The sequence below is a fragment of the Chitinophaga filiformis genome, from assembly GCF_023100805.1.
GTDB classification, from domain to species: domain Bacteria; phylum Bacteroidota; class Bacteroidia; order Chitinophagales; family Chitinophagaceae; genus Chitinophaga; species Chitinophaga filiformis_B.
Genome location: NZ_CP095855.1, coordinates 6,501,732 through 6,559,402 on the forward strand (window position 1 = coordinate 6,501,732; position 57,671 = coordinate 6,559,402).

51 protein-coding genes and 2 tRNA genes (2 of these 53 cut by a window edge) are annotated in these 57,671 nt (G+C 44.5%); 23 read left to right on the top strand and 30 right to left on the bottom strand.

The features are described from left to right. Together MYF79_RS25225 and MYF79_RS25230 are read left to right on the top strand one after the other, a co-directional pair. Positions 1–193 carry the final stretch of a TetR family transcriptional regulator C-terminal domain-containing protein gene (locus tag MYF79_RS25225; protein WP_247810642.1) on the top strand. 434 nt of this gene lie to the left of the window's left edge, so 193 of the gene's 627 nt are visible here — the last part of the coding sequence; its start codon lies off the left edge, out of view; the stop codon is at positions 191–193. A 6-nt stretch (positions 194–199) separates the two neighbouring features. Further along, positions 200–1,522, top strand: a complete 1,323-nt coding sequence (locus tag MYF79_RS25230; protein WP_247810644.1) for an ABC1 kinase family protein — start codon at positions 200–202, stop codon at positions 1,520–1,522. A gap of 66 nt (positions 1,523–1,588) precedes the next feature. On the opposite strand, the gene MYF79_RS25235 is transcribed toward MYF79_RS25230, so the two are convergent. The 5 genes from MYF79_RS25235 to sppA form a co-directional block, all read right to left on the bottom strand. Continuing rightward, on the bottom strand, positions 1,589–2,086 hold the full coding sequence (locus tag MYF79_RS25235) for a DUF2911 domain-containing protein (RefSeq protein ID WP_247810645.1): 498 nt from the start codon (positions 2,084–2,086) through the stop codon (positions 1,589–1,591). A gap of 119 nt (positions 2,087–2,205) precedes the next feature. Further along, positions 2,206–2,751, bottom strand: a complete 546-nt coding sequence (locus MYF79_RS25240; protein WP_247810646.1) for an SRPBCC family protein — start codon at positions 2,749–2,751, stop codon at positions 2,206–2,208. Between the two features lie 2 nt (positions 2,752–2,753). Beyond that, positions 2,754–3,281 carry an SRPBCC family protein gene (locus MYF79_RS25245; protein WP_199655815.1) on the bottom strand — a complete coding sequence of 176 codons (528 nt, stop codon included), beginning with the start codon at positions 3,279–3,281 and terminating at the stop codon, positions 2,754–2,756. Between the two features lie 33 nt (positions 3,282–3,314). Beyond that, positions 3,315–4,418 (bottom strand): ABC transporter permease, encoded by a 1,104-nt coding sequence (locus MYF79_RS25250; RefSeq protein ID WP_247810648.1) that lies wholly within the window; start codon positions 4,416–4,418, stop codon positions 3,315–3,317. 122 nt (positions 4,419–4,540) lie between these two features. Next, positions 4,541–6,304: a signal peptide peptidase SppA gene (sppA, locus tag MYF79_RS25255; RefSeq protein WP_247810649.1), complete on the bottom strand. Its 1,764-nt coding sequence runs from the start codon at positions 6,302–6,304 to the stop codon at positions 4,541–4,543. 88 nt (positions 6,305–6,392) lie between these two features. On the opposite strand from sppA, the gene folK reads away from it, so the two are divergent. Together folK and MYF79_RS25265 are read left to right on the top strand one after the other, a co-directional pair. Continuing rightward, complete coding sequence (gene folK / locus MYF79_RS25260; protein WP_247810651.1) at positions 6,393–6,884, top strand: 2-amino-4-hydroxy-6-hydroxymethyldihydropteridine diphosphokinase; 492 nt, start codon at positions 6,393–6,395, stop codon at positions 6,882–6,884. Between the two features lie 15 nt (positions 6,885–6,899). Continuing rightward, complete coding sequence (locus MYF79_RS25265; RefSeq protein WP_247810653.1) at positions 6,900–7,523, top strand: deoxynucleoside kinase; 624 nt, start codon at positions 6,900–6,902, stop codon at positions 7,521–7,523. 216 nt (positions 7,524–7,739) lie between these two features. On the opposite strand, the gene MYF79_RS25270 is transcribed toward MYF79_RS25265, so the two are convergent. Next, positions 7,740–8,966, bottom strand: coding sequence for an NAD(P)/FAD-dependent oxidoreductase (locus tag MYF79_RS25270; protein ID WP_247810654.1), 1,227 nt, complete (start codon positions 8,964–8,966; stop codon positions 7,740–7,742). Between the two features lie 298 nt (positions 8,967–9,264). Between MYF79_RS25270 and MYF79_RS25275 the strand changes: the two genes are divergently transcribed. After that, a complete protein-coding gene (locus MYF79_RS25275) occupies positions 9,265–11,589 on the top strand; it encodes a hypothetical protein (RefSeq protein ID WP_247810655.1) in 2,325 nt (774 codons plus the stop codon). An 884-nt stretch (positions 11,590–12,473) separates the two neighbouring features. Here MYF79_RS25275 and MYF79_RS25280 read toward each other — a convergent pair. Together MYF79_RS25280 and MYF79_RS25285 are read right to left on the bottom strand one after the other, a co-directional pair. Then, the gene (locus MYF79_RS25280) at positions 12,474–13,679 is read right to left on the bottom strand and encodes a hypothetical protein (RefSeq protein WP_247810656.1); all 1,206 of its coding nucleotides are present in this window, start codon (positions 13,677–13,679) and stop codon (positions 12,474–12,476) included. A 284-nt stretch (positions 13,680–13,963) separates the two neighbouring features. Beyond that, positions 13,964–14,632: a glycoside hydrolase family 19 protein gene (locus MYF79_RS25285; RefSeq protein ID WP_247810658.1), complete on the bottom strand. Its 669-nt coding sequence runs from the start codon at positions 14,630–14,632 to the stop codon at positions 13,964–13,966. Between the two features lie 317 nt (positions 14,633–14,949). On the opposite strand from MYF79_RS25285, the gene MYF79_RS25290 reads away from it, so the two are divergent. Then, a complete protein-coding gene (locus MYF79_RS25290; protein ID WP_247810659.1) occupies positions 14,950–15,480 on the top strand; it encodes a ferritin-like domain-containing protein in 531 nt (176 codons plus the stop codon). 84 nt (positions 15,481–15,564) lie between these two features. On the opposite strand, the gene MYF79_RS25295 is transcribed toward MYF79_RS25290, so the two are convergent. Next, positions 15,565–16,026, bottom strand: a complete 462-nt coding sequence (locus tag MYF79_RS25295; RefSeq protein ID WP_247810661.1) for a YbhB/YbcL family Raf kinase inhibitor-like protein — start codon at positions 16,024–16,026, stop codon at positions 15,565–15,567. A 117-nt stretch (positions 16,027–16,143) separates the two neighbouring features. Continuing rightward, complete coding sequence (locus MYF79_RS25300) at positions 16,144–16,605, bottom strand: NUDIX domain-containing protein (protein WP_247810662.1); 462 nt, start codon at positions 16,603–16,605, stop codon at positions 16,144–16,146. 342 nt (positions 16,606–16,947) lie between these two features. On the opposite strand from MYF79_RS25300, the gene MYF79_RS25305 reads away from it, so the two are divergent. From MYF79_RS25305 to MYF79_RS25335, 7 genes are all read left to right on the top strand, one after another. Beyond that, positions 16,948–18,240: a right-handed parallel beta-helix repeat-containing protein gene (locus tag MYF79_RS25305; RefSeq protein ID WP_247810664.1), complete on the top strand. Its 1,293-nt coding sequence runs from the start codon at positions 16,948–16,950 to the stop codon at positions 18,238–18,240. Between the two features lie 233 nt (positions 18,241–18,473). Next, positions 18,474–19,664, top strand: coding sequence for a Gfo/Idh/MocA family protein (locus MYF79_RS25310; RefSeq protein ID WP_247810666.1), 1,191 nt, complete (start codon positions 18,474–18,476; stop codon positions 19,662–19,664). Between the two features lie 27 nt (positions 19,665–19,691). Then, a complete protein-coding gene (locus tag MYF79_RS25315) occupies positions 19,692–20,288 on the top strand; it encodes a phage tail protein (protein ID WP_247810667.1) in 597 nt (198 codons plus the stop codon). Between the two features lie 9 nt (positions 20,289–20,297). Continuing rightward, positions 20,298–21,461: an ABC transporter substrate-binding protein gene (locus MYF79_RS25320; protein ID WP_247810669.1), complete on the top strand. Its 1,164-nt coding sequence runs from the start codon at positions 20,298–20,300 to the stop codon at positions 21,459–21,461. Positions 21,462–21,470: 9 nt separating this feature from the next. Next, on the top strand, positions 21,471–29,195 hold the full coding sequence (locus MYF79_RS25325; RefSeq protein WP_247810671.1) for an Ig-like domain-containing protein: 7,725 nt from the start codon (positions 21,471–21,473) through the stop codon (positions 29,193–29,195). A gap of 20 nt (positions 29,196–29,215) precedes the next feature. Beyond that, positions 29,216–30,139, top strand: coding sequence for a PorP/SprF family type IX secretion system membrane protein (locus tag MYF79_RS25330; protein ID WP_199655832.1), 924 nt, complete (start codon positions 29,216–29,218; stop codon positions 30,137–30,139). 248 nt (positions 30,140–30,387) lie between these two features. After that, a complete protein-coding gene (locus tag MYF79_RS25335; protein ID WP_247810672.1) occupies positions 30,388–31,368 on the top strand; it encodes a fatty acid desaturase in 981 nt (326 codons plus the stop codon). Positions 31,369–32,138: 770 nt separating this feature from the next. On the opposite strand, the gene MYF79_RS25340 is transcribed toward MYF79_RS25335, so the two are convergent. Further along, positions 32,139–34,091: a heparinase II/III family protein gene (locus MYF79_RS25340; protein WP_247810674.1), complete on the bottom strand. Its 1,953-nt coding sequence runs from the start codon at positions 34,089–34,091 to the stop codon at positions 32,139–32,141. A gap of 135 nt (positions 34,092–34,226) precedes the next feature. Here MYF79_RS25340 and MYF79_RS25345 point away from each other — a divergent pair, with 135 nt between their 5' ends. After that, positions 34,227–34,763: a hypothetical protein gene (locus tag MYF79_RS25345; protein WP_247810676.1), complete on the top strand. Its 537-nt coding sequence runs from the start codon at positions 34,227–34,229 to the stop codon at positions 34,761–34,763. Positions 34,764–34,805: 42 nt separating this feature from the next. Here the strand turns inward: MYF79_RS25345 and MYF79_RS25350 are convergent, their stop codons facing one another. Both MYF79_RS25350 and MYF79_RS25355 read right to left on the bottom strand, forming a co-directional pair. Next, a complete protein-coding gene (locus MYF79_RS25350; RefSeq protein WP_247810678.1) occupies positions 34,806–35,936 on the bottom strand; it encodes a glycosyltransferase in 1,131 nt (376 codons plus the stop codon). A 420-nt stretch (positions 35,937–36,356) separates the two neighbouring features. Further along, the gene (locus MYF79_RS25355; protein ID WP_247810680.1) at positions 36,357–36,884 is read right to left on the bottom strand and encodes a class I SAM-dependent methyltransferase; all 528 of its coding nucleotides are present in this window, start codon (positions 36,882–36,884) and stop codon (positions 36,357–36,359) included. 228 nt (positions 36,885–37,112) lie between these two features. Between MYF79_RS25355 and MYF79_RS25360 the strand changes: the two genes are divergently transcribed. Then, a complete protein-coding gene (locus tag MYF79_RS25360) occupies positions 37,113–39,494 on the top strand; it encodes an ABC transporter permease (protein ID WP_247810681.1) in 2,382 nt (793 codons plus the stop codon). A gap of 41 nt (positions 39,495–39,535) precedes the next feature. Here the strand turns inward: MYF79_RS25360 and MYF79_RS25365 are convergent, their stop codons facing one another. Then, entirely contained in the window at positions 39,536–39,838 is a 303-nt protein-coding gene (locus MYF79_RS25365; protein ID WP_247810683.1) for a DUF1330 domain-containing protein, read from the bottom strand. A gap of 80 nt (positions 39,839–39,918) precedes the next feature. On the opposite strand from MYF79_RS25365, the gene MYF79_RS25370 reads away from it, so the two are divergent. After that, positions 39,919–40,773 carry an NAD(P)-dependent oxidoreductase gene (locus MYF79_RS25370; protein ID WP_247810685.1) on the top strand — a complete coding sequence of 285 codons (855 nt, stop codon included), beginning with the start codon at positions 39,919–39,921 and terminating at the stop codon, positions 40,771–40,773. 46 nt (positions 40,774–40,819) lie between these two features. Here MYF79_RS25370 and MYF79_RS25375 read toward each other — a convergent pair whose 3' ends face one another. Continuing rightward, complete coding sequence (locus tag MYF79_RS25375) at positions 40,820–41,380, bottom strand: hypothetical protein (protein WP_247810687.1); 561 nt, start codon at positions 41,378–41,380, stop codon at positions 40,820–40,822. A 273-nt stretch (positions 41,381–41,653) separates the two neighbouring features. On the opposite strand from MYF79_RS25375, the gene MYF79_RS25380 reads away from it, so the two are divergent. Further along, positions 41,654–42,340, top strand: coding sequence for a hypothetical protein (locus MYF79_RS25380; RefSeq protein WP_247810689.1), 687 nt, complete (start codon positions 41,654–41,656; stop codon positions 42,338–42,340). 194 nt (positions 42,341–42,534) lie between these two features. Here MYF79_RS25380 and MYF79_RS25385 read toward each other — a convergent pair whose 3' ends face one another. The 8 genes from MYF79_RS25385 to MYF79_RS25420 all read right to left on the bottom strand — a co-directional run bounded on the left by MYF79_RS25385 (position 42,535) and on the right by MYF79_RS25420 (position 46,574). Beyond that, the gene (locus MYF79_RS25385; RefSeq protein WP_247810690.1) at positions 42,535–42,750 is read right to left on the bottom strand and encodes a hypothetical protein; all 216 of its coding nucleotides are present in this window, start codon (positions 42,748–42,750) and stop codon (positions 42,535–42,537) included. A 98-nt stretch (positions 42,751–42,848) separates the two neighbouring features. Beyond that, positions 42,849–42,923: transfer RNA gene (locus MYF79_RS25390), tRNA-His, on the bottom strand. Positions 42,924–43,034: 111 nt separating this feature from the next. Beyond that, positions 43,035–43,826: a hypothetical protein gene (locus tag MYF79_RS25395; RefSeq protein ID WP_247810691.1), complete on the bottom strand. Its 792-nt coding sequence runs from the start codon at positions 43,824–43,826 to the stop codon at positions 43,035–43,037. Continuing rightward, complete coding sequence (locus MYF79_RS25400; protein WP_247810692.1) at positions 43,798–44,115, bottom strand: hypothetical protein; 318 nt, start codon at positions 44,113–44,115, stop codon at positions 43,798–43,800. Before MYF79_RS25400 ends, MYF79_RS25395 begins: the two co-directional genes overlap by 29 nt. A gap of 239 nt (positions 44,116–44,354) precedes the next feature. Next, positions 44,355–44,513 carry a hypothetical protein gene (locus MYF79_RS25405; RefSeq protein WP_247810693.1) on the bottom strand — a complete coding sequence of 53 codons (159 nt, stop codon included), beginning with the start codon at positions 44,511–44,513 and terminating at the stop codon, positions 44,355–44,357. A 9-nt stretch (positions 44,514–44,522) separates the two neighbouring features. Beyond that, complete coding sequence (locus MYF79_RS25410) at positions 44,523–44,966, bottom strand: DUF6934 family protein (protein WP_247810694.1); 444 nt, start codon at positions 44,964–44,966, stop codon at positions 44,523–44,525. 234 nt (positions 44,967–45,200) lie between these two features. Continuing rightward, positions 45,201–46,184: a DUF3871 family protein gene (locus tag MYF79_RS25415; protein ID WP_247810695.1), complete on the bottom strand. Its 984-nt coding sequence runs from the start codon at positions 46,182–46,184 to the stop codon at positions 45,201–45,203. 99 nt (positions 46,185–46,283) lie between these two features. Beyond that, positions 46,284–46,574, bottom strand: coding sequence for a hypothetical protein (locus tag MYF79_RS25420; protein WP_247810696.1), 291 nt, complete (start codon positions 46,572–46,574; stop codon positions 46,284–46,286). Positions 46,575–46,805: 231 nt separating this feature from the next. On the opposite strand from MYF79_RS25420, the gene MYF79_RS25425 reads away from it, so the two are divergent. From MYF79_RS25425 to MYF79_RS25440, 4 genes are read left to right on the top strand one after another with little or no spacing between them, the layout of a single operon-like run. Then, the gene (locus tag MYF79_RS25425; RefSeq protein ID WP_247810697.1) at positions 46,806–47,360 is read left to right on the top strand and encodes a hypothetical protein; all 555 of its coding nucleotides are present in this window, start codon (positions 46,806–46,808) and stop codon (positions 47,358–47,360) included. A 27-nt stretch (positions 47,361–47,387) separates the two neighbouring features. Further along, a complete protein-coding gene (locus MYF79_RS25430) occupies positions 47,388–47,810 on the top strand; it encodes a hypothetical protein (RefSeq protein WP_247810698.1) in 423 nt (140 codons plus the stop codon). Continuing rightward, positions 47,810–48,730 carry a hypothetical protein gene (locus MYF79_RS25435; protein WP_247810699.1) on the top strand — a complete coding sequence of 307 codons (921 nt, stop codon included), beginning with the start codon at positions 47,810–47,812 and terminating at the stop codon, positions 48,728–48,730. The genes MYF79_RS25430 and MYF79_RS25435 overlap by 1 nt, the downstream gene beginning before the upstream one ends. Further along, complete coding sequence (locus MYF79_RS25440) at positions 48,727–49,482, top strand: hypothetical protein (protein WP_247810700.1); 756 nt, start codon at positions 48,727–48,729, stop codon at positions 49,480–49,482. Before MYF79_RS25435 ends, MYF79_RS25440 begins: the two co-directional genes overlap by 4 nt. A gap of 71 nt (positions 49,483–49,553) precedes the next feature. Here the strand turns inward: MYF79_RS25440 and MYF79_RS25445 are convergent, their stop codons facing one another. The 7 genes from MYF79_RS25445 to MYF79_RS25475 all read right to left on the bottom strand — a co-directional run bounded on the left by MYF79_RS25445 (position 49,554) and on the right by MYF79_RS25475 (position 55,573). Continuing rightward, entirely contained in the window at positions 49,554–50,165 is a 612-nt protein-coding gene (locus MYF79_RS25445) for a hypothetical protein (protein ID WP_247810701.1), read from the bottom strand. Then, positions 50,149–50,769, bottom strand: coding sequence for a hypothetical protein (locus tag MYF79_RS25450; RefSeq protein WP_247810702.1), 621 nt, complete (start codon positions 50,767–50,769; stop codon positions 50,149–50,151). The genes MYF79_RS25445 and MYF79_RS25450 overlap by 17 nt, the downstream gene beginning before the upstream one ends. 24 nt (positions 50,770–50,793) lie before the next feature. Continuing rightward, the gene (locus tag MYF79_RS25455) at positions 50,794–51,384 is read right to left on the bottom strand and encodes a hypothetical protein (protein ID WP_247810703.1); all 591 of its coding nucleotides are present in this window, start codon (positions 51,382–51,384) and stop codon (positions 50,794–50,796) included. A gap of 270 nt (positions 51,385–51,654) precedes the next feature. Then, entirely contained in the window at positions 51,655–52,962 is a 1,308-nt protein-coding gene (locus MYF79_RS25460; protein ID WP_247810704.1) for a VapE domain-containing protein, read from the bottom strand. A 126-nt stretch (positions 52,963–53,088) separates the two neighbouring features. Continuing rightward, complete coding sequence (locus MYF79_RS25465; RefSeq protein WP_247810705.1) at positions 53,089–53,844, bottom strand: hypothetical protein; 756 nt, start codon at positions 53,842–53,844, stop codon at positions 53,089–53,091. Between the two features lie 283 nt (positions 53,845–54,127). Next, complete coding sequence (locus MYF79_RS25470) at positions 54,128–55,333, bottom strand: site-specific integrase (RefSeq protein ID WP_247810706.1); 1,206 nt, start codon at positions 55,331–55,333, stop codon at positions 54,128–54,130. Between the two features lie 166 nt (positions 55,334–55,499). Continuing rightward, positions 55,500–55,573, bottom strand: a tRNA-His gene (locus MYF79_RS25475). Positions 55,574–55,668: 95 nt separating this feature from the next. On the opposite strand from MYF79_RS25475, the gene MYF79_RS25480 reads away from it, so the two are divergent. Continuing rightward, a complete protein-coding gene (locus MYF79_RS25480; protein ID WP_247810707.1) occupies positions 55,669–56,229 on the top strand; it encodes a DUF445 domain-containing protein in 561 nt (186 codons plus the stop codon). A gap of 89 nt (positions 56,230–56,318) precedes the next feature. After that, positions 56,319–57,671, top strand: partial view of a TonB-dependent receptor family protein gene (locus MYF79_RS25485; RefSeq protein ID WP_247810708.1) — the 5' portion only. The gene runs 1,128 nt beyond the window's last position; 1,353 of the gene's 2,481 nt are visible here — the first part of the coding sequence; the start codon lies at positions 56,319–56,321; the stop codon falls past the right edge of the window.

Here is a 57,671-nt window from a genome sequence, read left to right on the forward strand (position 1 = left end):
TGACCAGTACGTACACGGCTTCTGGCTGCAGGCGCTGTTTGTACTGCGCTACTGGACCAAAGACGACAGTGAACGCTTCGAAATGACAGACGCTGCCATAGAAAAAGCGGTAAACCTCAGCTTCCAGCTGATCAGTTCCAATACGCTTGACAGCATCCTGGACTTCGGAAAATTCATGTTTGCAAGGAAATAAGACAGTATGAAAGAACAGACGAACATCCCTACCGGTAAAGTTGAACGTGCCAGCAAATTTGTAACAACAGGATTAAAGGTAGGTACCAACTACCTCAAACATTATACAAAAAAACTCATAGATCCTTCCATCAGCAGGGAAGAACTCCATGCCGACAATGCAGAAGACATTTATGATACCCTCAGCAACCTGAAAGGAAGCGCGCTTAAGGTGGCGCAGATGCTCAGTATGGATAAAGGCATGCTGCCCAAGGCCTATACCGAACGTTTTGCCATGTCGCAGTACAGCGCCCCTCCCCTTTCCGGCCCGCTTGTCATCAATACCTTTGTCAAAACACTGGGCCAGTCGCCCAGCCAGCTCTATGACCGCTTCGAGATGCAGGCATCCAATGCCGCCTCCATCGGGCAGGTACATAAGGCCAGCAAATGGGGCAAGGAACTGGCCATAAAGATCCAGTATCCCGGCGTGGCCAACAGCGTAAAATCTGACCTCCGCATCGTTAAACCTTTTGCCATCCGCATAGTAGGTATGAATGAAGTGGATATGGATAAATACTTCGATGAGATAGAAGGTAAGCTGCTGGAAGAAACAGACTATAAACTGGAATTGCAACGCTCCATGGAGGTATCAGCACAATGCGCCCATATTCCTAACCTGGTCTTCCCGGTTTACTACCCGGAACTGTCCAGCGACAGGATCATTACCATGGACTGGCTGAAAGGATTTCACCTGAAAGAATTCCTGGAACGAAATCCTTCACAGGAGGCCCGTAACAGGATCGGGCAGGCGCTATGGGACTTTTACCAGTTCCAGGTGCATCAGCTGAAAAAGGTGCATGCAGACCCGCATCCCGGCAACTTCCTGATGCGCGACGACGGCACCGTTGGTGTATTCGATTTTGGCTGTATCAAGGAAATACCGGAAGACTTCTACGTCAATTATTTCCTGCTGGTGAACAAGGAAGTGCTGAAAGATGAAGCAAGGCGCCGGGAGATCTATACCAACCTGGAAATGATCCATCCCAGCGACACAGAAAAGGAAGTGGTTTTCTTTTCCGGCCTGTTCCAGAAAATGATCGATATGCTGACGCTTCCATTTACGCAGGAAGAATTTGACTTCGGTAATGAGGCCTATTTTGCCGAGATCTATGCCTATATGGATCATCTCTACAACCTGAAAGAAGTAAGGGACTCTAAGGTAGCCAGGGGTTCCAGGCACTCATTGTATATCAATCGTACCTATTTCGGTTTGTACTCTATCCTGAGTGACCTGAAAGCTAAGATCATTACCAGCGAGGCCCGTATACAAACCATCATGCATTCAGCATAAAAATATCTTCAATAAAAAAGCCCCCGCTGACAAAACGGGGGCTTTTCTATTGAATAATTTCAGGACTTATTTTACAGGCACTTCTACATGCGTCTGATCCCATTCCACTACCAGTTTGTTAGCAGGTAAGGTAATGGTCAGCTTCTCAACAGGAGCGCTGGTTTTAGTAGCTTTCGCTTTTACTTCCAGCACGTTTTTATCCTTGATCTTGTCATAATCGTAAGCGCCCCATTGTTTCAGCTCACTGTTCAGAATGAATGTCCATTCGCTGGCTTCGGGAATGGTGAATAAGGTGTAAGTACCAGCTTTTACAGGTTTACCACCGAAGCTGCCATCTTTGGCGAAGGTGATCTCGGTAGCCTCGTTAGCGCCTAAACGCCATACTTTACCATAAGGTACCAGCTCACCGAAAATAACGCGGTTTCTTTTGGATGGTTGCCCGTAAGCTATCTTGACATTTTTTCCTTCAGCAGTTATACGTGGGCTTTTAGGAGCTTTTTCCTGTGCAGATACAAAACTGCATGTTCCTGCCAGTAATGCGAAAAATAATAGAACGTGTTTCATGGTCGTAATTTGTTTTACTGTTCTGAATTTTATGAAAAATATACTTTTTCAATCATAACAGGCTTACCATTCATAACAATTCAGTGTTAAAATGCGATAGCTATTCTACACATTCATTTCTATTTCTTCTGCTCGCAGATATTCTTCAGTTTTGTCAACCCATCCTCCAGCAAAGGGCCGGTCAGCCTGTCTGAGAGGAAACCTCTCAGTTTCCACCAGGGCAGCATGCCCAGTTTCGTTTCCAGCCGCCATTGTATAGCTGTTCCCTTTCCGTCTACGGAGGGTTTCAGTTCAAACGCTGCCACTACCGGCTTCATGGTATTGAACTCCATGTTATAATAAACGCCTTTCTGCGGTGTACTTTCCCTGATCAGCACTTTGCCGGATACAGGTTTGTCCTGCTGCATACCTGACCAGGTATAAAAAGCTCCCTGACCCGCAGGCGGGTTGGAAAATTCAATCTTCTGCGCTACACCAGGGGCAGTCCACGGGTTCCATTCAGGCCAGGTATTCAGGTTGTTGATCTCAGCATACACGGTAGAAAGGGGGGCGTCTATCACGCCGGAGCGTTCAACGATCGCCTTTGAGGGCAGTAGCAGGGAAATGAGAAATATCAATATCCCAAAACAAAGAACACTTAAAAAAAATAATTTGATGAAACGCATATCTATTTTACTAATTTCTCCAGGTTTTCCAAGCCTTTTTCAAAATCTCTTCCGATCAGTTTATCAAGCATCAATCCTCTGAGCTTAGCAGCAGGATATCTGCCTACTTCCATTGCGATGCCCCATGTTACATGAGTCCCCCTGCCGGAGGGTTCGAAACGGAAATAACCTTTTGTGCTTTTATTCTCCATGAATTGCATCTCGATCGTAATCTGTTTATATGGCCGGGAAGCCGTGATGGTAACTGAGCCTTTGCCTACCTTCCTGTTCCTGCTGATCCATTGATAGCCAGCGCCTTCCCCGCTCATTTTGTCATTGTATGACAGCTTCATCTTCGGATCGGCCTGATGCCAGGGAGACCATTTTTCCCAGTTACGCAATATGTTCACCTGATCAAAAACGACGGAAAGAGAAGCAGGGATAGCCCTGACGCGCACTACTTTCACTGTAGCAGGCAGGAACATGCTGACAATGAACAAACCTGGTATTAGCACACCCAGTGCTCCAAGTATAATAAGTAAGGCTTGCATATACAAAAGGTAGGAAAAAATCCAGACTATTCCCTATTCCCACCTGAATACCCTTACTGCTACGGCATATACAATCACCCCCCAGAGGGCAATTACGCCCAGTTCAAGCCCTACGTTCCATAAATGCTGCCCCTCGAAAGCGATCTTCCGGAAGGCATCATTGAGGTAGGTCAGCGGCATAATGCGGCATACGGGCTGTAACCAGGACGGGAAAGCGTCCACTGCCACAAAGGTGCCCGCCAGCAGGAACTGCGGCAGGGTGATCACGTTGGCGATAGGTGGTATGGCGCTTTCGCTGTTTGCAATGCCACTAACCACAAATCCGAAGCCCATAAATACGATGACGCCGAATGCTGTTAACACCAGCATCTCAAAAAAAGTGCTCCATCCATGTACCAGTGTGAACCCGAAGGCAAAATAACCGATCGCTATGATCAGCACCGCGCCGGCTACCTGGAATATCAGGCGGGCCAGGGCTTCTCCCAGCACAATATGGAGCCTGCGGATAGGCGTGGCAAAGAAACGTTTTAACACCAGGGTCTGGCGCAGACTGAAAAAGAGGAATGCAGTACTGAATACAGCAGCACTTAACAGGGAGAAGCTGAGCAGGCCGGGCAGGATAAAGTCGATAGTCCTGTAACGGCGGCCTGGTAATACTTCCACCGGTTCCAGTTTCGCAATGGAACCCCGGGGATAATAAACGTCGTCTGCCTTATAAATGATGCCGGTCAGTATTGTTTTGAATAAGGATATCTTATCTGCAGCGGCGGTGGAGGTACGTACCTTCACATCGCAGGCGGGCACATTTCCCTGGGCGGGACGGGAAGTGACACGGATAATGGCGGTAATATGCCCCTTTTTCAGATCATCTTCCATTTCTGCAGCCGGCTGCCCGCTCACCAGTTTAAGGCTTTTCTCACTGGCCAGTTGCTTGTACAGGTAACTGGCGGTATCTGTTGCCGGATCTACTCCTACCTTCACCGATATACCGTTATCGCCGATAAAACCAAACACCAGGATGAACACCAGGGGGAATCCCAGGCTGAAGATCACTGCCGAAGGGCTTCTCACGATTCCTATCAGGCTTGCTTTGGACATGGCTAACAGCGCCTTCCATTGATTATATTTAACCGCCATACTTACTTAACGCTGGTCTATTCTTAAAAAATCGCATAAAACTACTATTGTTTTACCCATTTCCATAAAAAAACCTGCCCATGGGGCAGGTTTAATGTTATTTTAAGTCAATAAGCGGCTTCTTACCTGATTTCCATCACATAAGGCAGCTTTGCCTGGATCTCTCCGTTCATTTCCTTCAGATGTTTGATCTGCTGGTAAACAGTATACTGCTCTCCCAGCTCTTTCCTGATGGCGGTTTCCATACGGGCCTCACCTGCGAAGGATTTCACAAATTTTTCAAATGGCGCCTCTGCTTCAGGATATTCTCTTAGGCGGAAAGCGCTGACCTTTGCCAGTTTCGCCGCACATTTAATGGCATCGTCAATACCGCCGATGCGGTCTACCAATCCCAGCTCTTTTGCCTGTACACCGCTCCATACGCGGCCCTGGGCAATACTGTCAACTACCACTCCGCTCAGCTTGCGGCCTTCCACCACACGGCCTTTAAAGGTGCTGTAGATGCTGTCTACGGAGTTCTGTATAAATTTCTTTTCAATTTCTGTCAATGGCCGGGAGGTGTTTCCCAGATCCGCATACTGTGCTGTTTTGACACCATCGAAGGTCACACCCAGCTTATTCTTGAAGAATCCCTGCAGGTTCGGTAACACGGCAAAAACACCGATAGAACCGGTCAGCGTATTCGGCTGTGCGAAGATAGAGTCGGCCATGCAGGAAATATAGTAACCGCCGGAAGCCGCATAGTCGCCCATGGACACTACAACCGGTTTACTCTTTTTAGCCAGTGTCAGCTCTCTCCAGATAGACTCTGAGGCCAGAGCACTACCACCGGGAGAGTTCACACGGAATACGATCGCTTTCACATCTTTATCCTGTCTTGCCTCGCGGATCAGCTTTACAAAATGTCCGCTGCTGATCGTCTCATCCTTTTCGCTGTCGCCTCCCACAATATTTCCCTGTGCATAGATAATGGCGATCCTGTTGTCTTCACCCTTACCGGTAGCCACATCTGTTGCGCTTTCATATTTGGAAAGCGAAATGAAATTGACTTTTTCATCTCCGCTCAGGCCCAGTCTTGATTTGATCTCGTCCATCACCTGGTCGTTATATTTCAGTCCGTCTACCAGCTTGTACTTCAATGCATCGGCAGCTTCCTGGATCAGCCCCTCGTTGGCATACCGGTGCAGTGTAACGGTATCTATTTTCCTGGAAGCGCCTATGTTCTTCAGAAAATTGGCGTACAGGTCGCCCAGGTAAGCATTTGTCTGGATACGGTTAGCCACCGTCATCTGCGTTTCACGCAAAGGCTCTGTAGCGCTTTTGAAACGGCCATCGTAAAAGATCTGTGGCTGGATCTCCAGTTTTTCCAGGGCACCTTTCAGGAAGGTCAGCTGTGTAAAGAAACCACTGAATTCCAGGCCTCCTTTCGGATGCACGTACACTTTGTCTGCGAGGGAAGCTACATAATAGCTCTTCTGGTCCATCACCTCGCCGTAGGCATAGATGAACTTACCGGACTGCTTAAATCTCAGCAGCGCATTACGCAGCTCTTCGTTGGTGGCAAATCCGTTGGCATTGTTGTCTGCCTTCAGGTAGATCCCTTTTATGTCATCGTCATTTTCTGCATGTCTGATCAGGCGTACTACGTCATACAGGCCCGGGGTTTCTTTGGGGCCCTGGCGCAGTACTGCATTTACGGGGTCTACAATCTTTTGCTCGGCATAGGGTTGGCTGGTTTCCAGTACCAGTACTCCATTGGGCGATAAGGTAACAACTTCAGGGCTGACCGCCGACTTTATGATACCCATCAGTATGAACATCCCGAAAAAGATGATCACAATGAAAGCCAGCAGGGTGGCAAAGAAAATTTTAAAGAAACTACGCATTATGGAAGATTTAATTTAAAAAGACCTACCGGTCGTCTTCTTTTTCCAAAAATAAAGAATATGTATACTTTTGGGCCGTTGAAGATACATGAATAAAGCAATATTACTTATAGGTGGCAATCTGGGTGACCGTACCGGTCATCTCCAACAGGCTGTGGAGCAAATAGATAAGCAGGTGGGCAAAGTGGAAAAAATTTCCGCCCTTTACGAAACAGCCGCCTGGGGGCATGTGGAACAGCCGGACTACCTCAACCAGGCCCTCCTGGTATCAACCGGAATGGATGCACGAACACTCCTGCAAACCGTATTGGCCATCGAGCACAATATTGGCCGCATCCGCCGGCAGAAATGGGGCGCCCGGGTGATAGACATAGATATCATCTTTTACAACGATGCCATCATCAATGAACCCGATCTGAAAATCCCCCACCCACAGATGCAGTTCAGGCAATTTGTGCTTGTTCCCCTCCGGGAGATCGTTCCGGACTGGCAGCATCCTGTGCTGCACCAGTCTGTCAGCACTTTACTGGAAAACTGCACAGACCAGTTACCCGCCATAAAATACAAGGGCGTACTATAAACCATTTACCGGTCCATGAATTATAAATACATCACTATAGAAGGCAATATCGGAGCAGGAAAAACCACCCTGGCCAACAAGCTCGCAGCACATTTCAATGCGAAGCTGATCCTGGAGGAATTTGCTGATAATCCCTTCCTGCCAAAGTTTTATGAAAAGCCGCAGCAATATGCTTTTCCGCTGGAACTGTTCTTTATGGCAGAACGTTACAAACAATTAAAGGACATGCTGCAGATGCAGGATATGTTCAGCGATCTTGTCGTGTCTGACTATCTTTTTATCAAGAGCCTCCTGTTTGCAAAGATCAATCTGAAAGAAGAAGAATATAACCTTTATCAGAAACTGTTCGATATTATCAATCCGCAACTGGTACAGCCAGACCTGCTCATTTTTCTCAATGCGCCCGTACCTAAACTGCAACAGAACATTAAACACCGGAACCGTTCATATGAACAGCAGATAGCGGACGAATATCTTGTCAGCGTACATGATATGTATATGCAGTACATCCGTCAGCATCCCGTTCGCACACTGATGCTGGACATGACGAAAGTGGATTTCGTGAAGAACCCGGCCGACTTCGATAAGCTGCTGCAGGCCCTGGATAAGGAGTATGAACCCGGCATCCACTACCTATAAAGATTATCTATCGGGAAATAAATTTTATTGCTTTGCTCTATAAGACCAGTTGCAGTAATTTTGTCATGCAAAAGAGAAAAAGACGACCAGCTATAGGCACAACAAAAAGGCACTCTAGGACAGGGGATTATTACAGAGTGATATAACGTACAGAAGGTTACAGTAGCAATGGAAGACTGGGACTCCGGCGGACATACGTTTGCCGGAGTTTCTTTTTTATCTTCCTGCTATGGCACCGGCAGCTATCCAGCCGCTTGTCCATGCATGCTGAAAGTTGAAACCACCGGTGATCCCGTCCACATCCATCACTTCACCGGCAAAGAATAAGCCCCGCGCCAGCCTGCTCTCCATTGTGGCAGGATCTATTTCTGATAAGCGGATGCCCCCGCAGGTCACGAATTCCTCTTTAAAGGTTGTTTTTCCCTTCACGGGACATTCCATTGCCGTCAGATATTTAACCAGCTTATGCTGCTCTTTCGCCGGCATATCAGCCCAGCGCACATCCTCCCCTATTCCCGATTGCTGGAGGAAGAACTGCCACAAGCGCTGCGGCAGCCCAAAAGGGTTCTTATGATGCATTTTTTGTCCTCCCAGCGAAAAGCGCAGTTCCTGCATTTCTTCTCTTAAGCTATTTTCATTGAATGCCGGCAGCCAGTTGATCAATGCCGTGAACTGGTATTGCAATGCGCCCAGTTCCCTCGCTCCCCAGGCGGAAAGCCTCAATATACAAGGCCCGCTCATTCCCCAATGGGTGATCAGTAGCGGTCCTTTTTCCTGTAGTTTGGTGCCTGCGATCTTCACATGCGCTTCCTCCACGCTTACGCCCATCAGGGTGGTAATGGGATTGCCCGGCATATTGAAGGTAAAGAGTGATGGCATCGGAGGTTCTATCTGGTGCCCTGTGGCCTGCAACCAGGCAAACTTGTCCAGCTGGGCATAGCCGCCGGCCGCTACACATACCATATCTGCTTTCAGCACATTGCCGTCCTGCAGGCACACTTCCCAGCCTTTATCTGTCCGGGTCAGCCCGCTGACAGCCGCATTCATCCTGATCTTCACACCATAGCGGTCTGCCTCTTTCAGCAGGCAGTCAATGATGGTCTGGGAATTATCGGTTACCGGGAACATCCTGCCGTCAGGCTCCGCTTTCAGCGTCACTCCCCTTTCCCTGAACCAGGCAATAGTGTCCTGCACAAAAAAGCGGCTGAAAGCCTTCTTTACAAAGTGCTGTCCTCTCGGATAACGCTTTGACATATATAATATGTCCGGGGCATTATGCGTCACATTACACCGTCCTCCACCGGAAACCTTCACTTTAGATAAAAGTTTATTGCTTTTCTCTATTAATATTACTTCCAGTTGAGTATCAAGGCGTGCGGCATTTACAGCACAGAAAAAACCGGCCGCTCCACCTCCTATAACTACTAATCTCTTGTTTACCATCTTTTTATGTCACTGAATTTTCCCAAAACCACTATCCGGCAGCAATAATAATTCAAAGCCGGGAGATTGTAATTTATTAAATACCAATAACATTATTTGTATATATAAATTTTTAGCTCTATTTTGCATATTATAATTTTTGATACTATATTGTTGCAAAATGTTGTTCCACATGCAATCTGTGTTCTCTAAAAAACAAAATCGCTTAAAGTGGCTCCTCCCAGTCTGTCTGCTGGGCATAACCGGCGCCCTTGCATTTTACCCGGCCGATGAATGGCAGGATAAAATCACTCAAGCCTTGGAACAGTACAGCAAACGCTACCCCCAGGAGAAGGTTTACCTGCACCTGGACAAGGATTATTACGCCGCTGGGGAAACCATGTGGTTCAAGGCGTATGTTTTGCTACAAGGCCAGCCATCCCTTTCGGCAACCAACCTGTATGTAGAGTTGGTAGATAAAGCCGGAAATGTGGTAAGCAAAAAATTAATCTCCGTTGGTGGTGCTACCGGATCCGGTGCATTCGAACTGCCGGACAATTTCAAGGCAGGTCAATACCAGTTACGTGCATATACGGCATGGATGCTGAACTTTGACCCGGAATATCTCTTCTACAAGAACATTGAAATATTTGACCCGGCAAAGCCGATAGGTCCTACGCCTAAAGCGCCTGCTACTGACTTCGCCGTAAACTTTTTCCCCGAAGGTGGTAACCTGATTGCTGGTGTTGCCGGCCGCGTTGCTTTCAAAGCAATCGATCAGCAAGGCTATCCTCAGGAAGTAAATGGTATCATCCAGAACCTGAAGGGAGAAACGGTAGCTCTGGTGAAGACCACCCGCGATGGTATGGGTATGTTCGACCTTACCCCTGGCGCCGGAGAAACTTATAAGGCCCTGATCCAGACAGCCAAAGGTCAGCAGAAAACAATCCTGCTGCCGGTGGTAAAAACGTCAGGTGTAGGTCTTAAAGTCTTCAACAAAGGCACCCGTATCTTCTACCAGACCCTGCCTGCAACGAAAGATAATCCCATGTACAACAATATGATGATCGTTGCGCAGATGCAGCAGCACATTGTGTACAAGGCAAAACTGAATGCAGCAGAAGGTCAGATGAGCGGCTTCATACCTACCAAGGAACTTCCTTCCGGTATCGTTCAGCTGACCATCTTCAACGCTGAAGGGCTGCCATTGGCTGAAAGGCTGGCTTTCGTAAGAAAGAACGACTTCCTGCCCCTGAACCTGCAGAATATTGCTGTCAATACCCAGCCAAGACAGAAAAATACACTGGAAATAAAAATACCGGACACCATGCTTACCAGCTTGTCCGTTTCCATTACCGATGCAGATAATATCGTGAAAGACCAGGATGAGAACAACATCATCTCCAACCTGCTCCTCACTTCCGATCTGAAAGGTTACATCTCCAATCCGTCCCAGTACTTCAAAGATACAGACCCGGCTACCCTGCAGGGCCTGGACCTGATCATGATGACAAACGGCTGGAGAAGGTTCAGCTGGGAAAAGATCCTCCACAACTATATGCCTGACATTAAGTATCCTTACGAACAGGGCTTACTGCTGAAAGGTGTGGCTACCACCAACAAAGGTGCAGCTGTCCTCGCAAATGGTAAAGTGGACTTCATCCTGAAACAGCCGATCGATACTTCCACCGCATTCTCTTCCGTTACTACCAACGATAAAGGTGAATTTGCCGTAGACCGTCTGCAGTTCGTAGATACCATCAACGTATTCTACCGCGCCAACGATCCAAACAAATCATGGAAAGATGTGGACGTGAAATTCGAACCTCATTTCTTTGAGAAGAAAGAAGCAGTAACACTGCCTTATCCGTTCAGAACAACTGTGGAAATAGAGAACAGGGTATTGACCACTTACCTCTCCACTGTTGCTGAAAATACAGCAGTAACCAAATCCATCGCCAACAAACCGATCTTCCTGAAAGAGGTGAACGTACGTGAAAAACGCCTGAGCAAAACAGAATCTGTTGAGCAACGCTATGCAACAGGTATGTTCAATGCCGGCGATGGTTACGCATTTGACCTCACCAGGGATGAAGCGGGCAGCCTGAGTATCTTCCAGTACCTGCAGTCTAAAGTACCTGGCCTGAGCATTAACCTGACCGATCCTAACGGACCAGCCCTGAACTGGCGTGGTGGTCCTCCTGTATTGTTCCTGAATGAAATGCCGACCAACATCAGCATGCTGAGCAACATCAATCTCGGCGATGTGGCTTTCATCAAGGTTTTACGTCCAACCTTCGTAGGTGGTTTCGGTGGTAGCTCCGGCGCCATCGCGGTATACACCAGGAAAGGCGGCGACAGCAAAGCGGATGTGGATACACGCGGCTTCGAGAAATACAGGAAAGGTGGTTATAACATCGTGAAAGAATTCTATGCACCGGATTATACCGTTCGTAAGGAAATTCACATCCTGCAGGATAAAAGGCTGACGCTCTACTGGAATCCAAACCTGATAGCAGACTCCCTGACACATACTGCAAAGATCTCCTTCTACAACAACGACTTCACAAGACGTTTCCGTATAGTAGTGGAAGGTATGGGTGAAGACGGCTCCGTAGGACGCACAGAACAGTTATTACAATAGGCCTCGGCCACTGTTAACAGAAAAAAGTCCATAGTTCAACTACTATGGACTTTTTTCTATTTAACATATCTTTGACCACGAGGATAGCTTCATATGTCCCTTCCAGGGACCTCGTCAGCGCAATCTGCAACGATCATACTATTTTAGCCTTTTTAACCACTGATCAGGCCCAGCTCAAGTCCACCTCAAATCCCGGTATATGTCCTGTATTATCCGGACATTCTCCTATCTGTGGCCTATATGCGGCAGGCAGTACATACTGTTTCCGTCCAGAACAGTCAACCTTCCCCGGCACTGTTAAAATAGTATAATACGCTTTCCTTTCCCCGGATATTCATGACCTGTGTTGTGACAATAGTTATATAAACCAGGTAAATTGTTTTATTACTTCAATGCTGTTTAGGCCAGCTATTACAGGGGTTTTCGTACGGGCGTAACGATTGACCTTATACGTCGTGTACTCATCAAACAGCTGCGTTTTTTCCGTTAACAAGAGATTAACTAACAGGTTAACAGTGCATTAACAGTTCCCTTATTTTTTCGGGGTATGTTTGTATCGATAAAAGCAAAAGCACGTTGTCCTTTACTTCCAGGCCTCTCATACAAAAAGGTGTGAGGGCTTGGGGGTTAAGGGTTCCCTTCAGGAAACGCTCAAACTCCAAACGCTAAATAACACACACAGAATTTATTATACTTAAACGCATTATACTACCCTGGGAACATGGCCAAAATACTAGAGGGGGAATAATGTAGATTACTACACATTATGGCTGTCAGTAACATACTGTGGTCAAACAAATCAAAAACCAACTAATACTAAAAAAGGTCTCGTTTTCACGAGACCTTTTTCCTTTGTAAATGATATGATGGCTCCGTCAATTCGGCTAATCTTTCAGCTTGTGCAGGAATGTAGACAATTTAAACAACAACTCATCCTGTAAACCTGCTCTCAGCTTGGCTTCGTCATCTGTAATACCCAGACGGCGCATGCGCTGATAATACCCGTAGGATCCACCGATCAGTTCCAGGCATTCTTCGATCTTTTCCCTGATCTCTGCTTCTTTGCTCTTTTTATCATATTCCTTCTTGGAGAGGATCTTCTCAACAAAGTAAAAATTATCCTTTGTCTCTACCCATTTGCCCCTTGACTGGTGCTGTGGTTTGTATACTTCCAGGTAACAGCTGTCCAGGTGCAACACTTCGCCGAATTCAGACCTTACATCAATGGATGCAGGCCTTCCCTTCTGCGGGTTTGCCATCAGTTTCTTGATGAAATGGCTAATCTCCATTCCCAGTTCACCGCTGCTGGTGAGGATCTGGTTCAGTTGAGAGAATTCCATGACCATTGTGACACGGATATACCGGCTGCCCGACTTTAGTTTGCCAATGATGCTCGGCGTCTGGTTTTCGTCAAACAGGATGTCTTCCACCTGTACCTTACTCACTGTGCGGTAATTGGGTGTATATCCTTCCGAAGCCGGTGTAGCCTTTTTGTTAGCTGTTCTGGAAACATGCTGTTTGGCGGCATGCTGTGCAAAGTCATCAATGAACCGCAGATCGTGTCCTTTCAGACGGTGGTAAAGTTCATGTGTATTATAATTGACGATCCTGCTCAGTAGCAATACATCGTCCCATACATCAGCATATTGCACTTTTTTAATCTCGTCGAGCACGTCCGTAGCTGCCAGGTTCCGGCGATACAACAGTTCCCCTACCAGGAAGACGGAATAGTCGTTCACAGGGTAGCCCAGTTCCGGCAACAGATCATAAGGGCTCTTCTTTTGTTCCTTCGCCTGGTCCAGTTGCTCCATATCAGAAACTACCGGGGCCAGCAGGTACTTACGGGCTGCTGTACGTAATTTCTTACTCACATGATCAATCAGATGATCGTTCACTTCACGCTGGCTGACAAAATCGTGCAGGATCTGCACAAAACGCTTGGATGCAGGCAAGCCGAACTGCAGCAGAATATCATTCTCCATGTCCAGCACACTTGCACCACCCGCGTGTTCCTTGCTGGCTTTAGTCCGCGTCTCCTGCTGCTGACAGCGCTGATAATATTCCTGTAATTTCAGTTTAAGCTTATCCATATATTTATCTTATTAAATCAATTCTCCATTTAAACAGTCTCTTCACACCAGGTTCGGGGTTCCGAACATCCCTTCCGGGGTATAAAAAGCCTGTTTCCGCTTGCGGACTGCGCCGTAAAATGCCGGAAAGACATACAGCGACGCCATCAATAGCGGGCACAATTGTTTGTTTTACAATAAGTTATTCAATGGGAGTAGTATAGCGATCTAATGGGAGAATGCAAAGATACAGTTTTTGAAAGTTTCGTCATAGCCTGCTCTGTAATCTAATTGTAAAGCGCTGGTCACTTTAAGACCATTTTAGCCTTTTCCCAGAGAGCCAGGCGGTCGTCATATCCGTTCAGTCCGCCGTTGATGCGTATGGTCAGCCACTGGAACTTACTGTAAAGCTTGTTTTTGTACATGGTTGTCCAATTATCGGGCTGATCGGCTATCTGGTTCAGCGTTTTGTATACCGACCAGAACCAGCAGGCTGAGGCTACGGCATACTGAGGGGTAGCAAGCAGGTCGGGCGCATTCCGGAAAGTGACGGCATCGCCCGTCAGACCTCTGCTGCAGTCGTCATAACTGGCCCTGCCGGTCAGCTGGATGAGCCCGCGGCCCCTGAACCGCCATCCGTCTCCGCTGGATTCCGGGCCATTGCCCAGGCGGTTGGCGTAAACCTTGTTGGCGATCATGTCCGGTTTACCGGCATAGCGCTGGGCAAGATCCTGGGTAGGGAAATACTTGGGAAATACGGCTACTAAACGGTCTGCCCGGTAATTCAGGTTCTCTGTTACTACGCTGAACTGGCCACATTCATGGCCCAGTTGTGCCAGAAAGGCGGCGGCCCTTGCGGGCGTATTGATCTGGTAAACAGGCATCTCCTGGTTTAAATAGGGCAGGTATTGCTGGATGTTTCGTGTATCGGCCTGCGGCATAATAGCCTGCAGTTGCTCGCTGGTAACTGTCATAGGGCTTAGTATTGAGATTAACATTACAAATGTAACACTTAACATGCTCTTCCGCTAACAATCCGGCAGCGTTCCTGTTTTTTGGAAGCCTGATCACATACAAATTTACCCGGAGCCGGGCCGTGATTTTCTTCGCCCCGCTATTCCGGATGCAGTGTCCGGATGTTAAAAGCAACCTATATGCTGTGTAGGGAATGCATCGCCTGTTTATGTACATGTTTCTACAAAACAGGCTGTAATGAACGATATATATGCTGGCCTGTTCACGGTATAGTATTTGGACTTTTGCTCCTGATAACAATTAAAAATCTTGAATTATGCAGATACTATCCAACACTTCCACCAACTCAAGGCTGGAGGAATTTTTCGTAACTATGTTACAGGAAATATACTGGTCTGAACAACACCTGGTAAATGTATTGTCTACAATGACCGGTGCTGCCAGCAATACCGAATTGATACAGGCATTTGACCAGCACAGGCAGCAGACGGTGGAACATGTAAAAGTAGTGGAGCGCGCATTCAGCCTGCTGGGTATACCCGCACAGGCAGAACCCAGCATGGGCCTGCAGGGATTGTTCGATGAAGGCTGGCAGGTAATAGATGAGACGGAAGAAGGCTCAGCCCAGAGAGATGTAGCGCTCATCATTGCAGCGCAGAAAGTAGAACACTACGAAATTGCCTGCTATGGAAGCCTGGTAACACTGGCCGCTACACTGGGAGAAATAGAAGTGGCAGACATGCTGAGAGCTGTGTTGACAGAAGAAAAAGAAACAGATGCCTTACTGACCATTATTGCAGAGAGTAAGATCAATGCTCAGGCCAGTGAAGAACCCGTGGCACGTTAATATCATTTTCCGTACGAAAAAATGGGCTGTACAGGACGGTTTCCCAACCCTGTCAGCCCTTTATTATTAAAGCATGCATACGACTTATAAACCGTGCTTCTGGTAACGCCCCATGATGACTCCTTCTGCCAGAACATGCCCCTGCATGGCCTGTTGCAGCGCTGCTTTATCAGCTTCGCTGTCAAGGTCCAATTCCGTATCAAGCGCATAGATGTGAAAATAATAACGGTGGAATCCTGAGGGCGGACAAGGGCCGTAATACCCGGTATTACCACTCCCGTTCTTTCCGCATACACCGGGAACGGTATCGCATCCGATCAGATTGGTAGGCGCAATATTCCATACTACCCAGTGATCAAAAGTGCCTTTAGGCGCGTCCGGATCTTCCGCGATAATGGCCAGCGTCTTTGCACCCGCAGGGATCTTTTCTATCTGCAGCGGGGGATTGACATCTTCGCCTTCGCAGGTATATTTCGAAGGAATGACACCTTCATGATCAAATGCAGTACTTGATATTTTGAGGCTATCTGTTGCATTGTTTTCCATACCTGAAATGACCGAAAAATCAAGCCAGCCCCGCGGACCTGAAAAAATGTAAAAACAACCCTTCTGCGGGGGTAAACATGCTACATAAATGAATGAAAACCGGGGAGCCTGTAGAAACTATTCATCAATGCGCGCCACCAGTTCATCAATAAAACCGGCCTGCCTTTCATTGATCTTTTCCCGGGCAATGTCAATGGGGAACCAGGCCGCCCGGTCAATCTCCGGGAAGGACTTCATCTTACCCGAACGTGGCGGCCATTCTATTTCGAAAAGGTTACTCACGATGCTGTCTGCATCCAGGTCGCCCGCTACCGCCCAGCAATGTACCGTTTTATGCCCTTTTTGCCGGATGGTGGCCAGCTGGATGAAATGGCCGGAAGGCCGGTATCCCGTCTCTTCCTCAAACTCACGGATAGCGGCTTGTAAAGGCTCCTCTCCTTCCTGGTATTCCCCTTTTGGTACCGACCAGCTGCCCAGGTCCTTCTTAGCCCAGAAAGGTCCGCCCGGATGCCCGAGGAATACTTCCAGCCGCTTGCCTTTTTTCCTGTAGAGTAATATGCCCGCACTTTGTTTTGCCATACGTAAAGGTACATATTGCAATTCTGGTTCCGGATACCAGGAGCTTATCATCGTCCGCGAACAATTAGAGAACGCTCCCCGGCTTTCACATTAAAAACGGCAGATACAATGCCGGAAAGCGGTGTTTGTCGGAATATGGGATGCCCCTTCCTATATATTATTCATAGTGAATCAGATAAGCACCGGGCAAAAAGAAAATAAGGATTTTTCAATGGCAGTCCCTTCGCAGCATTGAAAATTGAGCTATCTTGGACATCTCATGATTGTAGCATGATTGTAGCAGCCCTTTTATATTTGGTTGTTAGTTATTCCACCGAAGTCAGACTAACCCCAGGCAGTAATATGCACTTTTCCGGCCCGACAGATACCGTCGAGGCGTCTGCCAGAGAATATACCCTCGTAGCAGACAGCCGGGGAAGGCTCAATATTGACAATTCCAGGAACACCTATCGCCCGGGAGATATATTGAACCTCAAAGGTAATTTTAAGTCCATCTTCTTCTTCAATATGAGCGGCACTGCCGCCAAACCTATCATCATCCGTAACTATCGCAATACGGTGGTCAAGATCGGTGAGCCTGACTGGAACGGAGGTGGTTATTCCTCTGCCTGTGAATTCTCCAATTGTCATTATATCCGTTTCGGCAGTCAGTCGGACCGGAGCATGATCGTCATCAATGGCTCTACGCAGCCTGCCAGGGAGGCCTATCATGATTTGCATATAGGTAATAAGACAGACAATATCGAGATCTGTTTCCTGACCATCATGAACGGCGGAAATGGCATTGTAGCAAAGACAGATCCCATGAAGGGAGATCCCGGTAGCGTATATCCCAGCCTGGTGACCCGCAACCTGCAGATACATGACCTCAACATCAGCGGTACAAAGAATGAGGCCATGTATATTGGCCATACCGCCACTTACTGGGACCATACGCTCAACCAGCCCTATTATGGATCTCCGTCAAAGTTCACTCCCGGTCATGACTATGTACAACCTGCCAAATGGCAGAACGTGAAGATCTACAATAACGTGATCAGCAATATTGGCCTGGATGGCATACAAACGGCTGCTATTGACGGGCTGGAGGTCTTTAATAATGAAGTTACCCATTGGGGCACACAACGTAATGCAGCACATAACGGCGGCATTCTCATTGGCGGCCGCACGACCAATACCAACACACATGATAACTATGTGCATGACGGCTGGGGAGAATTCTGCCAGTTTTATGGCTCGGGTGAGAACAGAGCAACACATACCATCAGTAACAATCTTTTTACAGACAACCAGGGTGACGGTATCAGTATGAGGGGAACCGACAATGCCATTGTACGCATTACCAATAATACGGTAGCCTGCACAAAGGGCAACAGCCTGCGTATTAACGGTTACACGGGTATGAAAGGCAAGCAGATCGTCAATGCCAATGCATTCATTGCACCCAATGGAGGCCAGGGTGTCAACATCAGGAACTATGTCTATGTAGAGGAAGGCGGAGACGCCATAGAAGGTACAGGTAACGAAGAAAACAAGAAATTTCAGACCCCGCTGGAGGCCCGTGTGAATACTGCGGAGTACTATCGTCCCCAACAAGGCTCATCCATTGGAAATGCCGGTTATAGGAGAAAATAAACAACGAACCCTTTCATATAATGTTAAATATCCATTAAAAAAATATTTGCTTACTAAAAAAAAAGAGATATATCTTTGTTCCCAGCATTTTTGTATTCGAGTTTTAACCCTGATCTATTGAAAGCCTACGACCATAACGTAATATTTCTGTCTTTTAGAGGGGACGTTTTACATCTGTTTTTTGGAGCCTACTTTATTGTGTCATAAGATACCAAACTTAGGAATCATTCCTTATGCATATACAGAGCAGAAGGCATTTCTTAAAGAATGCCGCTATTTTATCCCCTGTACTCACCTTTTTCCCGTCATACCTGACGGCAGGAAAAGGGTCGAAGTTTCGTATCGCCTTCATTGGTACTGGCATGTGGGGACAGCAGTACCTGAAGCAAGCACTCCAACACAAAGATCTGGATGTAAGAGCAATTTCCGAGACCGATCCGGCAGCAATCAACCGGAGCCTGGAATTATTCCGCGAGGCAGGTCATTCTCATCCAGACATTTACCGGGACAATTACCAGACATTACTCGCCCGCCAGGACATTGACGCCGTTGTTATTGCGGCCCCCTGGCACCAGCATTACAGTATTGCCAAAGCAGCGATGCTTGCAGGTAAACATGTAGCCTGTGGCGCCGTAATGGGTACTACGCTTGAAGAGCACCAGGACATTGTTCGTATCAGCGAGCAGACACGTTGCCAGTACTTTACGCTGGACGAGCACAGTTACCGTTCAGACCTGCTGGCCGTTACCAACATGGCACAGGAAGGCGTTTTCGGAGATCTGCAATCCATACATGCCGGCGCCAGCCCTCATGTACTGGCGGCTGAACAAGACAAAGAAGCCCTTTCCTACCCTGTTTATCCTGCCGCAGCAGTTGCCAGGCTACTGAACCTGAAAGAGAATACCTATGTATCCCTGCAGGTAGTACAGCAAAAGCAGCAGTACGTGATCAACAAACCATGTCCTAAAAAGGGTCATGCACGTTTGTTCTTCACTTCGGGAGATGTCAGCGCTATTTGCCTCAGCACCCAACAGGGACAAAAGGTATGGCTGCAGATGGACGCCGGAAAAACACAACCTGTTTCCACGGGGTTCCGTGTGGCCGGTAGCAATGGCTCCTGGGTAGATCTTTTCAACCGCATTTACCTGGAAGAAAATAACCCTGTTAACCAGATCTGGGAACCAGGCAAACCTTACATAAACCAATATGCACAGCAGGCTAAGCTGCCACGTTACAAACAGGTACAGGAAGGTAATGGTTACGCCATGGCCTTACAGGAATTTGTAGGTGTGCTGCAGGAGCGTAACGAGCTGTCTGTATATGCGGCTGCTACCAATAGCATTATAACGCCGATGGCTGCACTTTCTGCACAACGGAACGGAGCAACTGTGCAATTTCCAACGTTTAGAAACCCGATTATATAATTCAAACACTACCTTAAAACTCGATCTATGGACACACCTTTACTGGCAGCGATTATTCTTTTTGCCGGAAATTTTGCACCTAGAAGCTGGGCGTTTTGTTGGGGTCAGATTCTGAGTATTGCTCAGAACACCGCACTGTTTTCCCTCCTGGGTACCACATATGGTGGTAACGGACAGACCACCTTCTCTCTGCCTGACCTCAGAGGCCGTTTTCCACTTGGTACCGGACAAGGTCCCGGATTACCTAATATTAACCTGGGAGAGCTGGCAGGTACGCCTACCACTACCCTGCTGATCACCAACATGCCTGCGCATAACCACACAGGTACCATTGCATCTGCTTCAGTTGCGCAGGCTGCAACTGCTGCTGCTGCAACAACTAACACGCCGAGCAGCACTGTAGTACCAGCGGTATTGCCAACTTTTGGTGCTGGCCCTACTGCACAACAGGTCAAAGGTTATGCGGTGCCTGACAACACAACTTTCCTGGCGCCTACTACTAACGTGACTGGTACTGTGAACATAGGTATTGCAGGTGGCAGCCAGCCATTCAGCATCATGAACCCTTACCTTGGCATGAACTACATCATTGGCGTGGAAGGTATTTATCCTAGCCGTAACTAATCAACTTATATGCAATCAGCGCTTACCATTGGTTTCCTTACTCCTTATTCCGGTGTATATCCTGCCTATTCTGCTCACCTGGTAACAGGTTGGCTGCTGGGTATGGGATTAGACCCCGTGCGACAGAGAACAGTGCAGTTTACATCAGAGTATACCCATATGGGAGGCGCTGGTGCTTCTGTTGACGCTGCCCGCAAACTGCTTTTCTTCAACAATGTGGATATACTGTCTGGCCTGATCAGCTATAAAATAGCACCGGATATTATCCCGCTGGTAGAGAACACGAAACGACCGGCTTTCTTCTTTGATATGGGTGAATACATACCCCATTTCCCTTACCTCAGCCCCGATGTATTCTATGCTTCACACCAGTTGTGGCAATCCGAGTATGCATTGGGGAAGTGGGCGCATAGCCATTTCGGGGATGGCGGTCATATGATCATGCCCGTGTATGAAGCAGGTTACCACCTGCATAGTGCCTTCAAAGAAGGCGTTACGGCAGCCGGCAGTACGCAGATAAGTATGACGGTATTACCACACAATGAGAGTGATCCTAAAAGAATGGAGCTGGATGGGCTCTTTACAACGCTCGCCAAAGATCCCCCACCATATGTCCATGCCATCTTCGCTGGTAGCATGGGTACACGTTTCCTTGAAAAATGGATACAAAGCGGCTTTCATAAAAAAATCCCGCTGCTGATCAACGAAACAATGGCATATGATGACGTATTGGAAGATATTAAACATATAGACCTGGAAATTTATACATCCATGATGTGGATGCGCGAAGACCAGAGCAAAGCGAATCAGCAATTTGTAAAGAAGTTCGAAAGCATTGCGCAGCAACCTGCTAATATCTATGCATTAATGGGATATGAAGCAGGCCTGATGTGGCGGGAATTGTTGCCTTATGCTAAGAAAAAAGACTGGGATACAGTAAAGCAACAACTCCGCGCAGGTGTAATAGACGGGCCCAGAGGACAAAAAAACTTTTACCCCGCTTCAGGATTTGCCCTGCCTACAGCCAATATTCTCAAGATCAGCACAACTGGTAATAAAATAAACAAATTAATTCTTGATCAGGGAGCAGGAATGCGCTATGATGCGAAGGAATTTGAAGTGATTCACAACGAATCTATGACCGGTTGGCAAAACCCTTTTCTCTGCATTTAACAGTTTCATATGAATGACACATTTACCCGAGGTATCAGCAGGATCCTGTTGATACTTTTCTTCATGCTAGCTGGCCACGCAGGCTTTGCGCAGTATACGAAGACGTCACTGGAAACAGGACGTAGTCTGTATTCTGCCATGGCTAAAGACCAGAGTGGCAACCTGTTCGTCGTTCGCGCCAATGCGGCCGGCACCGCTTATGAATTGGTGAAATACACGAACGGAACAGGCTCTCCCACAATCCTCTACAGCAATTTGCAGCAGGATAATGGCGTTCCTCCCATCGGACTTGCCATTAACTCTTTAGGTGATGTCTTTGTGACAAGCCTGAATAGTACTGATGGATGGGAAATTATTAAACTGCCGGCTCCGGCCAATAACAGTCCTACTGTTATCCATTCGGGCAACTACTACTCCGTTTTGGCAATAGACCCATCAAACAATCTGTTGTCACTGGAATATGATGCTGGTACTAATCAGTATCAGGTGGTTAGATATCCTTTCGGTGCGGAACAGCTCAATGGTTTTGTCGTTTGGAATGGGCTCCCTTTGCCTTCCGGACTGTCAACTACTTTTCCCGCCGGTCTTGTGACCGACTCACATGGCAACATTTTCCTGACGGACTTCCACGAAAATTCCGGAGGCCGTCTTATTAAACTGACCGCTCCCGGATTTGGACAGACTGTCCTGGCCACAAACAGGGGCTTTACCGCACTGGCTGTAGATGGCTCAGACAATCTGTATGTAAATGAAGCTACGTCAACCGCTAATGTCGCACAGATAGTAAAATACACTGATCCTACCCAGACAGGACAAGTACTTTACAACCAACTTAGCTATGATGTCAATGCCCATCCATATGGATTGGTTGTCATGCCTAATGGAAATATTTTTGCAAATAGTAATGGTTCGGCACCGGAGGTCGTTAAACTATCTCCTCCGAACATCAACGTTTTAAGTGTTGTACGTGCTGCCGCGAATCCTACCAATGCAACATCTGTCACTTACACCGTCACCTTCAGCGGTTCTGCTGCTGGTGTAACTACCAGCGCATTTACCCTCGTTCCAACCGGCGTCTCCGGCGCCTCTATCACAAGTGTAACAGGAAGCGGTACTACTTATACCGTAACTGTCAACACCGGCACAGGCTCCGGCACCATCGGGCTGAACGTTAACGGTACAGGTATCTCGCCTGTAGTGGCCAACGCTCCTTATACCGGCGCCGTGTATACCGTCGACAAGACAGCACCTACCGGTTCAATAGTCATCAACAGTGGCGCTGCATACACCAACAATGTGAATGTAACATTGACCCTCACCGGCAATGATGCAAATCCGCCATTGCAGATGGCCTTCTCTCTTGATGGTGGTGCATACACTACAGATGAAGCATTTGCAACCAGCAAAGCACTGACACTACCGTCAACAGATGGTACACGAACAGTGTCCATGCGACTGAAAGACGCAGCAGGTAACACGGTTATTTATAGTGATGACATCATCCTGGACCGTGTAGCCCCTAATACGTCGTTCACCGCGGTTCCTGCAAATCCGACGGTTTCAACAACTGCCAACTTTACCTTCACCGCCAACGAAGCTAATTGCACCTTCCAGGCAATGCTGGATGGCGGACCATTTAATCTGGTTACAAGTCCGGTTACATATAGCGGTCTGTCAGACGGACCACACAATGTCCAGATAAGGGCGATCGATCCGGCTGGAAATATAGACCCTACCCCAGACTCATATATCTGGACTATCGATGCCACCGGCCCGCAGATCACCAGCGTAGGCGTTCCTGCAAACGGCTACTATAGGGCAGGTCAGACGCTCGACTTCAAAGTGAGATACAATGAAGCAGCATATGTAACCACCGCGGCAGGTACTCCATACATCAATATCATCATTGGTCTTGATGCTAAACAGGTACCTTATACCGGCGGTACCGGCACAAATGAATTAACATTCAGCTATACCGTACAGTCAGGTGAAATGGATATGGACGGCATCACCGTAAATCCACTGGTACAGAACAACAGCGGCTTTATCAAAGATGCACTGGGCAATGATGCATCTACTTCATTGCAAAACGTTGATCCTACCACCCAGGTAAGGGTTAATACCTCCATACCGTCAGTAACACTGTCGACTGTCACACCGATGCCGACCAATGCGCCGTTTACTGTTACAGCTACTTTCAGCGAAGCAGTGTCCGGTCTGACTGTCAGTGATTTCAACGTGGTGAATACGACTGTAAGTAATCTGAGCACTTCAGATAATATTACTTACACCGTATTGATGACACCTGCTTCTGACGGCACAAGGACTATCAGCCTGCCAGCTAATGCAGCTGTTAATATTGGCGGCAATCCAAACACAGCGTCCAATACCATCTCTTATACTTATGATGCTACCGCACCTGCAGTCACATCTGTAGCAGTACCAGCTAATAAGTATCACAGAGCAGGTGAAACACTCGACTTCACAGTTAATTTCAGTGAGAATATCATCCTGAACACCACAGGCGGTACACCATCCCTGGGCCTCACCATCGGCGCCACTCCGGTGTCTGCAACTTATACCGGTACCTCCGGCAGTAACGCGCTGACATTCAGCTACACCGTAGTAAACGGCGATATGGACATGGACGGTATCACTGTGAATGCACTGACATTAAATGGTGCTACTATCAGGGATGCGGCCACCAATAATGCCAACCTGACACTGAACAGCGTAGCGCCAACTACAGGCGTACTGGTAAATACAGCGCATCCTTCTGTAGCCATTACGTCAGCTGCAGCGGCTATTGTGAATGCGCCATTTACGGCTACCATCACTTTCAGCGAAGCAGTATCCAACTTTGTGATCGGAGACATCACTACCAGCAACGCAAGCCTCAGCAGCCTGTCCACTTCAGACAATATCACCTATACCGTACTGGTTACACCAGCTACCGACGGCACGGTGACATTGAACATCGCGGCAGATGTGGCTGAGAACGTTGCAGCTAACGGCAACAGCGCTTCCAACACACTGTCCCGCATCTATGATGTTGCGCCTCCTTCTGTAACAGCTGTAGATGTACCGGCGAACGGTTTCTATAAGGCTGGTAACACACTGGACTTCACCGTTCATTTCAGTGAGAACATCACATTGAACACCACCGGTGGCAATCCTTCACTGAGCCTGATCATCGGTTCTTCTACTGTAAATGCCACCTATACCGGCACCTCCGGCTCAGATGCGCTGAACTTCAGCTACACTGTAGTGAACGGTGATATGGATATGAACGGCATACAGGTAAGCGCGTTACTGTTAAATGGCAGCACAATTAAAGATGTAGCCAATAACAATGCAGTACTGACCTTAAATGGTGTGCCAGGCACCGCAGGTATATTTGTCAATACACAGCATCCATCAGTAACATTGACTACCACAGCACCTGCGCTGGTAAATGCACCGTTCACGGTGACTGCTACCTTCAGCGAGGCTGTAACTGGTTTCGATCCGGCTGATTTCACTGTAACAAATGCGACTGTCGGCAGCCCGACCACTATAAATAGCAGCACTTATACTGTAGTAGTTACGCCTACTGCCGACGGTCCTGTAAGCATCAGCTTACCAGCAGATGCAGTAGTAAATATCGGAGACAATGGCAACACTGCTTCGAACACTATCAACAAGACTTACGATGGTACCGTTCCAACAGTTACAGCGGTTGCTGTTCCGCCGAACGGATACTATAAAGCAGGTACAACGCTCGACTTTATCGTTCGTTTCAGCGAGAACATCACGCTGAGTAATGCTGGTGGCGCCCCTAGCCTGCGTCTCACCATCGGTTCTGCTATTGTCGATGCAAACTATATGGGTCTTAATGGTACTGATGGGCTGAACTTCAGTTACACGGTACAGACCGGCGATATGGACATGGACGGTATTGTAATAAATAGCCTCGTATTAAGCGGTGCTACTATTAAGGACGACGCTGCCAACGATGCAGACTTAACACTGAATAATGTTGGTAATACGGCGATGGTACGGGTGAATACTACCAACCCGACGGTCAACCTGTCTACCATCAGGACCAGTCCTACCAATATACCGTTCAGTGTCAGCGTTACCTTCAGTGAAGCCGTAACCGGCCTGGATCTGACTGATTTCATTGTAACAAATGGTACGATCAGCAACCTGGCTACTTCAGACAATACCTATTATACCCTGCAGTTCCAGCCTACATCCGACGGACCTGTAAGCATCAGCTTACCGGCAGATGCAGCGGTGAACATCGGCGATAATGGCAACAGGGCTTCCAATACACTGACCCTTGTTTATGATGCTACCGCTCCAACGGTTACATCTGTAGCAGTGCCTGCCAATAAATATTACGTTGCAGGTGAAGTACTCAATTTCACTGTCAATTTCAGTGAGAATATTGCCCTGAATACCACAGGCGGTACTCCTTCCCTGGGTCTCACCATTGGTGCTACCACGGTACAAGCTACTTATACAGGTACCTCAGGAAGCAATGCCCTGGTATTTGCCTATACTGTGGCTAACGGCGATCTGGATGCAGATGGTATCACTGTAAATGCACTGACCTTAAACGGTGCAACTATCAAAGATGCCGCCAACAACAACGCCAACCTGACACTGAACAACGTAGCGCCTACTACCGGCGTACTTGTAGATGGTACCATTCCGGTGGTTACATCAGTGACAGTTCCTGCTGATGACTACTATAACGCAGGTGCTATACTTAACTTCACGGTTCGTTTCAATGAAAACGTGATTGTCAATACTACCGGCGGTATGCCAACACTGGCACTCAACATCGGTGGTACGGTGGTAAATGCAGCCTACACCGGCGCCAACGGTACAGATGGACTGAACTTCAGTTACACTGTGCAGAACGGCGAGATGGATATGGACGGTATCCAGGTGACTGCGCTCAACCTGGCCGGAAGCACTATTAAAGATGTGGCTACCAACAACGCAGACTTAACACTGCAGAATGTTGGTAATACCAGCCTGGTAAGAGTGAACACCACTCACCCGACAGTAACAATAAGCACTACAGCCGCTCCGAACACTAATACATGGTTCGCCGTCGATATCACCTTCAGCGAAGACGTGACTGGCTTTACCGCTTCCGATGTTGCTATTACAAACGGCATCGCAGGTGCCTTTACTGTTCTCAGCAATGCTCATTACATTGTATCCGTTGTACCGGCTGCAGATGGTGCAGTGATCGTCAATATCCCGGCTGATGTGGCACAGAACATTGGACACAATGGCAACACGGCTTCCAATACGATCAACATCAACTACGATATCACGAAACCAGCTGTTGCTTCCGTAACAGTACCGGCGGATAAGTATTACAACGCAGGTCAGGTACTGAACTTCACCGTTAAATTCGATGAAGACGTCAACCTGAACATACCACCTGCTGCTGATCCTTACCTCACGCTGACTATCGGCGCCGCGACGGTGAATGCCACTTACACCGGTGCTTCCTCAGCAAGAGAACTGAACTTCAGCTATACTGTAGTAAATGGAGATCAGGATATGGACGGCATCACTGTTGGTACACTCGTGTTAAACGGCAGCACAATAAAAGATGCTGCTACCAACGATGCAGACCTGACACTGAATAACATCGGTAACACCACCCAGGTAAGAGTGAACACTACCAATCCTGGTGTAGTGCTGTCTTCTACTGCCAACGCACTGATCAATGCGCCGTTCACCGTAACAGCGACCTTCAGTGAAGCAGTAACAGTACTGACCGCAAGTGACTTCTCAGTTACTAACGGTACGGTTTCCGGTGTATCCTCTGCAGACAACATCACTTACACCTTAACAGTAACACCAACTGCAGACGGTGCTGTAAGCATACAGCTTCCGGCGAATGCAGTAGTGAACATCGGAGGCAATAGTAACACGCCATCGAACACGCTCACCTTTACTTATGACGCTACCGCGCCTGTAGTAAATGCAGTGTCTGTTCCTGCAGCCGCTTACTATAAAGCAGGTGATGTTCTGAACTTCACTGTATCCTTCAGTGAAAACATCAATCTCAACACCACCGGTGGTGCTCCTTATCTTAATGTTGTCCTTGGCTCAGGTACTGTGAGAGCTGATTACACTGTTGCTACCGCAAACAGCCTGTCATTCAGCTACACAGTACAACAAGGGGATATGGATCTGGATGGCATCACTGTAGGTACGCTCAACTTAAATGGCAGCACCATTAAAGATGACGCTACGAATAATGCGATCCTCACACTGAACAATGTTGGTAATACTTCCGGCGTGTTTGTTCACACAGGATCTCCATCCGTACAATTGTCTACCACTGCTGCAGCCCGCGTAAATGCGCCGTTCACAGTAACCGCTGTCTTCAACGAAGCAGTAACTGGTCTGGCAGCAGGCGACTTCACCGTGACTAACGGTACCGCCAGCAACCTGCAGACAGCAAACAACATCACGTACACATTAACAGTAACACCAGCCGCAGACGGTACTGTTACTATCCAGCTGCCAGCCGCGCAGGCACAGAACGTAGTGTCTAACGGCAATACAGCGTCCAACACGCTGACAGTTACTTACGATGCAACTGCACCGGTTATCAATGGCGGTCTGTCATTCGATGTCCTGGAAAGAAGCGCTGTAGGCACACAGGTTGGAAAGGTAACCGCTACCGACGCATCAGGCATCCTCCAGAACTGGATTATCACATCCGACGATTCCAACGGCGCCTTCTCAATAGATGCCAATGGTAACATCCAGGTGGCAGATCAGGCGAAACTGAACAGCAAGGTGAGCACCACCGTGACCCTGACTATCACTGTCAGCGACGGATTGAACACCAGCCTTGCCGTACCGGTAACTGTACAGGTGATCATGGTGAACCAGGCACCGACCCTCGACGCGATAGATAACGTAACTATCTGTCCGGACGGTCAGGAACACACCATCCAGCTGTCAGGCGCTTCTGCGGTAGAACCAGGCCAGACCTATGGCTTTACTATCATCACTGACAAGGCGGCCAGTTTCGATAAGCTGAGCGTGAGCGCAGCAGGTCTCGTCACTTACCAGCTGAAGACAAGCGCAACCGGTACATCTACCGTAACTGTTACCATCAAGGATAACGGTGGTACAGCAAACGGTGGTACTGATACACTGCGCCGCTCCTTCAATATCGAAGTGGCAACCCTGGGCGCTGTAACTATCAGCAGCGATAAAGGCAACAGCGTTTCCAAAGGAGATATTGTACACCTCATCGCAACGGGTGGTACACACTACCAGTGGGATAATGCTGATGGCATCATCAGTGGCCAGCAGAGTGCCGTACTGGAAGTAAGGCCAATGCAGAACACGACTTACCATGTTACCGCAAGCAACGACGCAGGCTGTACCAATACTGCCGACTTCACAGTTACAGTAGTGGCAGACTTCAAGGTAGATGCGGTAAATCTCCTGACGCCAAATGGTGATGGTAAGAACGATAAATGGGTGATCCGTAACCTGGATAGCTATCCTAACAATGAGGTGAAGATCTTCGACCGCGCAGGCCGTCTGGTATATACCCGCAGGAATTACAGCAATGACTGGGATGGTACTATGAATGGCAGCCCGCTGGCTGAAGGCACTTACTACTACATCTTAACGATCGAAGGTGGTGCTAAAACAGCGAAAGGTTATATCACAATCATCAGGGACAGAAATTAATCCGGTAACAACTATTTATTATGAGCTACAAACTAAATATACGTGCGTTCATTGTCAGCAGCCTTTTATTGGCTGCTGGCATTAACAACCAGGCCAGTGCCCAGTCGCTCAGTAATGCGAAGGCCTTACTGGAGCCATCCGGCACCCAGTACTTCCAGAACCAGTACCTGGCAAACCCTGCCATGGCGGGGTTTGAAAAAGGGCTGCACCTGAATGCCGCCTACCGCAATCAGTGGAATGGCATCGAGGGAGCTCCCATCACAAAGTTCTTCTCTGCCGACTATGCCGTAGGAAACAGGGTAGGTACAGGCGTACACATCTTCAACGATGTGGCGGGCCTCATCAACAGGACCCGTGTTGCCCTCACTTACGCCTATCACCTCCCGCTGACCAATCCTGATCAGCAGCTGCACTTCGGTCTGTCGCTGGCATGGAACGTACAACGCATCGATTATAAAAATCTGAACGGTGATCCCAACGACCCTTCTGTAGGTGCATTCAACCGCCGGGATAATTATTTCGAAGCAGAGTACGGTATGGCTTACACAGACAAGAACCTGAGCATACAGGCCTCCCTGCCCAATGTCAGAAGTCTCTTCACCGGAGACGATAAAGAGGCAGATGGCGGTGGCATCTTCTTTACGGCCGCCTCCTACAGGTTCGCCATCAATGAAGCGATCACTTCCATAGAGCCGAAGATCTGTTATCGTGGCGTACGTGGTTTCGACAATATTCTGGATGCAGGCGTCAATGTCTCTATCCTGGATGATGTGGCCAACGTAATGGCCATGTACCATACCACTAAAAGTGTAACAGCCGGTATTGGTGTGAACATCCTGAAAACGGTAGGCATACAGGCAATGTATACCACCCAGACGGGAGGCATCAAGACCTATGTTGACGGCACCTACGAAATAGGCGCTACCGTGCACCTTTTCAGATAGTAAGATTGAATAAAAAGTGAGCGCCTGTCCGGTCGTACCGGGCAGGCGTTTTTTTGTGACCATGATCATCCGGCCAGATTTATAAAAAAATCTTAATTTTAGGCCGGTGAATTTGAAAAACTATACCTTTTCTGAAATATTTTCGCCAATTTGTACGGATTATCAGGTAATTAGTATGCGAACACTGTAGGGGGGAACTCCCGGGGAATGCTATGAAACCTTTTCAACAAAGATTTACACTGTAAAATATGAGTAACAAACCGACTGACTTCACGTGGAGTACTGAGCCGAACCCACATCATGTTAGAGTAAGGCAGATCCTGAAACAACATCCTGAGGTAAAGGAACTTATAGGGAAAAACCCCTATACGATTTTTATGATCATCGGCCTGGTGGCGGCACAGGTTGGTCTCTCTTACTGGTTACGCGACGCCTCCTGGTGGCTGATCTTCCTGGTGGCCTACGGCGTTGGCGCTTTCATCAGCCATGCCTTGTGGGTAATGATCCATGAAACTGCCCACGGCCTTATTTTCAGAGGAAAAGCACCGAACTTGTTCGCCGGTATGATCGCAAACTGGCCTCATATATTCCCCAGTTCAGTTTCCTTCCAGCGTTATCACCTGAAGCACCATGCCCACCAGGGAGAGCACGAACTGGATGCCGACCTGCCGGATTTCTGGGAGGCTGCGCTGGTAAGCAACAACCCAATTAAAAAAATGCTGTGGTTCCTGTTCTTCCCCGTTTTCCAGATCTGCCGTACAGCCAGGCTGAACATTTCCCTGCTGGACCGCTGGATCGTGGTGAACTGGATCGTACAGATCGCTTTCGACGTGGCCATCGTCGCTTTCTTCGGACCTAAAGCCCTGCTTTATATGCTGATCAGTTTCTTCTTCTCTGTGGGCCTCCACCCGTTGGGCGCCCGCTGGATCCAGGAACACTACCTGACCCTGGACCCCATCCAGGAAACTTACAGCTATTATGGCCCGCTGAACACCGTAGCCTTCAACGTGGGATACCACAACGAACACCACGATTTTCCATCCATTCCATGGAATAAATTACCACAGATCAAAAGTAAGGCGCCTGCTTTCTACGACACTTTGCTGTCGCACGCGTCCTGGACCAAATTGTTCTTCAAGTTCATTTTTGATCCGAAATTGTCACTTTACTCCCGTGTATTAAGAAAGGAAAAAGTGAAAATTGCGAAGGAAGAGGCAGCAGCAGCTTAAAAATGATTGCCTTTATACAGGAAAAGGACGGCCTTAACAGGCCGTCCTTTTTTATTCGGGCGACTAAATATTTTTCATTCCCCGGATTATCAACCCGAACGTGCATACCGGTTCCCCGGGGTTATCATTCGAACGTACATACACATTTCCCGGGTTATCACCCGAACGTACATACACGTTCCCCGGGTTATCACCCGAACGTACACACACGTTCCCCGGGTTATCACCCGGGGCTACAAACACTAGGACTCCTGACGGAGTCCTATTATGTTTTGTTGATTGCGGATTGTATGGGATTTGATCACGGCGATGATTTGTGTTTATACCGGGGTGACAACCCCGGGAACCAGGCAACCAACAAAACATAATACAACCCCGTTAGGGGTTGCCGTGTTTGTAGCCCGGGGTGACAACCCCGGGAAACCCGGTATGCAACAAAACGTAATACAACCCCGTTAGGGGTTGCCGTGTTTGTAGCCCGGGGTGACAACCCCGGGAACCCGGCAACCAACAAAACATAATACAACCCCGTCAGGGGTTGCCGTGTTTGTAGCCCGGGGTGACAACCCCGGGAAACCCGGTATGCAACAAAACGTAATACAACCCCGTTAGGGGTTGCCGTGTTTGTAGCCCGGGGTGACAACCCCGGGAAACCAGGCAACCAACAAAACATAATACAACCCCGTTAGAGGTTGCCATGTTTGTAGCCCGGGGTGACAACCCCGGGAACCAGGCAATCAACAAAACATAATACAACCCCGGAAACCCGATTACAACGGCCGTATCACAAACGTATGCCGCCCGTTACTCACCCCCTCCTTACGCTGCAACAACAAGCGCGTGATCTGCCGGTGAGACCAGTTATCTGCCAGTCGTTTTTCATCGGGCGCGTCGCAATCTATTTGTGCCTTTTTCACATTCCAGGTATCCGCATCATATTCCAGCAACACAGGCCGTTCTCCGGGTATATTGAACCGGATAGCGCCTCGTTGTAACTCTACGGGGCAAACCGTCATGAAGGTCTGTGTCAGCGTTGCAGCAGGTGCATTCAGCACAAAATCATCCGTAATACTTACCCTGTTCTGCTGCCGGTCCATTTTCACGTCCCGTTTCCACTGGCTGACACCAGCCTCGGGGGCATAGGCGCCGGCAATATCCATATGCAGGGTAACATTATTACCGTCTTTCAGGTATTGCACTTCCCTGGCGCCGAATTTCCTGCCGGCGCTTTGCTGCACGCCGTTGATGGTAGGGAGGTTATGATAAGCGGAGCTATTATACCAGAGCTGGTACCGCTCTTTAGAGAAGGTTTTTGCCGTGTAGGTGCCCAGCCCTACATCGATAATGACCGGCTGCCCTGCCGCATAAACGATAAAGTCGCCTACGTCGTTATGATTATGGCTCTCGCCATTATGCCCGCCATGAGCAGCTACAAATAATCCTTTATCTGTCCTGGCCGCCATCAGCTGGATGCTTTCCAGCCAGACATCCGGAATAGCAGGCGCCTGCCCTTTGCTCATACTGCAATCTATCCAGGACTGCATATTGAAAAGCATCCTGGGTTTGGCAAAATCGCCGGAAATAGGCGTACGTACGGGGTATTGATGAAAAGCCCAGGCGCCGAAGCTTGTCAGCACAGTATCCCGCAGGGCTTTTCCCATACGGTACAACAGGAGGCCGTCGGTACTGATCACGGGCGAGGCATCTGCAACGTTGATATAATAACTGCCGGCGATATACATTTTGTAGATGTAAGCTGCCATGTTCGTTATAATCGGCGCATTGTAGATGTTCAGTTTACCGCCCGTGGCGCTTTCGAGGATGGTTAAGGCATCGAACACCCTGCCGGTGGCGCCCGACCAGTAAACAGGGCCTTCATCTATAGCGCCATCATCTCCGATGAAATTAATATAGTGATCCAGCAGGTGCATGGCATGCTGCAATTCATTGATCCGCCGCTCAGGATCTTTTTCAAGTAAAAGCAGGCTTACCATCCAGTTGCTGATCACCCATGGATTCCAGTTGTTAATGGGATATTCCTTCGTACCCTTCTTCAGATAAAAATATCTGTCGCTGTCCTTCTCCAGCGACACCAGCATTCTCCTGTTCACCTCATAGTAAATACGTTTACGCAACAATACGGAATAAGCGTCCAGTTGCTTACCCAGCAGGTAATCGGTCAGCGCAAGTACAGCAGCGGTTTCACTTACAAAAAGGTCCACAGCAGGGTCTTCGACATCGGCCAGGTTAATGCCTGCTTTCTGCAGGTAAAGATGTCCTGGTGTGCCCCAGTAGCTTTCCTCGCATAAAGACCAGATGCCATTTATGATGGCATTAAGAAAACGTCCTTTCTGTTCTATAGATTCAGCTACCGCCATTGTAAATAGCTGGTCCCGCTTTCTGAAAGAAATTTCCTCGTAATGTGAGCGATCGCCATTCTGCTGGTATTCCATCATCATGGTGGCGGGAATGGCCACAAAGGGGATCTTCTGGTATACTTCTGCCTGCCTGATAATACTCTGACGGACGGAATCAGGCAACACCTTCTGCCATTCTGCAGCGCTTGTGGGGAAAGGATGCCACTGGGCCTTGGGTAACAGGGCATCAGCAATCTCCTGACGGGAGAATTTGCTTAACAGGTTGCGGGGCGTCTGTGCTGTTGTCTGAACAGATATCATATGCAATGACATCAGCAGTAACAGGGATGAAATGAAATTTGTCATTACTAATGATTCACTTATCAACAGGTCATCCTTCCTTACCGACAGGAATCGCCTGTTGACCGATTCGAAAAAAAGTGGAGCCTTCCACGCTGATACCTTTGTATCACATTCTCAAAAACACTAAACAAATGAGTCATGAAAAAGATCTTTTTTGCAGCGGGCGTATTGCTGATGTCAGTTAACATCGCATTTGCACATACTCAGGACGAAGGTAAAAAAACAAAAGCGGAGAGAAAGGAAATACGCAGGGAAAACAAAGATGAGGTGAGCATTTTTACGAGGAACCAGTTCTATCAGGATTTCCCCGAAGCAACCAATATACGCTTCGAGAAGACAAACTATTTCGACGAAGTGGCTTTTACCCTGGGTCAAAAAGACATGAGGGCTTACTATGATGTTCGCAGTAACCTCGTAGGCACAACGGAAACAAAGGCATTAGCTGATCTCCCTGAAAACGCACAGCGTACCATTCAGAAAAAATACGGCGACTTCAATGTAGAAAGAGTATTCCTGTACGATGACAACGAAGCCAATGAAACGGATATGACATTGTTTGATATGGCATTTGATGACGCCGATAACTATTTCGTAGAACTAAGAAAGAACAGTGAAGTAATGATTGTTAAGGTTGATATGGCTGGGAATGTTTCATTCTTCAAGTCCATTCAGTGATGAATGAAAAAGGCGTTCAACCGAATGAACGCCTTTTTTTATTTATCTGGTTATTAGTACAAGCCGGCCATGTTCTTTTTCAGCAAGGCTTTCCATAAAAATTTCAGAGACTTCCCCTATGAAATAAACGGGGTCTTTCTTTGCAAATTCTTTCGAAGGATCATCAGGATATACCAGTTGTTCCTTGAACGGAAAGTTATTACCTATAATATCTTCTGTTGGTCGCTTTCCTCTCAGCAACAAGGGCAGCCCATGTTCCAGCATGGCCATTGCAGACCCGCTTTTTCCGAACAAGGTATAGTCGGCACGTGAGATGCCAATATCTGCCCTGAGCAAATGATTGGAAATAGATTCTTCCGGAAGGAAACCGCGGTCTATTACATTTTCTTCACCAAAAGCATGACGGGAAATGTCCAAGGCTTTTTCTTTGTAATGTCCGCCATTGCCGATGATCTCCAGGCATACGGTTTTACCTGTCTTCTCTCCTATGGCGCTCAGAAAATCAACTTGCCGTTTATAGTCGTCCAGCGCCCCCGTAAAACAGCCGAAATGAATGGCTGTAAGGCTGTCGGGGCTCTTTGTTTCTTCCTGTGGCATGCCTGCTACCGGAATATTACTGAACAGGGGAATAAGATTCACCTCTTTCCAACCGAGGTTCTTTTTATAAATACCGATAGAAGTAGTTACAGATTCAGGATTGATGGCTGCCAGCATTTGCTTGATGATCACTTTTTGCATCAGCCCCAGCATCTTCAGTTTAAAACTGCTGTATCCGTGAAGCCCCACCCAGAGCTCATGGAACATGAAATGCCATTTGATATTGCTACCCAAACTTTTCAGATGCTTACCGAACGAAAAAGGCAATCCTCTTTTCTCGAAAGAGAAAGGTACATACTGAAGGCTCACCCATTCGGGGCCAAATTTCCTGATATAGTCGCCCGCGTGGGAAAAACGCTCCTTTTCATCCATTGATGCAGGTAAACGGAGAACAGGTACTTCGATACCATTGCTACTTTGAAGACCATCATATAGGGAAGCGCTGACCCTGTCATTCAGGGCGATGATTGCTACCTCGTGCGATTTCCGGATCAACTCACATGCCAGTCGTCTCGAATAATCGCCCACACCATCCCTACCAGGCTCCAGTGAACCACACAGAAAAATAAGTTTCACGGTATAATGTTCTTACTGGTTAATAAAATGGGAAACTCTCCAACTGTTATTTCGGGTAATGCTCATCCTGCTTTCTGAAGATAATGGGTTGAATTTACTGTAACATATTGGATAATAGAACGTTGGTTAACATTCGTAGGTCTGTTTCCGGGGTCTTAAACAAGTAAGGATGTCAAAATGGTGAAGGCAATGAGAAGAGAAGTACCTTCTTATGGATTGAAATGAATCACTATTTATTTAAAAAAATATATATCTTTTTTATCCACAGCGACCGCCTGCTGCAACATATTAGACGAGATGCATATATCATGATCTACTGAAATCAGTAAGCTTATCAAGGGTTTACCAGTTCATCATTACAGATCATTTCAATGTAACACTTGAAAACAGCGGTTCATGGAGCGGCATCTACAGTTATCATCATCTCCGGATAATCGCTGTATAAAGGTTAGCGTTACCATATACCGATGGCCGCTTTCCTATCATCTCAACATGCCCGAAACCATGTTTTTTAAACAGTTTTCCGAGGGAGGGATAACTCAGCGGATAAGGCACCCAGGTAGGCACCGGCCGGTCTGTATTGTATTCGACGATCAGTAGTCTGCCCTCAGGTTTCAGGTGTCTTTTCAGTTTCTCCAGGAAGGCAGCCTGGTCCCTGACATAATGCAAAGCATTCGCCATCACAATGCCATCCAGGGCCGCAAAGGGCCATTCGTTCTTCACGAAATCAAGTTCCATGGTCTTCACCTGTATCCCTGCCGGTGCAGGTATCTGCAGGCCGGCAGCTAGTTTTTGATCTACCGCATAGATCAGGCTTCCAGCTGCTAAATAATGTGCGAGTGCAGTGGTAAAAGTCCCCGAGCCACAACCCAGATCTGCCCAGTTGGAAGGACCGGGATGGGACAGTTCCTGATGTTTGATAAATTGAATCGCATCCTCCGTTCTCATAGCCTTGCAAGGTAGGCAATTTTTTAACTGCGGCTCCGGTTGTCCGTTTCCGGCCAGTATAACGTGCGCAGGTGAACATTCTGTCCCTGGCGGTCAATTGAAAATCGGCCACAGTAGCGGATGTCCCTGAATGGCAATCTTTTTGTACTTTATGCGCCCGACAACTAAGATCACCGCTATAATGCTCGCTTTATGCTGAAAAATTATCTCAAAATTGCCTGGCGCAATATGTTAAGGAAAAAAGCCTATTCCGCGATTAACATAACCGGTCTCGCAATAGGCATTACCTGCTGTATACTGATCACCCTATACGTACAGGATGAACTGTCGTACGACCGCTACAACAGCCATTTCGATAAAATTTACCGGGTACTGCATGCCTATCGTAACCCCAAAGACGTTGACAGGAACTCCGCTCCTGCCCCGGAAGATTACCAGGTATGGGGAAATGCTCCCGTAGCGCCTTCACTGGCGGCAGATTTTCCGGAGATAAAGAAGATAGTAAGATTTACCAGTCCTAATACCTTCCTGCTGGAACATGGCGAAAGGCGTTTTCAGCAAGAAGGGTTTGTGTTCACCGATTCAACCGTGTTTGATATCTTTAGCTGGAAGATGCTGGCCGGCAATCCTAAAGTCGCGCTCGTGGCGCCTAACAGCGTGGTATTAACGAAGAGTATCGCAGAGAAATACTTCGGTAACGAAAATCCGCTTGGACAAACACTACGCGTGGACAACCAGGAAACATTCACTGTTACAGGTGTAATGGAAGATGTTCCGGCTAATTCTCATCTGAGTTTTAATGGCCTTGTTTCCATGAGCACATTCAGAAAGTGGCGGCCGGAGATCTTCGATGAATGGGGGTATATCGATTTTTATACCTACTTCCTCATGCCGGAACATACGGATATTAAAACACTGGAAGCAAAGATCCCGGCGTTTGCAGCACGTCATTACCCCAAAAGTGACCGCAGTATTTATACCATCGCGTTTGAGCCCTTATCCGCAGCATACCTGCACTCCAAGGCGCAACGGCAACCGGGACCTACCGGCAGTCTCTCGAACGTATATATATTTTCAATCATCGCCATATTCGTACTGCTGATCGCCTGTATCAATTTCGTGAACCTGTCTACCGCCCGGTCTATGGAAAGAGCCAGGGAAGTAGGTGTAAGGAAGGCGGTGGGTGCGTATCAGCAGGGGTTGATATATCAATTCCTGACAGAGTCTATCCTTATTTCATTTTCAGCTGTATTGCTGGCCATTATATTCACCATATTAGCCTTACCCGCTATCCGGGAAATATCCGGCAAACCGCTCACCTATTCCCTGCTACTCTCCTGGAAGTTTACCCCGGCGCTGGTACTGTTGCCTTTTGTACTGGGCTTACTGGCAGGCAGTTATCCTGCCTGGGTACTGGCAAGGTTCAGGCCTGTAGAGGTGCTTAAAGGTCAGTTCCGTTCTTCGAATAAGGGCATTGCATTGCGGAAGGCACTGGTAATTGTACAATTCAGTTTATCCATAGCGCTCATCGCCGGGACCATGATCGTCTATTCACAGCTCAAACATCTTCGCTCACATTCCCTTGGCTTCCGCCAGGACCAGATGCTGGTGATCGACTATGGTGGTGATCAGAAGGTGAACGAGTCTTTTGAGACTATTAAAGCCGTGTTGGCAAAAAATCCCGCGGTACAATCTATTACTGCATCCAGGGCCGTGCCCGGCGATTTCTACCCGAACGGCACGACATTCATAGAATCGCAGAGTGGGGAAATGAAAAACGAAACGCCTGGTATGTATGAAATAGACTTTGACTTCATTCCCGCCTACGAAATGAAAATGGCCGCCGGCAGGGCCTATTCCCGCGAATTCCCTACAGACGCCCAGGAGGCCCTCATCATCAACGAAGCGGCTGCCAGACAGTTTGGCTATGCAAACCCTGCAGATATAGTGGGTAAACGCTTTGAACAGTGGGGACGTAAAGGCGCCGTGATTGGCGTTGTCAAGGATTTCAACTATCAGTCACTGCATAAAAAGGTGGAACCACTGGCCATGAGGATGGCGCCGCAGTCCTCACTGAGCAAATTATCGCTCCGTATAAAAACAGATCATTTATCGCAGACCTTAAAAGAACTGGAACAGACATGGGCTACGCTTGCACCACACCGCCCCTTCCTGTATAGCTTCCTGGACCAGTCATTCAATAAGCAGTATCAACAAGACGCGCGCTTTGGAGAATTATTCGCAGCCTTCGCTGGCCTGACCATCTTCATTGCATGCCTCGGCCTCTTCGGGCTGGCCACCTATGCTACTGAACAACGTGTGAAGGAAATCGGCGTACGAAAAGTACTGGGCGCGTCGGTGACCAACATTGTACGCTTACTTTCTTCGGATTTCATCAAGCTTGTACTGGTAGCAATACTGATCGCTACGCCGGTAATATGGTGGGCGATGCAGGAATGGCTGGAGGGATATGCATACCGGATCAGCATTCAGTGGTGGATGATAGCGATGGCGGGAATATTGGCAGTAGTAACGGCATTACTCACGGTTAGCCTGCTGGCTGTAAAAGCAGCGCTTATGAATCCTGTAAAGGCACTAAGAACGGAATAATAAACATGCTGGCGGCCTCTATAGGTCGCCAGCATATATCGTTATAACGCGTTACCCTGTACCAGCAACATCTTTCTTACCGCCGCATCTTTCAGATGCAGGAACTGCTCTCTTTCCTTATCCAGCTTAAATGCATCAAAATCTTCCTTAGCAGGAAAACTCACCAGGTGTACTTCGTAGGGCATTTCCAGTTCCCCGGCAATCAATTGTCCTGCAGACGGACGGAGGCGTAATAATAATTTCCCTTTATATTTCTCTATAAGTGGTATGGCAACATCTTCAAACTGGTGAAAGGTATGCTCCTGTCCTTCATGGATGTAGATCAGCTGGGTGATATATATCATAAGAATAGCGTTAAAACGGCAACAATTTAGTCTTTTCGAAATAAGGGACTAGTAGTATTTTTATACAAATAACGAAAACCATGGTAGCATTCTTAGGTACAGGACTATTGGGAGCCAACTTTGTGAAAGCACTCCTCAAAAAGGGAACACAGGTACAGGTATGGAACCGCACCGCATCGAAGGCATCTGCATTGGAAGCTGATGGTGCAAAAGCATTTGCGGATGTTGCAGATGCAGTAAAGGGAGCAGATATTATACATCTTACCTTAAAAGATGATGCCGCTGTGAATGAAGTACTGGCATCCGCCCGCAAAGGCTTAAAACCAGGCGCCATCATTATCGATCATACTACCACATCTACCGCAGGCGCCATACAAAGGACCCGTGAGTGGAAAGAACAGGGGTTCACCTATTTACATGCCCCTGTTTTTATGGGACCTATAAATGCACTTGAAAGCACGGGTTATATGCTCGTTTCCGGCGATCAGGCTGTTATCGGTCAACTGGAGCCTATGCTGTCAAAAATGACCGGCAAGGTGCTTAATTTCGGCGCAGAAGAAGGTAAAGCTGCAGGTATGAAACTGATAGGGAATCTCTTCCTCGTTACTTTCACAGCAGGCATTGCGGATACACTCTCGCTGGCGAAAGCAATGCATATACCATTGGAAGACCTCAACACATTATTTGATTCCTGGAATCCCGGCGCCATGCTGGCAGCGCGCTTACAGCGGGTAGCGGGAGGAAAATATGATCAGCCATCCTGGGAATTAAATATGGCAAGAAAAGATACACAGCTATTCATAGAGGAAGCTGCACAAGGAGGGACTACCCTGGCCGTCATTCCGGCTATAGCGGCAGAAATGGATAAATGGATAGCGAAGGGACATGGCGGTGACGACTGGACAGTGATCGGGAAAGATGCTGCTACCAGATGATATTACAGTCAAACGGGATTGCATGCAATCCCGTTTGACCGTACAACTATTTTTTAGGGGCGGGAAAGTGCCGGACCTTTTCGTCAAACACCACGATCTTTCCATTTACAATTTTAGCATCATTGACAACAGCCATAGAATCCGTTTTCCCTTTTTTATCCGTCCAGGTTTGTTTATACCATACGGTTACCCATTCGTCTTTCTTATCTTCAGATATCACCGATTCCCAGTCATCCATCTTCAGATTTACAGTGGCGTAATCTTCCCATGAATGTTCCAGCATAGCGGTAAGACTATCATGCTGTATGACTTTATGGAAGTAATCGACAGACAGATCCACGCTGTCACCGAAATAAGAAGCACATTCAGCTGCATTCTTTGTTTCCCATGCTTTCAGCATGTTTAATACAACCTGGGTATTCTTCTTATCACCGGGTTGCCAGTTCTTGTAAGGCTTGTCAAGCGTGTACGGATACTTTACTTCTTCTGATGATGATTCCATCATCGATTTAGAGCTATCGGCACTCATGCTTTCAGCTTTTTTTTCAGGGGTGTTACAGGCAGTAACGAGTAAAATGAGACATGAAAAAGAAAGGAATGCTTTCATTGTGGTGGAGTTTAAAGGATGACAGATTATTTGGAGTTACTGAATATTTCCCGGCGCAATCACATGTGTAGTAGTACGTTATATAGATTAAGTGAATCTAGTGAAAATAGTTGAGAAATGAAAAAAATATCGGAGGCAGGGTTACCGCGAATATCCCTGATATGGCAAAGTTAATGAACAACGAAAATCACGAGACAACATATTTTAGCTGAATACTATATTTAATTATATTTGGCGCGCCTGGCTTTAAGGCAATCAATACAAATAACCCAAATGACAAGACAAGAAGTAGAGCTAATCATCTTTAAAGTTAGCGCAGACGGACAGGACGCCATCAATATGAAAATCTATAAAAATGGAACAACTTGTAGATATGGTGCCGGCGGACTACCACAACTTGGAATCTCAGCTATGAGTATCTTCAATGATGCCCGTTTTTTTGATCCTTTAATAGCAAAAGTACCTGACGAAATTCTTGAAAGACCTGTGATGTATGAAGAAGAGACACCAAACGGCTATATAGAATATATAATTGCTTTTTATGGCGTGTCAAAAAATGGCAATACAGGAGAAGGGGCGGATTGGAGCAAATCGACAGGTGTCAGAATAAAGCTTGCGCATCAATCTACATTCAATCACCCTATCATTGGGTTCCTGGATGGTTTCACACTTGATGCTGCAGAGCTGACTAATGAGTGGTACTTTGACGTGATGTTGAATGCACAGTATAAAATGTTAAGTTCAATGCTGCCTAAAGAGACCTTTATTGCACAGCCTAAGACGGAAGCGGAAATTTACACTCATTTTGAAAATTACATAAATCAGATGATGACAAGTTCCAGAAAGTGGAGTATGATCGACTTTGATGAGAACAAAACATATGAGCGGGATGGTCAAACGTTTGTAGGGGTAATTCAGCATGACGAGAAAAGCTTTTCAGTTAATTTTATTCCCGAATAAAATCATCCTGGCTGGCGGGTTAATAAGGCCGGAGGCCTGCGGTTGAACCCCAATATGAGACTCAAGTTGAAGTTACAGGGGCACATTTGGCGGAGTTTATTTCTGAGGGATCTCTTAATAAAATACCAGTTGTAGAATTTCTCAGGGCACCAAAAAGGCGATTCTTTCGAATCGCCTTTTTGACTCAGCAGCGTTTATTTGTCTTCGTAAAGAACAGTTTCCTTTTTAAAGGCCTCCAGCATCAAATGCAGTTCATGCATCAAGCCTTCTTCAGAAGGACAAACAGGCGTTAATGATTCCAGCGTCCAGAAACTTATTTCGCCCTTTTCATTATAGAATACTTCATGAATACCGTAATCATACTCACCAGATTCGTTCATTCTCTTCATTACTCTGTAATTCCAGGACATTTATTGCTTATTTTTTCGGTTTTTACTGAAGGATAACTTATTTCATCAAGGCATAGAAAACAAAAAAGGTAACCGTTTCCAGTTACCTTTTTCCCTTTTGGGTGATCGAAGGGTTTCGAACCCTCGACCCTCAGAACCACAATCTGATGCTCTAACCAACTGAGCTAGACACAAGAAGCTGATTCTTAATTATTTAAAAAGTAAATTATTTCAAAGAATCCTCAAAATTAAGAAATGTAACCCAAAATGTGACCCAAAATGATTTTTACTTATGGCTGAGAGTGCTACTCTCCTTTCCTGTATTTATTGACACAGTCAACAATTCCTCTTAGTACAAGCTCCCCATTTTTTAAAATGCTCTCCTTTTCAGCATTGCTGAGTGCCTGTACCATAAATCTGTCTGTTGCCCTCATTTTTCTGAAAAATGCAGCTTCAGAGTAGCCACAGTCTAAACAGACCAATTTTCTGAATAGAATGGGTGCATTATTGAAAACATCAAATAAATCCTTTAGTATTTGTCTTTCCTCCATGTCTGGCAGCATTAATTGTTTTACTCTGTCTTTAAATCTTTCACTTTGCTCCTCATCCTCCTGGTCACTGATATATTCAGGAAAATTTCTAGGGCAACCTAAATAGGTGATAAAGTGATATACAAAAATGGTGTTATAAGATGCAAGTAGTGCCTGTTTGATTTTTCCTTCACTTGAGTACCCTAATATTGAATAGATAATATTATACTCTTCTTCTCCATACTTTCTAAGCACATAACTTTTACAACTCAATGCCTCAGTAAAGATGTCTCTTTCTGGCCTCAGAAAGAATACCTGAATTATTGGAAATACATAACTTGCCTCATCCTCAAACTTCACCTGCACATAGTTCTTATCAATAACCATAGCTACTATCCCAACCTGCCCCATTCTTGGGTGGTACATATACTGGCTGCTATCATCATTTGTATGTGAGTAATGGGTATTTAGTTTAATAATAACCATCTGTCCATACAGGATTTCCAGTTGTACCTTTGAATAGCTGAGATCATACTCTTTATAGGGCTGTATTGAGGTAGTCTTCATAAGGACATTGTATTTTAATGTCTGTTATATCCTGGGAGATATGTTCTTTGAACAACTCAATCATAACATCCCCTAACCAATGAATGCCTTCTACAAGTCCCAGTAGAACTGTATAAAAATGCATCATGTCTTCTCTGGCTTGTAGTGATACCTCATCCATATATCTACTGCTCATGGCTGCATATAGCATATCCAGCAATTGTTTGCTTGATTTTTCAAGATCATCATTGTCTATAAATGTTGAAATCTTGTCCAGGTTCCTTTTTATAATCTCCTGTTTGTTGATCATAGTACTCTTTTGATTGTTAATAAGCAGCTTTACATTTTGGGGACTGAAAAGAAAGCTGGAAATAAAACAGTGTTTATATGTAGACATTTACCCTCCTTACCCTGGGTAGGGCTGGTAAGCTGATTTTATTAAATGCAAAAAGGGCTGCTATTACAGCAACCCTTGTATGACTAACCCATTAAAACAGAAAAAGCCACCTGAAATAAATCAGATGGCTATGATAACTTTTATGAGTTTCCTCATCTTGGTAGTTTTACTCCTTTTAATGCTTCATTAGCTTTTGCTAGTTTTTCAGGAGCAACCTTTCTTTCATCAATCTTATTCAACCTTTCATCAACAGTCAAGGTAATCTCCTTCTTAGATATTTCACTTATGAATTTTATGACTTTCTTCTCCATACAATGAATTTACGACTTAATTCTAATTAAAAAACCATCCAATTCCATGTTTTTCTGAAATGGAAGAATGTCATTACCAATTTTAGAATAGACCTCGAATTTTAATAACAGATAATCCAGATTAATTCCTATTGCCATTCTATACAGCCTTGTTCTTTCTTTTGTACTGCCAGTGAAAAACACCCATCTCTCAGGGTATGTTTTTAGATATATTTCCACAACATGAGCAACTGTTGACAAGACCTTATTCCTGTCACCATTTGCAGTAATAGACATATCATTTATTTCGTCATTTATTTCAATATCTCCTAGCATGAGATTATATACATCAGAATATTCAGTTGGCATAAAAACTATTCTTTTGGGAATAACACCTTTCTTACCAATACTAAAAAACTCAAACACACTAAGTCCCTCCTTTATATAAAGGTCTTTATATACTTCATATTGCATTATTGTTTGTTGAAAATGAAAAAATAAAAAAGAGGCAATAGCTAGACAGCTAACCTCTTTGTTCATAACCCATGCTCTAAGAAATTATAGATTGTGTATAAAGAAAAGTGGGGCCATAGATAAAAATCTAGCCCCAGATGGTAACTATGAATACACTATCCTAATCAATAATATTAAGGATGGAGCAATTGATAGAAATCAGGCTCCATGTTGTTATTTAACCCCTATAAAATGCTACTGTAAAAACCAGTTGGCTTGGTTATGCCTTACTGCATTTTTAATACCTTCAATAAATTGAAATGCATTTACTGATCTGTCCAAAAATGTATCAATGTAACTGCTCTTATTAGCCTCAGTGAACAGATTGTATACCTTCCAGAGGTTTATACTTCCATCATCATTCCTGCAGAAACTTTTATCTCTATAATAGTCCCTGCAAATGGCACTGATTTGGGTGTCACCAAAGGAAAGAAAAGGCACATTAGCTTTCATGTTTGGAGGTAGATACTGATATAGTTTACACCTGCCAATTAGTTGTACAAATTGCTGCTCTGAAATATTACAATTGGTGAGTGTCTTCATGCTTTTGATATGATGATCTATATTGTAGCTATTGAACAAACAGTATATAGCATTTCTTAACTCTTCAATGCTTCTGACTTTTAAATCAGCCTTGTAGCCATCTGACCATACACAGAGATTAGTGCAGACTTTGTTTTGAAACCCAATAAAAACCTTAAACACTTCTCCTGTTCCTTTCTTCAAGGATAAATTGTCCAGGTTATAAGATTTCACCCCTCCAATTGTTAAGGATACTTGGTTACCTCCAATGGCTTCAGTTACTGAGGGAATTTCAATAACAAAAGCCATCCTCTCATAATGCAATGTCTTTTCATGATCTAACAGGTCTCTGGATAGCTTATTCTTTGCAGATGGCACTCTTCCTTGTATTGGGTGAGAAAGTCTTATGTTGGGGCTTAAAATGTGCTGTAAGGGGAATACATCATTAGCTACACTCATGACAGTTTCAATAAAGTCAGAATGAGATATTACAGGCTCATTATCCTTGAATACAGGGATAATATGTTCAGCCTTGATCTCTTGTAAGCTGGATTGTAAAGTATTTGCTTCTATAAATGGCCTTGCTGTAGAAGTTATTTCCTCAAAGGGAATGTATGATCTCTTTATTGGCATAAGCACCAATGTTGTTGTATTCATGATGTAAAAACTTTTAGCAAAACAAAAGGCCAATCCTTTTATAGATCAGCCTTTCATTTAATTTGATGAATGATTTAATTACAATTGGTGATGATAATATCAAGGTTCATATTCATATTTATGGGCTATTGTGACAACTTCTCCTGTTCCTGGAATTGTATATTCAAAAGGAGGGCATTGCTTCTTGACGATGGAACCAGCAATCTGTCTGCCTAACATTAACTTAGCTGTTGCTTCATCAACTCTTGTGGGAATGCTACACTTCTTCACATCGACATAAAGTTTACCAGATTTTCCAGTGAGAACTTCCATATCCCCTATTAAATCAAAGCATATATATGTCTTTCCCTCACTACTCTGATTAATAAAATAACTTTTAACTGTTACCATATTTTGTTTTCAATTAGGTTTAAGATTTATGTATTGATAAAGCAGGGGGGTATACCCTGACCTTGAAATAGAGGAGAGGCTGGAAGAGATGGGGTACTCATTTAATGAATACATTTATGCCATCTTATTACTTAGCAGGCAAGATTTGGGGTTGAAATTTTTTAGAAATATTTGTAGACTAACAACCATGTATAAATATTTATGTATATTAGTTTCTATAATTCCCTAGTAATGACCTTGAAAGAGTTACTCTTAAACCATCCAAATGAGCATATAAGCTATATCCAGTATCTACAAATAGATGAATGGCTCATTAAGAGAGATGAAATTATCAAAAGAGATAGCTGCCATTGCACAAAATGTAATAGGGAAGCAACAAATGATAATATTGATCCTGTTACCAAGAAATCTGAACATTTCTGGATCGAAGAGGATGGGTTTGAATTAACAGACGATAAGATAATGGTGCCTCATTTTAAAATGGTTTATTCAGATAAACACTACCATCTTGAAGTACACCACACCAGATATATTCTGAATAGATTGCCCTGGGATTACGATAATGACGATCTAATTACTCTCTGTAATCACTGTCATACTGAATTTCATCAGAATAATAAGGTGCCAGTTTATAGTGAGAATGGATTAAAAGACCTTGAATATAAAATGTGTGATAAATGTAATGGAATAGGGTATATTTCTCAATACTTGCACATCCAAGAAGGAATTTGTTTTCAATGTGGAGGAGAAAAATACGAAAGCGCATTAATAAATCGTCATATTTAATTTATACACCATAATAATGGAAATAATATGAAACCATTAATCTTAGAATTTGTAGAATTTTCCAAGGAAGACGAACTTGATTACTCTAGCATTGAGTATTCTGATGACCAAAATTTAAATGTGTTGAAAGGAACTCAGTCCCCTGCGATACTATTAGCAGCATATGATTCTACTAATATAACTAGAACAGATAATGAAACAACTGAAATTCATCAAGACTTGAGGAATGCACTTGATACAATGACTCGCACATTTAATCACAATGAGGTTAGCGATCCAGACAATAGTTCAAAGTTGTCAATTCTATTAGATACTACAACTGGTACGAAAACTTACAATGAGGTCTCTGATGATGATAGAAGTCGTTTATATAACTTATTAGATACAGCGACAAGCACAGCGAATCAGAATCCTGATCTTGAAGTAACAGATACTGACAAAGATTACTAATGATACTAATTGTAACCCATAAATCTGATTTTACAGTAGATTATGTAATAAGGAAGCTTAATGACAAGAGTATTCCTTACTATAGATTTAATTGCGAAGATGTATTGAAACGCAGTTTCGGAGTACAAATAGATCAACAATTTAAGTATCACATAAATGGAATCTCAGATTTTTCGTCTGTATGGTTTAGAAGAACCAAATTACCAGATTTTAATCAGCAACCTGATGGTATTAAAAGATATCTCCAGGATGAAGTAGATTCTCTGTTTAGTAATTTATTCAATACTATCCCCGCAAAATGGCTTAGTAATCCAACAAATATTTATCGAGCAGAGAATAAACTGGTGCAATTAAAAGAGGCATCTAAATTAGGTATGAATATACCTGAGACTATTGTAACCAATCAAAAGGACGAGATAAAAAAATTTTATTACGAGAATGAAAAAAATATAATAATAAAGCCAATATATAGTAATAGAATATTTTTAGACAATAAGTTTGGCCTGATATATACAAATAAGCTTGGTGAAAAACACATTAATGATTTAGATGATTTTTTGTTAAGCCCTAATATTATTCAAAGGCTGATTGATAAGCAGTATGAACTAAGAGTAACAATAGTGGATAAATCTGTATTTGCTGCTGCTGTTGACTCACAATCACAGAAGGAAACAGAAATTGACTGGAGAAAGAGTAGACTGAAATTCACTGCTTATAAATTACCTGAGTATATTGAAAAACAATGTATTGAATTAGTTAACAGTTTGGGTATTTCTTTTGGGGCGATAGATATGATTCGATCAAAGGATGGTAGCTATTACTTTTTAGAGGTCAACCCTAATGGACAATGGGCATGGATTGAAAACGACACAGGCTTAAATATATCTGACGCTATCATAAAGTATCTTAATAACAAATGAAAATCATAAAAAAGGTTAAACACTATCTCTATTATTTTGGTCTTAAGAAAAATTGGACTGATGAGAATAATCAAGGTTTTAATTATACCAAAGTTGATGATGACACGACAAAAGAGCACCTTCGTTATCTAAAAGAATTGATACAAACAGAAAACGAAAGACAAAATTCCATAGAAAGTAAGACCTCTCAATTGGTAGGGCAATGTGGCCTAATCTTCTCACTGTTAGGCTTATTTGTGCCAGTGTATTTCGATAAATTTATTGACTTTTCCCTGGCTATAAAAATTGTCCTGCTTCTTCCTTTTCTTAGTTCATTTCTATTCTACATTCTTGCTATTATCAAAGCCATCGAAAATTATAACATAACAAAATATAGATATATATCAGGAAGCGTACAAACAGTGATAAATAGAAAAACAAAAGACGACTTTATCAATTCTGAGATCAATGACCTACTCCTAGCAATAAAAATCAATACGCAACTTAATAATAAAAAAGGCACCAATTTGTTACATGCTTTTCGCTCATTTAGATTTGCGAATGTATGTATTGCCATATTAGGCTTATTCATTGGTTCGCTTATGCTTTTCTATAGAAAACCTCCAGATGACAACAAGCTTATCAATAGAAAGATTGAAAAGATGGAGTCAAGACTAAATTTGTTAGATACCAATATTATAATTGTGAGAAAGCAAATTCTAAATATCAATAACCAACAGCAAGATACGTCTAAGAAAATGAAAAGGGATTGATCGGCAATTTTGGTTAGTCTGTATTAGATGAAATTGTAAAAAATTTCCTGATATTTTGATCTAAATATTAACTAATCACTTTGGGGATCAATTTCAAATTCTTCAATTGAAAACTTGGATATCTTTATCAGCTTCTGCCTTATTTCTGCTTGAATCAGCTTTCTTGTGTGAGATCTTTGACCAGGCTTTTGTTCTACTTGGCTCCCATCCAAGTTTCTGAAGTCTACATCCAATTCAAAATGACAAATATTTGAAATTAAAGGGTCATGTTTGGCAGTTACAACAAAACGATAAGCATGTTCGCCATCCAGGTTAGGATATGGATAGGTATCAGAATACTGTATATCTCTTATTTTGAAAAGGAAGTACCCCCTATCGTGATTATAGGTAAATTCAGCATCTTGAGGAGTATATCCATCCTCTCCTTCATTCCATTTTTGATAAAACTTGTGCTTGTCTTCGCAAATAAATTCAATAAAAATATCGTCTACATCTGAATCTGGAATCTTATTCACAGAATATGTAAAAATTTCTTTATCGTTAATTGCTTCTGCAGCTAAATTTCCTTCAGAATCCTTTAATTCTGAATTAGGAGGTACCCATCTACAAAGCAGTTCTTCTTCATTGGGTTGTGGAATATATTTATGATTTGATCTAGGTACCAATCTAGATGGATAGGGCATTGTATTCTAATTCTTTTGTTTTTTTATCTATTGAATTCGTTCTCGTGGATGATTGCATCGTTAATTCCATTATTTTTTGTTTTAACAAAGCAAAAACATTCTTGGTTTCTCCAAATTGTTTTAGAACGACTTCATCGTTATGATATGTTGTTAAAACAGCTTCAACAAAATCATCTTCGGAATCTTTAGTATAAAAAACTTCAAGATGAGTTTCTATAAGTGGAACATTGTAAAATCTAAAGTAAATGCTGTGATCGTTAGTTAAGTTAACAATAATATTGCTTGGGCGTAGTGTCGATATAAAAGATAATGCGTTGTTGAAATAACTCCTAGCCTCTACTTCATAGCCTTCTATTAAGTGTTTCTTACGCAATAGATCAAGTTCAAACTTGTCCAATACATTGAAAAGCATTTTCGCCTCGATTGATGTTCTGAGAATCTCGCGAGAGGATGGTATAGGCCAATAATTAGGCAAATAAGTATGAGGCCCCCAGAGACCAACTGTACAGTCAATATCTCTATAATAAATTTTCCGACAATTAAATCTCATAGTAGTCGTACAAAGCGTAGAATGGGGCAGTAATACATAAGCATCATTAGACATAGTGTTTGGATTTAATATTGCACACTATTTAAATAATTGATTAATAAATTCATTTGCGACAGTTGTGAAATCTTCATATGATTTCAAAATGTCAAAATCTATCTCTGAGAAAGACTTATCGTTAAATTCAGTGTGAAAATTCAGAACAACTAAGCCAGAAGAAGATGTCTCTCCTCGTACTAATTTAACATAACAAGTTGTCAAACTGTTGACAGAAAATGTTAAATCTATCATATTTATTCTGCTATCTCTGAATTTGGTAGCACTTTCGTTGGATAACAAATCATCAAACTTATAATCACTTATTTCAATATCAAAATTGATACCTATTCCTGTTGCTTTTATGAATGGTAGAGCTTTGCAGTATTTTGAAGCTAGGTCAAAAGCTTTGATATCTTCTCCTACAATTCCTAACCTCGTATTTTCTACTTGAATTGACGTTCCATCTTTTAGCACTACTCGACTATAAGAAGGGGTATAAACACTATTATTTCTATCTAATTCATCAATATCCTTAATCATTTCTGCCTTTAAAAGGAAATAATCAGAAACAAGAGATGGATTATGGGAATTGGCTAAAACGACGATTGAGCGTTTGCTAGTATAAGATTCCACTTACAGTAGAAATTTTAGAAAATTAAGGATGCAAAGTTATTGAATTGAGATCAAATCTAATCAATTAATTGAGATTTCCAAATAAATGTATTAGTAAGAGAATGAATATATGGGGATCTACTTAATTTACACCCATACTTTCCTTTATTAAAAGTACCTAATACCACTGCTATTGCCATTCAGTATTTTCTTGGCTCTTAAAGCTACTTATTTTATCAAATGAGTAAAGGAAGATTATCTCAGCTGTTTTGAGATAATCTTCCTGAAACTCTATGCTGTCAATATCTGGATCGCAACTTTCTCTTTAAGTGCATAAACATAGACACCACCAGATTTAATTCTTGGGAACTCGTACTTCTTCATATACTTTCCAATCTTTTGTGTAAGGCTGTCATTCACCTGCAAGTTGGACTTTCCTGATAAAAACTGTGCAATCTCTGTAGCTGTCCACTTATGCTGAGGTGTTTCCTCTTCAATTTTTACAGGAACAAGCCACTTAAGAATAAGCTCCTCTATATAGCTTATAGCCTGGAACTGTTCGTTGCTTTCTGCTACTTCCTCAATCTCTTCTGCATTAAAGAAATGTGGAAATCCACTGTTCAGTAAATGCTTAGCTTGAGCATACACCATATCCATATTAATACTGTGGTTGAACTGAATTTCTGAAACATCAAAACAAAGAAATCTTCTATTCCCTGTTGTATCATTTAAAAATTGCTTATTATTCACTGATCCCATAAAGGAAGCTCTTCTTGGCATACTTTCATCAAAATGTGCATATGCTCTTCTAACCTTAATCTCAGGAGCTGTAATAATTTCCTTTAGCTTCTCTGTGTTTGAGGATGTCAAATTATCCATCTCATCTAAATTAATGAGGAAACACTCCGCCATCCTGATTTTTGTATCCTTGTTATTTAGGTTTGGAATACCTGAATAGAAGTATCTTTTAAGAGGATCAGGAACTAACTTGTACATCCAACTTGTTTTTCCAATTCCTTGTTTTCCAGCGAAAACTATTGCAGTATGATTTACTTGTTTATCATCAGTGGCACATGCAACTACAGCTACAATCCATTTTTTGAACCATTCTTGCCATTTCACATCATTGTTGGTTTTTACTGTTTCTGCCAATTGCTTAATATAGTCTGTTCTACCATCCCAGACTGGCAAGTTATTAAAGTAACTAGTAAATGGATTGTAAACAGGGGCAAAGTCAGAATAGATAATGGATTTTAAAGCATCCTTCGATATTCTGATTTTCCTCTTCATTAGCTCTCTGATAATAGAATTAAACTTCAAATCATCTAATAGTGAAAAGGGCACTTCTTCTTTCTTCTTAAATTCTAATCTTCCCAAAACTTGGTTTATTCTGAAATCATAATTATTGCCCAAATATCTTTCAACTAAATCAATTGATGAAGGGCTATCATCCTCAACAGCCATTTGACTGACTGCATCCATCAGAAAATCTTTGTAATCTGATTCTTGAAGGTTACCCTCGTTACCCTCTGAAGCAATAGGGGTAAGGTGGGTAAGGTTTGTCTCTGTAACTACCTGTGGATTCTGCATCTCTGCCATTTTTTTTGTTTTTTGTTATTGTTTTTTTTTAACAATACAAAAGTGCAAATTATGTTAAGGTCCTTTGATCCTGAACAAGTCCTGTCAGGACTAATCAGACTACAGAATCCAATATGGTGAAGGGTTTTATTTTTTATCTTTAAATTTACTAGTGTCTATTCTATCGTCTTTTAAGGCTCTTTTATCCTCTTTACTGGGAGTTAAAAGTGTGTCGATAGATGAAGCACTAAGAGGTTGCCCATCCTTCTCAATAAAATTATTTAACAGGAAATTCTTTACTTGATCTTTGGTGGCTTTTATTAGTGGTTCACCACCATTCTCTACATTGGAATAAAGGTCATAAAATAATGTAATCAATACCTTTGACTTACCCATCCATTGAAGTTTGTAGGAAGTCTGTTGAGCAGAAGAGAGATTTATATGCTGTTGTTGTGTGGCATCATCGTGAACAGCATATTTTTCTGTCAGTTCATTTTTAAGGGATTTCAATGAGCCTGCTACAAAAGTGTATTTGCTTATATGTTCCAATTCATCAGCATACAGTATAAGTGTATTCAAGGTCTTGTATAATGTCTTGAGATATAGTACTTGTTTTTTCTCATCGTCTATTTCTAGCAATCTATTATCTATTCTATCCAATGAATTAAAAAGCTCCTCATTAATCTTGCCTTCCAGGTAGGTGGTAAAAGTTATTGTTACATTTTCAATAACCAGATCGTCCTCATTACTGCCATGTACTTCAGCATATTCAATAGTCCCATTCGCATAATCTCTATTTGTAACCTTTCCATATTCTGTAGTAGTATGAAAGCTAAGTCTTTCCTTAGTTATTTTATTTCTTAAAATTAAATCCTTGAAATATTGCAATGGGTGCTGTTCCATAAAATAAAATAGGTGCAGGATTGTTTATTTACCTGCACCTAAAGTAATAAAAGTTTGATTTGCATTACAATTTGCAAAACAAACAAAATATTGCCAGTACCATAGTACCTATTAGCATAATAACCATTGGATTATCTCTCAAGTCTACTCTATGATAAGGCAAAACCTTATCTGCTGTTATACTTCCCAATATCCAACTTATAGCCAATAGTATTATAGCACTGAAAATCAGACTAATACTATTCATTTTATTAATTAAGTAATTGAAAATGAGCAATAAGAACTAATTGCCCTGTTTATTGATGGTTGGCAGGACTACAGCAGGTCTTGTAACACTTACATAATTCCTGATGGTTGTATCTACTGTAGAATGGCCCATTAAATAAGCCACATCTGTTAAAACCATCCCTTGTTGTACAGCCCTTGTACCAAAAGAATGCCTTGCAGCATATAAATCCCTGTCTGCAATACCAAGAGCAAGCATAACTGGCTTAATAACCCTCTTTTTTAGCATTCTGTCATCAATTGATAGCCCTTTGGGGGAAAGGAATACTAAACTATCAGGTTCTCTGTCATGTAAAAGAGGAGTTAGTAGTGCTAAAAGTTCCTCTGTTAATGGGAGGTATCTTATATTACCTGTTTTGGTGCCTTTACTTATTCTGGCAGCATGGTGGGTACCTTTGGTAGTTCTGGCTAAAGTGTCTGAGATCTCTATCTGTCCAGCCTCAAAATCTATATGCTTTACCTTTAGGCCTATAGCTTCAGCATTTCTGACACCAGTAAGGAAGATGAATTTTAAAAAGGGATAGTAAAGGGAATGCCTATATGGAGAGAACTTATGACAATAGGTATCTTTTCTGATTGCTTCCAGAAAATTATTGATCTCCTCCTCAGTTAGTGGCTCCCTTCTCTTATTCTTGCTTTTCCTCTTTTCTCTTCTTTTGGTAACATGCAATAGAGGATTTATTGTAATTACCCCTGTATCCTGTAACCAGGAGAAAAAACTACTCAGGAAATTCAGTCTTCTGTTATAAGTTATTACAGACCACTTCTCCCCTATCATTTTAGCAGCTATATCCTCCAATGGAACATTCACATACCTTCCCAACATCCTACTGACACCTAAATAATCAACTGACAGGTCAATATTGATATTTCTGATATTCTTAGTCCAGTCATTGAACTTGCTAACTAATTGATCCAGGTAAATTACTGTAGATTCTGGGATTTCTATTTGTAGAGGAGTGGAAATAACTGGTTTTACAGGCTCTGGCTTATATTTCACTAAAGTGGTATCAAAGCACCCCTTCATAATGTCCAGCTTAATTTCAGCTACCTTAAGTGTAGCATGGTGCATATTCTCTGGTAAATAGGAATAAGGCATATTTAATGTACACCTGATTCCTTCATGCCTCCATCTGAGCCTTATTCTACCTCTATGATTACCTATTGAGATTTCTCCCTTGAGAGGCTTCTTATTGTACCCCATTATGTACCCCAAATTGAAGTTATAGGGTCACTTTTGGGGCATTTTCTAATTTCAGAGGATTGGACTTAATAAAACTACCCTTTGTATCATTTTAGCTAAACCTATGTCCATTCGACATTTCAGGGCACAAAAAAAGGCAGCATTTCTGCTGCCTTTCTGCTTTTTGGGTGATCGAAGGGTTTCGAACCCTCGACCCTCAGAACCACAATCTGATGCTCTAACCAACTGAGCTACGACCACCGTTTGTTTTGATTGGGATGCAAAGATAACAAAATGCGTTTTAAATTTCCAAATTTTTTCGCCTTTCTTTGCTTACTTTTTTTAATCATCGCTTTATGTCATTATATATCATCCCTTTTTTAGGAGCACTTACAGGTTGGCTGACCAACAAAATAACTATCCTTTTCGCGCTCCGCTCCTTGTCCCGGCGTCAGCAACAACTGGCAGATCAAACAGGTGAATTTGTAGCTACAAAACTCTTCTCTTTTGACGAGGTCCGGCAGCAACTTGCCGACCCGGAAAAAATCAAAAGTATGATCCCGGTAGTGGAAGTGCATATGGATACTTTCCTTCGGGAAAAACTGCCGGAAGCGATGCCTGTTTTCAAAATGTTTATTGGCGACAGCACCATCCAGCAGGTAAAGACGGTACTGGTTGCAGAACTGGATAATATGTTCCCTGAAATCATCGATCAATACCTCCGGCAAACAGAAAAAGAACTGGATGTCCGCGCTATCGTCAGCCGGAAGATCAGCGCCCTTTCAGTCGATCAGCTGAAAAAGCTGATCACAGTTTCACTGCGCCGCGAACTGCGTTTAGCAGAAATGGGCGGAGCAGCCATCGGTTTTTTCATCGGATTACTACAGCTGTGGATTGCCCTACACCACAATAACTGACCATTCATCACAAATGGCAATACTTTACATATGAGATAGATATTTTTGTCCTGGTCTCAACAATTAGGTCTCTTTAATATCCATCATGCATGCTTAAACGTCTACTCCTGGCAGCGTTTATGTGCTATGGCAGTATTGCTATGGCTCAAACCGGTAATAGTTCCGCTAAATTCGTCGGCAAAGCTCTGGACGCCGTTACCGGCAAACCCGTGGAATATGCGTCTGTCGTATTACTTAATTCGCAGGATTCTTCCGTAGTGACAGGTATGTACACGCAAGCCGATGGCGATTTCTCCTTCAATACCGTTTCCGCAGGTACCTATGTGCTCCGCATCACCTTCATGGGTTATGATAAGCTCGTAAAAGCCGTGAAGATCATTCCGAACAAACCGGTGCAGTTTGCGGGTACACTCCGTCTGCAACCCGCCGGTAAAACGCTGGCCACCGTGGAGATCAAGTCGGAGAAACCAGCCTTTTCCATGCAGATAGACCGCCAGGTATTTGACGCCGGCAGTATTGTTACCGCGGAAGGCGGTTCCGGTACAGATGTCATGAAAAACATCCCGAGCGTAGACGTGGATATTGACGATAATATCACCCTCCGGGGTAAAAGCGTGACCATTTATGTAGACGGCAAGCCCTCCCCTTTCGGAGACGCTAAAACCGCCCTCCAGATGATCCCGGCTTCTACAATTGATCGTGTAGAGGTGATCAATAACCCCTCCGCCAAGTTCGAGGCCCAGGGCGGTGGCGGTATTATCAATATCGTACTGAAAAAAGATAAGGCGATCGGATATAATGTGATGCTCAATGCCGGTGTAGCCACCCGCGGACAGCTCAACGGGAATGTCAACGCCAGCCTCCGCATCCGGAAATTTAACTTCTTCACCAATTATAATGGCTGGTACGGTAGCCAGACAGGCTATGGTTACAGCAACCGTCAGAATCTCGTAACTGATACCGCCGGTACCGCCTTCTTTACCCAGGACAGCCGGAACAAGAACAGCAATTCCGGCAATGGCGGCCGTATCGGGCTTGACTATTATTTGAACGATTATAATACCATCACTATTTCTGAGGGATTAAACCTCAATAAGGGCAATAGTACGGACGATATCATGCTGGACTACCTGGACGCCCACAGAAAGGCGCTCCAGACCGGCGAACGGCATAACAGCAGCGATTACCGTAATCCGAATAACAATACCAGCCTGAACTTCCGCCATACCACCGACAAACAGAACGAGGAATGGACCGCCTATATCAGTTATAGCAACAATAAAGGCCGGAACAACAGTAACTATAGCACCCAGTATCAAAATGCGGATGGTACGCCCGGAAATGCCCAGTTACAACGAAATTTAGGTATCTCCCAGAACAAGTTCTGGAATATCCAGACGGATTATACCACGCCGGTAGGTAAGAAAGGAAAGTTCGAAACC

Coding starts and splice junctions, on each gene's coding strand:
- MYF79_RS25230 (WP_247810644.1), top strand. CDS start 200: ATGAAAGAACAGACGAACATCCCTACCGGTAAAGTTGAACGTGCCAGC.
- MYF79_RS25235 (WP_247810645.1), bottom strand. CDS start 2,086: ATGAAACACGTTCTATTATTTTTCGCATTACTGGCAGGAACATGCAGT.
- MYF79_RS25240 (WP_247810646.1), bottom strand. CDS start 2,751: ATGCGTTTCATCAAATTATTTTTTTTAAGTGTTCTTTGTTTTGGGATA.
- MYF79_RS25245 (WP_199655815.1), bottom strand. CDS start 3,281: ATGCAAGCCTTACTTATTATACTTGGAGCACTGGGTGTGCTAATACCA.
- MYF79_RS25250 (WP_247810648.1), bottom strand. CDS start 4,418: ATGGCGGTTAAATATAATCAATGGAAGGCGCTGTTAGCCATGTCCAAA.
- sppA (WP_247810649.1), bottom strand. CDS start 6,304: ATGCGTAGTTTCTTTAAAATTTTCTTTGCCACCCTGCTGGCTTTCATT.
- folK (WP_247810651.1), top strand. CDS start 6,393: ATGAATAAAGCAATATTACTTATAGGTGGCAATCTGGGTGACCGTACC.
- MYF79_RS25265 (WP_247810653.1), top strand. CDS start 6,900: ATGAATTATAAATACATCACTATAGAAGGCAATATCGGAGCAGGAAAA.
- MYF79_RS25270 (WP_247810654.1), bottom strand. CDS start 8,966: ATGGTAAACAAGAGATTAGTAGTTATAGGAGGTGGAGCGGCCGGTTTT.
- MYF79_RS25280 (WP_247810656.1), bottom strand. CDS start 13,679: ATGGATAAGCTTAAACTGAAATTACAGGAATATTATCAGCGCTGTCAG.
- MYF79_RS25285 (WP_247810658.1), bottom strand. CDS start 14,632: ATGACAGTTACCAGCGAGCAACTGCAGGCTATTATGCCGCAGGCCGAT.
- MYF79_RS25290 (WP_247810659.1), top strand. CDS start 14,950: ATGCAGATACTATCCAACACTTCCACCAACTCAAGGCTGGAGGAATTT.
- MYF79_RS25295 (WP_247810661.1), bottom strand. CDS start 16,026: ATGGAAAACAATGCAACAGATAGCCTCAAAATATCAAGTACTGCATTT.
- MYF79_RS25300 (WP_247810662.1), bottom strand. CDS start 16,605: ATGGCAAAACAAAGTGCGGGCATATTACTCTACAGGAAAAAAGGCAAG.
- MYF79_RS25305 (WP_247810664.1), top strand. CDS start 16,948: ATGCACTTTTCCGGCCCGACAGATACCGTCGAGGCGTCTGCCAGAGAA.
- MYF79_RS25310 (WP_247810666.1), top strand. CDS start 18,474: ATGCATATACAGAGCAGAAGGCATTTCTTAAAGAATGCCGCTATTTTA.
- MYF79_RS25315 (WP_247810667.1), top strand. CDS start 19,692: ATGGACACACCTTTACTGGCAGCGATTATTCTTTTTGCCGGAAATTTT.
- MYF79_RS25320 (WP_247810669.1), top strand. CDS start 20,298: ATGCAATCAGCGCTTACCATTGGTTTCCTTACTCCTTATTCCGGTGTA.
- MYF79_RS25325 (WP_247810671.1), top strand. CDS start 21,471: ATGAATGACACATTTACCCGAGGTATCAGCAGGATCCTGTTGATACTT.
- MYF79_RS25330 (WP_199655832.1), top strand. CDS start 29,216: ATGAGCTACAAACTAAATATACGTGCGTTCATTGTCAGCAGCCTTTTA.
- MYF79_RS25335 (WP_247810672.1), top strand. CDS start 30,388: ATGAGTAACAAACCGACTGACTTCACGTGGAGTACTGAGCCGAACCCA.
- MYF79_RS25340 (WP_247810674.1), bottom strand. CDS start 34,091: ATGACAAATTTCATTTCATCCCTGTTACTGCTGATGTCATTGCATATG.
- MYF79_RS25345 (WP_247810676.1), top strand. CDS start 34,227: ATGAAAAAGATCTTTTTTGCAGCGGGCGTATTGCTGATGTCAGTTAAC.
- MYF79_RS25355 (WP_247810680.1), bottom strand. CDS start 36,884: ATGAGAACGGAGGATGCGATTCAATTTATCAAACATCAGGAACTGTCC.
- MYF79_RS25360 (WP_247810681.1), top strand. CDS start 37,113: ATGTTAAGGAAAAAAGCCTATTCCGCGATTAACATAACCGGTCTCGCA.
- MYF79_RS25365 (WP_247810683.1), bottom strand. CDS start 39,838: ATGATATATATCACCCAGCTGATCTACATCCATGAAGGACAGGAGCAT.
- MYF79_RS25370 (WP_247810685.1), top strand. CDS start 39,919: ATGGTAGCATTCTTAGGTACAGGACTATTGGGAGCCAACTTTGTGAAA.
- MYF79_RS25375 (WP_247810687.1), bottom strand. CDS start 41,380: ATGAAAGCATTCCTTTCTTTTTCATGTCTCATTTTACTCGTTACTGCC.
- MYF79_RS25380 (WP_247810689.1), top strand. CDS start 41,654: ATGACAAGACAAGAAGTAGAGCTAATCATCTTTAAAGTTAGCGCAGAC.
- MYF79_RS25385 (WP_247810690.1), bottom strand. CDS start 42,750: ATGTCCTGGAATTACAGAGTAATGAAGAGAATGAACGAATCTGGTGAG.
- MYF79_RS25395 (WP_247810691.1), bottom strand. CDS start 43,826: ATGAAGACTACCTCAATACAGCCCTATAAAGAGTATGATCTCAGCTAT.
- MYF79_RS25400 (WP_247810692.1), bottom strand. CDS start 44,115: ATGATCAACAAACAGGAGATTATAAAAAGGAACCTGGACAAGATTTCA.
- MYF79_RS25405 (WP_247810693.1), bottom strand. CDS start 44,513: ATGGAGAAGAAAGTCATAAAATTCATAAGTGAAATATCTAAGAAGGAG.
- MYF79_RS25410 (WP_247810694.1), bottom strand. CDS start 44,966: ATGCAATATGAAGTATATAAAGACCTTTATATAAAGGAGGGACTTAGT.
- MYF79_RS25415 (WP_247810695.1), bottom strand. CDS start 46,184: ATGAATACAACAACATTGGTGCTTATGCCAATAAAGAGATCATACATT.
- MYF79_RS25420 (WP_247810696.1), bottom strand. CDS start 46,574: ATGGTAACAGTTAAAAGTTATTTTATTAATCAGAGTAGTGAGGGAAAG.
- MYF79_RS25425 (WP_247810697.1), top strand. CDS start 46,806: ATGACCTTGAAAGAGTTACTCTTAAACCATCCAAATGAGCATATAAGC.
- MYF79_RS25430 (WP_247810698.1), top strand. CDS start 47,388: ATGAAACCATTAATCTTAGAATTTGTAGAATTTTCCAAGGAAGACGAA.
- MYF79_RS25435 (WP_247810699.1), top strand. CDS start 47,810: ATGATACTAATTGTAACCCATAAATCTGATTTTACAGTAGATTATGTA.
- MYF79_RS25440 (WP_247810700.1), top strand. CDS start 48,727: ATGAAAATCATAAAAAAGGTTAAACACTATCTCTATTATTTTGGTCTT.
- MYF79_RS25445 (WP_247810701.1), bottom strand. CDS start 50,165: ATGCCCTATCCATCTAGATTGGTACCTAGATCAAATCATAAATATATT.
- MYF79_RS25450 (WP_247810702.1), bottom strand. CDS start 50,769: ATGTCTAATGATGCTTATGTATTACTGCCCCATTCTACGCTTTGTACG.
- MYF79_RS25460 (WP_247810704.1), bottom strand. CDS start 52,962: ATGGCAGAGATGCAGAATCCACAGGTAGTTACAGAGACAAACCTTACC.
- MYF79_RS25465 (WP_247810705.1), bottom strand. CDS start 53,844: ATGGAACAGCACCCATTGCAATATTTCAAGGATTTAATTTTAAGAAAT.
- MYF79_RS25470 (WP_247810706.1), bottom strand. CDS start 55,333: ATGGGGTACAATAAGAAGCCTCTCAAGGGAGAAATCTCAATAGGTAAT.
- MYF79_RS25480 (WP_247810707.1), top strand. CDS start 55,669: ATGTCATTATATATCATCCCTTTTTTAGGAGCACTTACAGGTTGGCTG.